The sequence below is a fragment of the Amycolatopsis deserti genome (assembly GCF_014653945.1).
Classification (GTDB): Bacteria; Actinomycetota; Actinomycetes; order Mycobacteriales; family Pseudonocardiaceae; genus Amycolatopsis_E; species Amycolatopsis_E deserti.
The window spans coordinates 1,642,574-1,700,244 of record NZ_BNAU01000001.1; the positions used below are offsets into that span (position 1 = coordinate 1,642,574).

Annotated in this window: 45 protein-coding genes (2 of these 45 running past the window's edge); 23 read left to right on the forward strand and 22 right to left on the reverse strand. The window is 72.9% G+C overall.

The window, feature by feature from the left end:
- Positions 1–803 carry the 3' portion of a PucR family transcriptional regulator gene (locus IE290_RS08020; RefSeq protein ID WP_229874304.1) on the forward strand. The gene continues 457 nt to the left of window position 1, outside the view, so the window shows 803 of its 1,260 coding nt (coding positions 458–1,260); its start codon lies beyond the left edge, outside the window; it ends in the stop codon at positions 801–803.
- On the opposite strand, the gene IE290_RS08025 is transcribed toward IE290_RS08020, so the two are convergent.
- Positions 800–2,299: an AMP-binding protein gene (locus IE290_RS08025; protein ID WP_191243794.1), complete on the reverse strand. Its 1,500-nt coding sequence runs from the start codon at positions 2,297–2,299 to the stop codon at positions 800–802. The two genes, IE290_RS08020 and IE290_RS08025, sit on opposite strands and share 4 nt — an antisense overlap.
- 215 nt (positions 2,300–2,514) lie before the next feature.
- On the opposite strand from IE290_RS08025, the gene IE290_RS08030 reads away from it, so the two are divergent.
- Positions 2,515–2,892 carry a hypothetical protein gene (locus IE290_RS08030; protein ID WP_229874306.1) on the forward strand — a complete coding sequence of 126 codons (378 nt, stop codon included), beginning with the start codon at positions 2,515–2,517 and terminating at the stop codon, positions 2,890–2,892.
- Between the two features lie 276 nt (positions 2,893–3,168).
- On the opposite strand, the gene IE290_RS08035 is transcribed toward IE290_RS08030, so the two are convergent.
- Positions 3,169–4,425 carry an alpha-amylase family protein gene (locus IE290_RS08035; protein WP_191243795.1) on the reverse strand — a complete coding sequence of 419 codons (1,257 nt, stop codon included), beginning with the start codon at positions 4,423–4,425 and terminating at the stop codon, positions 3,169–3,171.
- 58 nt (positions 4,426–4,483) lie between these two features.
- On the opposite strand from IE290_RS08035, the gene malQ reads away from it, so the two are divergent.
- From malQ to glgB, 9 genes are all read left to right on the forward strand, one after another.
- Positions 4,484–6,424 (forward strand): 4-alpha-glucanotransferase, encoded by a 1,941-nt coding sequence (gene malQ, locus IE290_RS08040; RefSeq protein ID WP_191243796.1) that lies wholly within the window; start codon positions 4,484–4,486, stop codon positions 6,422–6,424.
- Between the two features lie 59 nt (positions 6,425–6,483).
- Positions 6,484–8,601, forward strand: a complete 2,118-nt coding sequence (gene glgX / locus IE290_RS08045) for a glycogen debranching protein GlgX (protein WP_191243797.1) — start codon at positions 6,484–6,486, stop codon at positions 8,599–8,601.
- Positions 8,598–10,868 carry a malto-oligosyltrehalose synthase gene (treY, locus tag IE290_RS08050; RefSeq protein ID WP_191243798.1) on the forward strand — a complete coding sequence of 757 codons (2,271 nt, stop codon included), beginning with the start codon at positions 8,598–8,600 and terminating at the stop codon, positions 10,866–10,868. Before glgX (IE290_RS08045) ends, treY begins: the two co-directional genes overlap by 4 nt.
- Positions 10,865–12,574 (forward strand): malto-oligosyltrehalose trehalohydrolase, encoded by a 1,710-nt coding sequence (gene treZ / locus IE290_RS08055; RefSeq protein WP_191243799.1) that lies wholly within the window; start codon positions 10,865–10,867, stop codon positions 12,572–12,574. Before treY ends, treZ begins: the two co-directional genes overlap by 4 nt.
- A gap of 579 nt (positions 12,575–13,153) precedes the next feature.
- Positions 13,154–15,289: a glycogen debranching protein GlgX gene (gene glgX / locus IE290_RS08060; protein WP_191243800.1), complete on the forward strand. Its 2,136-nt coding sequence runs from the start codon at positions 13,154–13,156 to the stop codon at positions 15,287–15,289.
- Between the two features lie 1,504 nt (positions 15,290–16,793).
- The gene (locus IE290_RS08065; protein WP_191243801.1) at positions 16,794–18,779 is read left to right on the forward strand and encodes an alpha-1,4-glucan--maltose-1-phosphate maltosyltransferase; all 1,986 of its coding nucleotides are present in this window, start codon (positions 16,794–16,796) and stop codon (positions 18,777–18,779) included.
- Positions 18,780–18,881: 102 nt separating this feature from the next.
- Complete coding sequence (gene treS, locus IE290_RS08070; RefSeq protein WP_191243802.1) at positions 18,882–20,693, forward strand: maltose alpha-D-glucosyltransferase; 1,812 nt, start codon at positions 18,882–18,884, stop codon at positions 20,691–20,693.
- 1 nt (position 20,694) lies between these two features.
- Positions 20,695–22,086 (forward strand): maltokinase N-terminal cap-like domain-containing protein, encoded by a 1,392-nt coding sequence (locus IE290_RS08075; RefSeq protein WP_191243803.1) that lies wholly within the window; start codon positions 20,695–20,697, stop codon positions 22,084–22,086.
- Positions 22,083–24,269 carry a 1,4-alpha-glucan branching protein GlgB gene (gene glgB / locus IE290_RS08080; protein ID WP_191243804.1) on the forward strand — a complete coding sequence of 729 codons (2,187 nt, stop codon included), beginning with the start codon at positions 22,083–22,085 and terminating at the stop codon, positions 24,267–24,269. Before IE290_RS08075 ends, glgB begins: the two co-directional genes overlap by 4 nt.
- 61 nt (positions 24,270–24,330) lie before the next feature.
- Here the strand turns inward: glgB and IE290_RS08085 are convergent, their stop codons facing one another.
- Positions 24,331–25,071, reverse strand: a complete 741-nt coding sequence (locus IE290_RS08085) for a TetR family transcriptional regulator (RefSeq protein WP_191243805.1) — start codon at positions 25,069–25,071, stop codon at positions 24,331–24,333.
- Between the two features lie 123 nt (positions 25,072–25,194).
- Here IE290_RS08085 and IE290_RS08090 point away from each other — a divergent pair, with 123 nt between their 5' ends.
- Positions 25,195–25,647, forward strand: coding sequence for a hypothetical protein (locus IE290_RS08090; RefSeq protein ID WP_191243806.1), 453 nt, complete (start codon positions 25,195–25,197; stop codon positions 25,645–25,647).
- Between the two features lie 537 nt (positions 25,648–26,184).
- On the opposite strand, the gene IE290_RS08095 is transcribed toward IE290_RS08090, so the two are convergent.
- The 3 genes from IE290_RS08095 to IE290_RS08105 form a co-directional block, all read right to left on the reverse strand.
- Positions 26,185–27,450, reverse strand: a complete 1,266-nt coding sequence (locus tag IE290_RS08095) for an FAD-binding oxidoreductase (RefSeq protein ID WP_191243807.1) — start codon at positions 27,448–27,450, stop codon at positions 26,185–26,187.
- A 94-nt stretch (positions 27,451–27,544) separates the two neighbouring features.
- Positions 27,545–28,507, reverse strand: a complete 963-nt coding sequence (locus tag IE290_RS08100) for an IS481 family transposase (RefSeq protein WP_191243808.1) — start codon at positions 28,505–28,507, stop codon at positions 27,545–27,547.
- 119 nt (positions 28,508–28,626) lie between these two features.
- A complete protein-coding gene (locus IE290_RS08105; RefSeq protein WP_191243809.1) occupies positions 28,627–30,186 on the reverse strand; it encodes a PucR family transcriptional regulator in 1,560 nt (519 codons plus the stop codon).
- A 96-nt stretch (positions 30,187–30,282) separates the two neighbouring features.
- On the opposite strand from IE290_RS08105, the gene pruA reads away from it, so the two are divergent.
- The gene (pruA, locus tag IE290_RS08110) at positions 30,283–31,908 is read left to right on the forward strand and encodes an L-glutamate gamma-semialdehyde dehydrogenase (RefSeq protein WP_191243810.1); all 1,626 of its coding nucleotides are present in this window, start codon (positions 30,283–30,285) and stop codon (positions 31,906–31,908) included.
- Between the two features lie 11 nt (positions 31,909–31,919).
- Positions 31,920–32,828: a proline dehydrogenase family protein gene (locus IE290_RS08115; RefSeq protein WP_191243811.1), complete on the forward strand. Its 909-nt coding sequence runs from the start codon at positions 31,920–31,922 to the stop codon at positions 32,826–32,828.
- Here the strand turns inward: IE290_RS08115 and IE290_RS08120 are convergent.
- From IE290_RS08120 to IE290_RS08140, 5 genes are all read right to left on the reverse strand, one after another.
- Positions 32,818–33,786, reverse strand: a complete 969-nt coding sequence (locus IE290_RS08120; RefSeq protein ID WP_373300407.1) for a serine hydrolase domain-containing protein — start codon at positions 33,784–33,786, stop codon at positions 32,818–32,820. The two genes, IE290_RS08115 and IE290_RS08120, sit on opposite strands and share 11 nt — an antisense overlap.
- A 61-nt stretch (positions 33,787–33,847) precedes the next feature.
- On the reverse strand, positions 33,848–35,005 hold the full coding sequence (locus IE290_RS08125) for an LLM class flavin-dependent oxidoreductase (RefSeq protein WP_191243813.1): 1,158 nt from the start codon (positions 35,003–35,005) through the stop codon (positions 33,848–33,850).
- A 2-nt stretch (positions 35,006–35,007) separates the two neighbouring features.
- Entirely contained in the window at positions 35,008–36,018 is a 1,011-nt protein-coding gene (locus IE290_RS08130) for an ABC transporter substrate-binding protein (RefSeq protein ID WP_191243814.1), read from the reverse strand.
- Positions 36,005–36,715, reverse strand: a complete 711-nt coding sequence (locus tag IE290_RS08135; protein ID WP_191243815.1) for an ABC transporter ATP-binding protein — start codon at positions 36,713–36,715, stop codon at positions 36,005–36,007. The genes IE290_RS08130 and IE290_RS08135 overlap by 14 nt, the downstream gene beginning before the upstream one ends.
- Positions 36,700–37,524 carry an ABC transporter permease gene (locus IE290_RS08140; protein ID WP_191243816.1) on the reverse strand — a complete coding sequence of 275 codons (825 nt, stop codon included), beginning with the start codon at positions 37,522–37,524 and terminating at the stop codon, positions 36,700–36,702. Before IE290_RS08140 ends, IE290_RS08135 begins: the two co-directional genes overlap by 16 nt.
- Before the next feature lie 169 nt (positions 37,525–37,693).
- On the opposite strand from IE290_RS08140, the gene IE290_RS08145 reads away from it, so the two are divergent.
- Positions 37,694–38,032, forward strand: coding sequence for a cupin domain-containing protein (locus IE290_RS08145; protein WP_191243817.1), 339 nt, complete (start codon positions 37,694–37,696; stop codon positions 38,030–38,032).
- Here the strand turns inward: IE290_RS08145 and IE290_RS08150 are convergent.
- Positions 38,025–38,435: a winged helix-turn-helix domain-containing protein gene (locus IE290_RS08150; protein WP_191243818.1), complete on the reverse strand. Its 411-nt coding sequence runs from the start codon at positions 38,433–38,435 to the stop codon at positions 38,025–38,027. The genes IE290_RS08145 and IE290_RS08150 overlap by 8 nt on opposite strands.
- An 81-nt stretch (positions 38,436–38,516) precedes the next feature.
- Between IE290_RS08150 and IE290_RS08155 the strand changes: the two genes are divergently transcribed.
- The 3 genes from IE290_RS08155 (at position 38,517) to IE290_RS08165 (ending at position 41,493) form a co-directional block, all read left to right on the forward strand.
- Entirely contained in the window at positions 38,517–39,278 is a 762-nt protein-coding gene (locus IE290_RS08155; protein WP_191243819.1) for an IclR family transcriptional regulator, read from the forward strand.
- Between the two features lie 83 nt (positions 39,279–39,361).
- A complete protein-coding gene (locus IE290_RS08160; RefSeq protein WP_191244006.1) occupies positions 39,362–40,291 on the forward strand; it encodes a PDR/VanB family oxidoreductase in 930 nt (309 codons plus the stop codon).
- A 14-nt stretch (positions 40,292–40,305) separates the two neighbouring features.
- Positions 40,306–41,493 (forward strand): cytochrome P450, encoded by a 1,188-nt coding sequence (locus tag IE290_RS08165; protein ID WP_191243820.1) that lies wholly within the window; start codon positions 40,306–40,308, stop codon positions 41,491–41,493.
- Here IE290_RS08165 and IE290_RS08170 read toward each other — a convergent pair.
- The 3 genes from IE290_RS08170 to IE290_RS08180 all read right to left on the reverse strand — a co-directional run bounded on the left by IE290_RS08170 (position 41,474) and on the right by IE290_RS08180 (position 45,137).
- Complete coding sequence (locus IE290_RS08170) at positions 41,474–43,318, reverse strand: FtsX-like permease family protein (RefSeq protein ID WP_191243821.1); 1,845 nt, start codon at positions 43,316–43,318, stop codon at positions 41,474–41,476. The genes IE290_RS08165 and IE290_RS08170 overlap by 20 nt on opposite strands.
- Before the next feature lie 2 nt (positions 43,319–43,320).
- Complete coding sequence (locus IE290_RS08175) at positions 43,321–44,091, reverse strand: ABC transporter ATP-binding protein (RefSeq protein ID WP_191243822.1); 771 nt, start codon at positions 44,089–44,091, stop codon at positions 43,321–43,323.
- Positions 44,092–44,288: 197 nt separating this feature from the next.
- Positions 44,289–45,137: a universal stress protein gene (locus tag IE290_RS08180; protein WP_191243823.1), complete on the reverse strand. Its 849-nt coding sequence runs from the start codon at positions 45,135–45,137 to the stop codon at positions 44,289–44,291.
- 57 nt (positions 45,138–45,194) lie between these two features.
- Between IE290_RS08180 and IE290_RS08185 the strand changes: the two genes are divergently transcribed.
- Positions 45,195–46,136: a zinc-binding dehydrogenase gene (locus IE290_RS08185; RefSeq protein ID WP_191243824.1), complete on the forward strand. Its 942-nt coding sequence runs from the start codon at positions 45,195–45,197 to the stop codon at positions 46,134–46,136.
- Here IE290_RS08185 and IE290_RS08190 read toward each other — a convergent pair.
- Entirely contained in the window at positions 46,063–46,965 is a 903-nt protein-coding gene (locus tag IE290_RS08190; protein ID WP_191243825.1) for an EamA family transporter, read from the reverse strand. The two genes, IE290_RS08185 and IE290_RS08190, sit on opposite strands and share 74 nt — an antisense overlap.
- Positions 46,966–47,017: 52 nt before the next feature.
- Between IE290_RS08190 and IE290_RS08195 the strand changes: the two genes are divergently transcribed.
- Positions 47,018–47,545 (forward strand): CGNR zinc finger domain-containing protein, encoded by a 528-nt coding sequence (locus tag IE290_RS08195; protein WP_191243826.1) that lies wholly within the window; start codon positions 47,018–47,020, stop codon positions 47,543–47,545.
- Between the two features lie 7 nt (positions 47,546–47,552).
- Here the strand turns inward: IE290_RS08195 and IE290_RS08200 are convergent, their stop codons facing one another.
- The 4 genes from IE290_RS08200 to IE290_RS08215 are packed head-to-tail and all read right to left on the reverse strand — an operon-like array spanning position 47,553 to position 51,487.
- Positions 47,553–48,587 (reverse strand): DNA polymerase IV, encoded by a 1,035-nt coding sequence (locus IE290_RS08200; RefSeq protein ID WP_191243827.1) that lies wholly within the window; start codon positions 48,585–48,587, stop codon positions 47,553–47,555.
- A gap of 10 nt (positions 48,588–48,597) precedes the next feature.
- On the reverse strand, positions 48,598–48,906 hold the full coding sequence (locus IE290_RS08205; protein WP_229874308.1) for an AtuA-related protein: 309 nt from the start codon (positions 48,904–48,906) through the stop codon (positions 48,598–48,600).
- Positions 48,906–50,198, reverse strand: coding sequence for an acyclic terpene utilization AtuA family protein (locus tag IE290_RS08210; protein ID WP_191243829.1), 1,293 nt, complete (start codon positions 50,196–50,198; stop codon positions 48,906–48,908). The genes IE290_RS08205 and IE290_RS08210 overlap by 1 nt, the downstream gene beginning before the upstream one ends.
- Complete coding sequence (locus IE290_RS08215; RefSeq protein WP_191243830.1) at positions 50,195–51,487, reverse strand: CitMHS family transporter; 1,293 nt, start codon at positions 51,485–51,487, stop codon at positions 50,195–50,197. Before IE290_RS08215 ends, IE290_RS08210 begins: the two co-directional genes overlap by 4 nt.
- Before the next feature lie 98 nt (positions 51,488–51,585).
- Here IE290_RS08215 and IE290_RS08220 point away from each other — a divergent pair, with 98 nt between their 5' ends.
- Positions 51,586–52,596, forward strand: a complete 1,011-nt coding sequence (locus IE290_RS08220; protein WP_191243831.1) for a LysR family transcriptional regulator — start codon at positions 51,586–51,588, stop codon at positions 52,594–52,596.
- Here the strand turns inward: IE290_RS08220 and IE290_RS08225 are convergent.
- Both IE290_RS08225 and IE290_RS08230 read right to left on the reverse strand, forming a co-directional pair.
- A complete protein-coding gene (locus IE290_RS08225) occupies positions 52,511–54,427 on the reverse strand; it encodes a primary-amine oxidase (RefSeq protein WP_191243832.1) in 1,917 nt (638 codons plus the stop codon). The two genes, IE290_RS08220 and IE290_RS08225, sit on opposite strands and share 86 nt — an antisense overlap.
- 11 nt (positions 54,428–54,438) lie before the next feature.
- Positions 54,439–55,839 (reverse strand): APC family permease, encoded by a 1,401-nt coding sequence (locus IE290_RS08230; RefSeq protein ID WP_191243833.1) that lies wholly within the window; start codon positions 55,837–55,839, stop codon positions 54,439–54,441.
- 242 nt (positions 55,840–56,081) lie between these two features.
- On the opposite strand from IE290_RS08230, the gene IE290_RS08235 reads away from it, so the two are divergent.
- Together IE290_RS08235 and IE290_RS08240 are read left to right on the forward strand one after the other, a co-directional pair.
- Positions 56,082–57,521: an APC family permease gene (locus IE290_RS08235; protein WP_191243834.1), complete on the forward strand. Its 1,440-nt coding sequence runs from the start codon at positions 56,082–56,084 to the stop codon at positions 57,519–57,521.
- A protein-coding gene (locus IE290_RS08240) for an IclR family transcriptional regulator (RefSeq protein ID WP_191243835.1) crosses the window boundary here: on the forward strand, positions 57,518–57,671 show its 5' portion. Its footprint extends 593 nt past the window's final position; 154 of the gene's 747 nt are visible here — the first part of the coding sequence; the start codon lies at positions 57,518–57,520; its stop codon lies off the right edge, out of view. The genes IE290_RS08235 and IE290_RS08240 overlap by 4 nt, the downstream gene beginning before the upstream one ends.

Here is a 57,671-nt window from a genome sequence, read left to right on the forward strand (position 1 = left end):
TGCTGTACGTCGGCGCCGAGGCTGTTCTGGCCTATGTGGACGAGATTTCCGCGTTGTCGGTGCAGGGCTACCGCGCCGCGCAGGCCCGCGCGGCCGGCACCCGCGCGCGGCAGCGCAGGCAGCTGCTCGGCCTGGTCCTGTCCGAACCGGCGCCCGCGCCGCAGGCCGTCGAGGGACTGGCCGGTGCGGCGGGGTGGCCGGTGCCGGACAGAGTCGTCGCCATGGCCCTGGAGCCGCGCCGCGACCAGCACCGGCTGCCGACGCCCGCGCTGCCCGCCGAGGTCCTCGCGGACCTGGAGGGCCCGCAGCCGTGCCTGCTCGCGGCCGCGCCGCCCGAGGACCTGCAGGCGGCGCTGCGCGGCTGGCGGGTCGCGGTCGGGCCGCGGGTGCCGCTGGCGGAGGCCGCCGTGTCGCTGCGCTGGGCGCGCCGGGCGATGGAGCTGAGCGTGCGCGAGATCCTCCCGCGCACCCCGGTGCTGCACGCCGACGACCACCTGGCCACGCTGTGGCTGCTGGCCGACGAATTCCTCATCGGACAGTTGCGGGAGAAGTGCCTGGCCCCGCTGGACGGGCTGACCGACAAGCAGCGCACCCGGCTGAGGCAGACGCTGCTGGCGTGGCTGCAGTCCAGCGGGAGCGCGCCGGAGATGGCGGAGCGGCTGGGCGTGCACCCGCAGACCGTGCGCTACCGGATGCGCCGCATCGAGGAGCTGTTCGGGGATCGCCTGAACGACCCGGAGCACCGGCTGCGGCTGGAGATCGCGTTGCGGGCCGCGGAACTGCTGACGCCGGCCGTGAGCTAGGGCACCGCCGGGACGCTCGCCAGGTAGGCGTCCCGGCAGGCGCCGCGGGCGGGCTTGCCCGCCACCGTGCGCGGCAGCGAACCCGGCGGGCCCACGTGCACGTCCCGCACCCGCAGGCCGAAGCCGTCCGCGACGGCCTGCTCGACCGCCGGCGCGCCCGCGAACGGGCCGGCCGATTCGGCGAGCACCACGACCTCCCCCTCGGCGACCGGGAAGACGATCACCGAGCCCGGCAGCAGCTCGGGCACGAGCCGTTCGATGGTCGCCTCCACGGCCTCCGCCTGGATCTCCGCGTCCCCGGCCCGGAACCGGTTCGCCAGGCGCCCGAGGACGGTCAGCTCGCCGCCGGAGAGGAACCCGGCGTCGCCGGTGCGCAGCCACCAGCCCGGCTCGCCCGCCTCGGCGTCGTCGCGCAGCAGGGCGCAGAACGTCTCCGCCGACGCGGCGGGCCGCCGCCAGTACCCGCGCGCGACCGTCGGCCCGGTCACCCAGATCTCCCCCACCACGCCCGCGGGCAGCGAGCGCCGCGTCCGCGGATCGACGATCGCCACCGTGCGGCCGGGCCGCCCGCTGGACAGCGGGCCGTCCCCGACGGACACCAGACCGGTGGCCTCCAGCAGCCCGTACGCGGCGCGGTGCGCGTCCGGGCGCAGGCCGGATCCGGGCAGCACCGCGCCGTAGCGCGCCGGCTCGCCCACGTCGAGCAGCGCGCGGACGCCACTGAGGTCCAGCCCCGCGGGCACCGGGCAGCGGGCGAGGAACGAGTTCGGCGCGGCCGTCACCGCGCCGGGATGGGCCTCGAGCGCGCGCAGCCAGATCTCCGGACGCTCCCGCACCTCGTCGGCCGGCAGGTGCACCACCGGGCACCCGGCGAACACCGGCGCGGCCACCGCGAGCGGCAGTCCCATCTGGCACAACGGCAGCCAGTTGACGACCACGCCGGCGCGGTCGGCGAGCCGGAGCGCCTCGGCGGTGCGCGCGGCGCTGTCGACGAGACCGGCGTGGGTGAGCACCACCCCGACCGAGTCGGAGGTGTAGCACACGCAGGCCTCGTCGGCGGGCTCCGGCTCGGTCAGCTCGAACACATCGCCGGGCACGGAGTCGATCGCGACGATCCGCCACACCTCGACCCCGGCTGAGTCCAGGAGCGCGCGGACGTCGAGCAGTTTCGCGCCGGTGGTGAGCACGATTTCCGGGGCGGCGTCGGTGATCGTCGCGGCGAGCCAGGCGTCGTCACGTCCGGGCGCGAAGGCGGGCACCGCGACCAGGCCGGCGCGCAGGGTGGCGAGGAAGCCCACGACCCAGTCGACGCCCTCGTCGGCCAGGATCGCGGCGCGGACGCCGTCGAAGCTGAAGCGCCGCAGCCACGCGGCCACCGCCGTCACGCGTCGGTCCAGTTCGTCCCAGGTGAGCGAGCGGCCGGCGTCGGACACCGCGACGGCGTCCGGTACCCGGCGCGCCCAGGTCGCCAGAAACCGCGGCAGGGATGGGGTCACGCCGGGACCCTAGTGATCTTGCGAATGGGGTGTCAAAACTTGTCAGCGCGGTGCCAGCGAAACGAATCGATACTTGTCAGCGACGTGAGCACCGGGCGGAAATCCGCAGGTCCACCGCGGATGCCACCTTCCCCGTGGCACCTTGTCCCGCCATTTTCCGAACATCGGATTACTAGTTGGGGATCATTTTCGGCGAATTGTCGATGGAGATTGTCATGGCCGGCCCGGGCGCTCCGGACCGGCGGGGTGTGAAAGCACCGGTGATCGGGTACGCCGCCGGTGTGACACCGCACAACGACGAGCCACTGGACGAGCCTTTGGACCTGGGCGCCACGGAGATGTCGCCCGCCGAGGAGAGCCGTGTCCGCGCCGAGCACGACCTCGACCGGCCGCGGGTGTTCGACGAGCGCAACGCGGTGGACGACCGCGCGGAGACGCGCTCGACGCTGCTGCCCGAGGAGGAGCACGCCGGCAGCGCCGACCCGGAGGCCCAGGCCCGCGAGGTGCTGCGGGACTCCGACCTGCGCACGGAGGTCCCCGAGTCGGCGCCGGACACGATGATCGAGCGTCGCCGGCCGGAGGACACCGCCTGAGCCTGGTTCCACGCCGGCATCGATCTCCGTCTGGACGGCAAGCGGGCCATCGTCACCGGCGCAGCCGGGGGCGTCGGCTTCGCGGTCGCCGAGGCGTTGACCGCGGAAGGCGCCGTCGCGCGGCACATGATCGAGCGGCGCTGGGGGCGGATCGTGAACATATGCTCGAGGGCGTCGCCCAGCGCGCGGGGCTCACCGCGGCCGAGGTCGCCACCTTCCTCGCGTCCCGACGCAGCGCCGCCATCACCGGCGACGCGATCCCCGCCGGCGGCGGCTCTACCGGCCCAGCACCGCCCATCCGTGCGGCGGCACCGTCGGCCACGGGGCCTTCCCGTCCGGCGACGAGGAGTCCAGGACCCGCAATCCATCGATGCCGACCGGGAATCGATACGGGTCGTCGCCCGTGTTGAGCAGCGTCAGGATCTCCTCCTCGCCGTCGCGGGAGCGGAACGCCATCGCCCGGTTCGTCAGGTGCTCGACCTCCGTGCGCGCCCGCACCAGCCACGGGTTCCGCCGCCGCAGGCCGATCAGCCTCTGGTGCAGCCGGTACACCGGCCAGCCGTACGGCGCGAGCTGCCCCGCCCCGGCCGGGAACTCCGGGCGGATCTCGTCGTCGCCGCCCTCCCGCTCCTCCTTGATCCCCCGGAAGGCCTGCTCGTCGCCGTAGTACACGCTCGGCACACCGCCCACCGTGAACAACACGGCCAGCGCGTGCGCCACGTGCCGCTCGTCGGGCAGCTGGCTCGCCAGCCGCGTCACGTCGTGGTTGCCGGCGAAGGTCTGCGGCACGAACGACTCCATCAGCTCGTCGTGCCGTTTGAGCGCCCACGACAGCTCGAAGAAGTTCCCGTCGCGCAACGAGCTCCAGATCGCCTTCCACAACTCGTACTGCGTCACCGAATCCAGGCCGCTGCGCGCGACGTAACCCGCGTAGTCGCCGTGCAGCACCTCGCCCACGAACCACGCGTCCGGGAACCGCCGCCGCACGCCTGGCAGCACCGCGGCCCAGAACTCCGGCCGCACCGCGTACGCCGCGTCCAGCCGCCACCCGGACACGCCGCGGCCGAGCCAGTGGCTCATCACGCGGCCCACGTAGTCCGCGACCGCCGGCCGCGTGTGGTCCAGGGCGACCAGGTGCTGGTGCCCCTCGAACACCGCGTAGCCGGAGCCCTCGCGCCGGAACCACTCCGGATGCCCGAACTCGCGCGAAACGTGGTTGAAGACACCATCCAGCACGATCCGCAGCCCGCGGCCGTGCGCGGCGGCGACGAACCGGTCGAAATCGGCGTCGTCACCCAGCCGCGGATCGATCCGGAGGTGGTCGACCGTGTCGTAGCCGTGGGTCCGCGACGCGAACACCGGACCGAGCAGCAGACCGGAACAGCCCAGCTCGACGGCGTAGTCGAGCCACGCCTCCAGCCGGCCGAGCCGGTGCTCGGGCCCGCTGCCCGCGGGCAGGGCCGACGGTGGGGCGCCGGTGAAGCCGAGCGGGTACACGTGCCACCAGATCGCGTGATCGGCCCAGCGCGCCATGCGTTCTCCTCGTCTCGTTCGTGTGGCGGCACCCGCCCCGGACCGGGATCCTGAACGGGTGGAACCCGACCTGACTGCCCTCGCGCACGCCTACGGAGTGGCCACCCGGTACGAGAACGCCGAGCAACGCGAGGTCGAGGTCGAGCCGGACGTCGTCGTCGCCGTTCTCGCCCAGTTCGGGGTGGACGCGTCCGGGCCGGACGCGATCCGCCGCGAGCTGGCCGCGGTCGGTGAACGCCGGGCGGCCACCGTGCTGCCCCCGACGCTCGTGCTGCGAGAAGGTACCGAACACGACGCGGGCGGGCCCGCTGTCCTGCATTTGGAGGACGGCACCCGCCGGGAGATCGGCCGGATGATCCCCGCCGATCTGCCGCTGGGCTGGCACCGCGTGGAGACCGCGGGGCAGGAGATCACCCTCGCCGTCGTGCCGCACCGCCTGCCCGAGGTGCCCCCGGCCTGGGGCTGGATGCTGCAGCTGTACTCGCTGCGCTCGGACGACTCGTGGGGCGCCGGCGACTTCGGCGACCTGGCCGGTTTCGCCCGCCGCTCGGCCGCCGAGCTGGGCACCGGGGTGCTGCTGGTCAACCCGGTGCAGGCGATCAGCCCGGTCCACCCGGTCGAGCGCTCGCCGTACTCGCCGGCCAGCCGCCGCTACGCCAACCCGCTCTACCTGCGCATCACCGACACGCCCGAGTTCGCCCGCGCCGATGCGGACCTCCGTGCGCGGGTGCTGGCCCTGCGTCCGGACAACGCGGACCTGATCGACTACGACGCCATCTGGAGCGCCAAACTGGCCGCGCTGGAACTGCTGTGGCCGCTGCACGAGCCCGCTCCGCTGGACGAGGCCGTGCGCGACTTCGCGACCTACTGCGCGCTGGCCGAGCGGCACGGCCCGGACTGGCGGGAGTGGCCGGAACCGCTGCGCGATCCGCACGGCGGTGAGGTCGCCGCGGCCCGTACCGAGCTCGCCGACCGGATCGACTTCCACGGCTGGCTGCAGCAGCTGTGCGAGGACCAGCTCGGCCGGGCCCGTGAGGCGGCCGGGGCGATGCCGGTGGGGATCGTGCACGACCTGCCGGTCGGCGTGCACCCCGGCGGCGCGGACACCTGGGCGCTGGGCGACGCCTTCGCGGCGAAGGTGACCGTCGGCGCGCCGCCGGACGCCTTCAGCCAGCAGGGCCAGGACTGGAACCTGCCACCGTTCCGCCCGGACCGGCTCGCCGAGCTGGGTTACGCGCCCTTCCGCGACGTGATCCGCGGTGTCCTGCGGCACGCCGACGGCATCCGGATCGACCACGTCGCCGGGCTGTGGCGGCTGTGGTGGATCCCGCCGGGCGAACCGCCCTCCCGCGGCACCTACGTGCACTACGACGCCGAGGCGATGCTCGGCATCCTCGCGCTCGAGGCGCACCGCGCGGGCGCGGTGGTCGTCGGCGAGGACCTGGGCACGGTCGAGGCCGCGGTCACCAAGACCCTGCACGAGCGCGGGGTGCTCAGCTCCGCGGTGCTGTGGTTCCAGCGGGACTACGACTCCCCCGGCCACCCGTTCGTGCCGCCGGCGGAATGGGACCGCGACGCGATGGCGAGCATCACCACGCACGACCTGCCGACCGTGGCCGGCTGGCTCGCGGGCGAGCACGTGCGCGTGCGGGCCGAGCTGGGACTCCTCGACGGCCCGCCGGAGAAGGAGGCGGCGAGCGCCGCCGCCGAACGGGCCGACCTGCTCGCGTTCATCGCCGAGCAGGGCATCCCGGGCGACGATCCGGTGACCGCGTTGCACGCCCTGCTCGCCTCGGCCGCGTCGCGGCTGCTGCTGACCGCGCCCGCGGACGTGGTCGGCGAGCGGCGCCAGCCCAACCTGCCGGGCACCACCGACGAGTACCCGAACTGGCGGATTCCCTTGCCCGTCACGGTGGATGCGTTTTTCGCGGACGCACGAGTGCGCCATGTCGTGGAGTATTTGCGCGCCGCGCGCCCGTTGGCCGGGCGAAGTGCGTGAAGACCGCTAGATTGGGCACACATCGACCGCACGGAACGCGAACGCAAGAAGGAGAACCTGTGCCGCCCTGGCCCGGAATGCCCTACCCGCTCGGCGCCACCTACGACGGTGTGGGTACCAACTTCGCCCTCTTCTCGGAGGTCGCGGAGTCCGTCGAGCTGTGCCTGATCGACGAGGACGGCACCGAGGAGCGGCACAAGCTCACCGAGGTCGACGGGTTCGTCCACCACGGGTACCTGCTCGGTGTCGGTCCCGGCCAGCGCTACGGCTACCGCGTGCACGGTCCCTACGACCCGTCGCGCGGCCTGCGCTGCAACCCGAACAAACTGCTGATCGACCCCTACGCCAAGGCGATCGCCGGCCACATCGACTGGGACGAGGCGCTGTTCGCCTACCCATTCGGCAAGCCGGACGAGCGCAACGACGCCGACTCGGCGGGGCACGTGCCGCACGCGGTGGTGGTCAACCCGTTCTTCGACTGGGGTGACGACCGGCCGCCGCGCACGCCCTACAACGAGACGGTGATCTACGAGGCGCACGTGCGCGGCCTCACGATGAACCACCCGGAGGTGCCGCCGCGGCTGCGGGGCACCTACGCCGGCCTGGCGCACCCGGCGGTCGTCGAGCACCTGACGAAGCTGGGTGTCACGGCGATCGAGCTGATGCCGGTGCACCAGTTCATCACCGACCACGGCCTGGCCGAGAAGGGCCTGCGCAACTACTGGGGCTACAACACCATCGGGTTCTTCGCGCCGCACGAGGGTTACGCGGCGCTGCCCGAGCAGGCCGGTCAGGTGCAGGAGTTCAAGGGCATGGTCAAGGCCCTGCACCAGGCCGGCATCGAGGTCATCCTCGACGTGGTCTACAACCACACCGCGGAGGGCAACCACCTCGGCCCGACGCTGTCCATGCGCGGCATCGACAACCAGGCCTACTACCGGCTGGTCGAGGACGAACCGCAGTACTACATGGACTACACCGGCACCGGCAACTCGCTGAACGTGCGCAACCCGCACACCCTGCAGCTCATCATGGATTCGCTGCGGTACTGGGTGACCGAGATGCACGTGGACGGGTTCCGGTTCGACCTCGCCGCCACCCTGGCGCGGGAGTTCTACGACGTCGACCGGCTGTCCACGTTCTTCGACCTGGTGCAGCAGGACCCGACGGTGAGCCGGGTCAAGCTGATCGCCGAGCCCTGGGACGTCGGGCCCGGCGGTTACCAGGTCGGCAACTTCCCTCCACTGTGGACGGAGTGGAACGGCCAGTTCCGGGACACCGTCCGCGACTTCTGGCGCGGTGAGCCGGCCACGCTCGGCGAGTTCGCCTCGCGCCTGACCGGATCGTCCGACCTGTACCAGGACGACGGCCGCCGCCCGTACGCCTCGATCAACTTCGTCACCGCGCACGACGGCTTCACGTTGCAGGACCTGGTGTCCTACAACAGCAAGCACAACGAGGCCAACGGCGAGGACGGCCGCGACGGCGCCGACGACAACCGCTCGTGGAACTGCGGCGTCGAGGGCGAGACCGACGACGAGGAGGTGCTCGCGCTGCGGGCCAAGCAGCGCCGCAACATGCTCGCCACCCTGCTGCTGTCGCAGGGCGTGCCGATGCTGCTGCACGGCGACGAGATGGGCCGCACCCAACAGGGCAACAACAACGTCTACTGCCAGGACAACGAGATCTCCTGGATGGACTGGTCACTGGCCAAGGCCAACGCCGGCCAGGTCGAGTTCACCGCCGCGCTGGCCGCGTTCCGCAAGAAGCACCCGGTGTTCCGCCGCCGCCGCTTCTTCGCGGGCAAACCCATCGGCAAGGGCGAGGAGCTGCGTGACATCGCCTGGTTCACCCCGTCCGGCGAGGAGATGAAGGAGCAGAACTGGGACGACGGCTTCGGCAAGGCCATCGTCGCGTTCCTCAACGGCGAGGGCATCAACGACCTCGACCCGCGCGGCATGAAGGTCACCGACGACTCGTTCCTGATGGCGTTCAACGCGCACTACGAGGACATCGAGCTCACGCTGCCGGGCCCCGACTACGGCGCGGGCTGGGCGGTGGTGGTGGACACCGAGGCCGGCACGGTCGCCGAGGAGCCGGGTGAGCCCGTGCCCGCCGGCGGCACGCTGAACCTGCCCGCCCGCTCGCTCGTCGTGCTGCAGCGGGTGGACGCATGAGACCGTCCGCCACCTACCGGGTCCAGCTACGCCCGGAGTTCACCTTCGCCGACGCCGCCGACCGCATCCCCTACCTGCGCGCACTCGGCGTGGGCGCGCTCTACGCCTCGCCGGTGCTGGACGCCACGCCCGGTTCCACCCACGGTTACGACGTGGTCGACCCGACGCGGGCGCGCCCGGAGCTGGGCGGCGAGGACGCGCGGCGGACGCTGGCGAAACGGCTGCGCGAGGCCGGGCTCGGGTTCGTCGTGGACATCGTGCCCAACCACATGGCGGTCGAGGTCGCCAAGGCGAACCCGTGGTGGTGGGACGTGCTGCGGCACGGCCCCGGCTCGGCACACGCCGACTACTTCGACATCGACTGGCGGCGCGGCAAGGTGCTGCTGCCCGTCCTCGGCGACGACGCCGACGTGGCCGAGCTGCGCATCGAGGGCGACGAACTCGCCTACTACGAGCACCGGTTCCCGATCGCACCCGGCACCGGCGAGGGCAGCCCGCGGGAGGTGCACGCGCGGCAGCACTACGAGCTGGTGGGCTGGCGGCGCGGCAACGCGGAGCTGAACTACCGCCGCTTCTTCGACATCACCACGCTCGCCGCGGTGCGGGTCGAGCTGCCCGACGTCTTCCACGCCACGCACGGCGAGGTGCTGCGCTGGGTCGCCGAGGGCGAGGTCACCGGGTTGCGCGTGGACCACCCGGACGGCCTGGCCGATCCCGGCGGCTACATGCGGATGCTGCGCGAGGGCGCGGGCGAGGCATGGCTGGTCGTGGAGAAGATCCTGCACCCGGGCGAGGACCTGCCGCAGAGCTGGCCGGTGGACGGCACCACCGGCTACGACGCGCTGCGGGAGATCACCGGGCTGCTGGTCGACCCCGCCGGTGAGGGGCCGCTGACCGAGCTGGCGCGGCGGCTGGGCCAGCCGGTGGACTACGCCGAGGTCGAGGACCGGGCGCGGCGCCTGGTGACCGACCGGATCCTGGTGGCCGAGGTGCGCCGGATCGCCGCGCTGGTGCGCGGCGTCGAGCCGGAGGCGGCGCAGGGCGCGGTGGCCGAGACGATGATCGCGTTCCCGGTGTACCGGTCCTATCTGCCCGAGGGCGCGGCGCACTGGGCGGCCGCGATCGCCGCCGCCCGCGCCGCGCGCCCCGATCTGGCCGAGGCGATCGACGCGCTGGACTTCCAGGTGCGGGAGGACCCGCGCGGCGAGCTGGCCACCCGCATCCAGCAGACCTCCGGCATGGTGGTCGCCAAGGGCACCGAGGACACCACCTTCTACCGCTACACGCGCTTCGCCGCGCTCAACGAGGTGGGCGGTTCCCCCCACGACTTCGGCTCCTCCGTGGACGCCTTCCACGCGATGGCCGCCGCGCGCGAGGCCGGCTGGCCCGCGGCGATGACGACGCTGACCACGCACGACACCAAGCGGTCCGAGGACGTGCGGGCGCGGCTGGCGGTGCTGTCGGAGGTGCCGGAGGAGTTCGCCGACGCGGTGACCCGGTGGACGCGGCGGCGCGGGATCGACGAGCCGTCGCTGAACCTGCTGGCGTGGCAGACGCTCGTGGGCGCGTGGCCGATCACGGCGGACCGGCTGCGCGATTACCTGGACAAGGCGGCGAAGGAGAGCAAGCTCCGCACCACCTGGACCGACCACGACGAGGAGTTCGAGCGGGCGGTCGCGGCCTGGCCGGACGAGGTCCTCGGCGACGCTGACCTGGCGGCCGAGGTCGAGGCGTTCGTCGAACGGGTGCGCGGGCCGGGGTGGTCGAACTCCCTGGCGCAGAAGCTGATCCAGCTCACCGCGCCCGGCGTGCCGGACGTCTACCAGGGCACCGAGCTGTGGGACTTCTCGCTGGTCGACCCGGACAACCGGCGGCCGGTGGACTACGCGGTGCGCGCCACGATGCTGGAGGAGATCGCGAGCGGGTGGCTGCCGCCGGTCGACTCCTCCGGCGCGGCGAAGCTGCTCGTCGTGCACCGGGCGCTCACGCTGCGGCGGGACCGGCCGGAGCTGTTCACCGGCTACCGCCGCCTGCACGCCGAGGGCCCGGCCGCCGCGCACGCGGTCGCCTTCGAGCGCAGCGGCCTGATCACGGTGGCCACGCGCCTGCCTGTGGGGCTGGCCGAGGGCGGCGGCTGGCGGGACACGGTGCTGCCGTTGCCCGCCGGTGAGTGGACCGACGCGATCACCGGGGCGGTGGTCACCGGTGAGCTGTCCGGGATGCTGGCGCGTTATCCGGTCGCCCTTCTGTTGCGAGGAGAGTCATGACCTTCCGCGTGTGGGCGCCGGCGGCCGATCGGGTCCGCGTGCGCACCGGCGGCGCCGACCACGAAATGACCGCCGGGGGCGGCGGCTGGTGGTTCTCCGACGTGCCCGCGGCGCCCGGCACCGACTACGCGTTCGTGTTGGGGGACGACGAGAAAGCGCTTCCCGATCCGCGTTCGGCGTGGCAGCCCGACGGGGTGCACGGGCCGTCCCGGATCTACGACCACTCCGCGTTCGCCTGGACCGACACCGCGTGGACCGGGCGCGCCCTGCCCGGCGGCGTGATCTACGAGCTGCACATCGGCACGTTCACGCCCGAGGGCACGTTCGACGCGGCGATCGGGCGGCTGGACCACCTGGTCGACCTCGGGGTCACGTTCGTCGAGGTGCTGCCGGTCAACTCGTTCGACGGCACCGACGGCTGGGGGTACGACGGCGTGCTGTGGGGCGCGGCGCACGAGCCCTACGGCGGGCCGGACGGGTTCAAGCGGTTCGTCGACGCCTGCCACGCGCGCGGCCTGGCCGTGGTGCTCGACGTGGTCTACAACCACCTCGGGCCGTCCGGGGCGTACCTGGACCGGTTCGGGCCGTACTTCGCCGGGCGCAACGACTGGGGGCCCGGGCTGAACCTCGACGGCGAAGGCTCGGACGAGGTGCGCCGGTACGTGCTGGACAACGCGCTGGGCTGGCTGCGCGACTTCCACGTCGACGCGCTGCGGCTGGACGCGGTGCACGCGCTGAACGACCGGCGGGCCACGTACCTGCTGGAGGAGCTGGCCGTGGAGGTGGAGGCGCTGTCCGCGGCGGTGCGGCGGCCGCTGACGCTGATCGCCGAGTCGGACCTCAACGACCCGCGGCTGGTCACCGCGCGCGAGGGCGGCGGGTACGGGCTGCACGCCCAGTGGTGCGACGACCTGCACCACGCGCTGCACGTGACGCTGTCCGGGGAGACCAGCGGGTACTACGCCGACTTCGGCGCGCCCGGGGCGCTGGAACGGACACTGCGGCAGGCGTTCTTCCACGCCGGCACGTGGTCGTCGTTCCGGGAGCGGACGCACGGGCGGCCGGTGGACACGCGGACGGTGCCCGGCCACCGGTTCCTGATCTACTTGCAGAACCACGACCAGATCGGCAACCGGGCGACCGGTGACCGGCTGTCCGCGACGGTGTCCCCCGGCCGGCTGGCCTGCGGCGCGGCGATCGTGTTCTGCTCGCCGTACACGCCGATGGTGTTCATGGGCGAGGAGTGGGCGGCGAGCACGCCGTGGCAGTTCTTCGCCTCGTTCCCCGACCCGGAGCTGGCGGAGGCCGTCCGGACGGGCCGCCGGCGCGAGTTCGCGCGCCACGGCTGGGGCGAGGCGGAGGTGCCGGACCCGATGGACCAGGCGACGGTGGATCGGTCGCGGCTGGACTGGTCGGAGCCGGGCAAGGAGGGGCACCGCGAGATGCTCGAGCTGTACCGGTCGCTGATCGCGTTGCGCCGGTCCCGGCCCGAGCTGGCGGACCCGTGGCTGGACCGGTTCGAGGTGCGGGCGGAGGGTGCGTGCCTGGTGCTGGACCGCGGCCCGCTGCGCTTGGTGTGCAACTTCGGCCCCGAGCCCGCCGACCTGGGCGACCCGGGAGGCGAGGTACTGCTGTCCTGGGCCGAGGCGACGACCACCCACCTGCCCCCGGACACGTTCGTGCTGATCGACACGTCCCGGCGGTGACCAATCCTCCCCCTCCACACCGGCCCCCACCGCGCGGCCGCCCATCCCCTCCGCAGGGCCCGCCGACCAGGACACCCGCCCGCTCCGCCGGAACGCCCGCTTGATCAACACCACCCACCGGTAACCCACACGGCCAGCCCCACCACCCGGCCGCCCATCCCTCCGCAAGGGCCGCCGACCGGGACACCCAAGGCCGCCGCCCCCGCCCACTCACCGCCCGCCTGACCCGCACCGCCCACCGGTAACCAAACCCTCACCACCCCACACGACCGACCCCACCACCCGGCCGCCCATCCCTCCGCAGAGGCCGCCCACCGGGACACTCAAGGCCGCCGCCCACGCCCACTCACCGCCCGCCGAAACACCCCGCCTGACCCACACCGCCCACCCGTGACCAAACCCTCACCACCCCACACGACCGACCCCACCACCCCGCCACCCATCCCCTCCGCAGGGCCCACCGACCTGGGCGAACAGGCCCACCGGCCACGCCCGGTCACCGCCGGGCGGAGCATCCCCGCCTGATCAACACCGTTCGGCGGTGACGGAATTGTCGGTGGGTCCTGGGACAATCAGGACATGGCCACCCGACCCGCCGCCGGCAACCTCGTCCTCGCCGGGCGTCCCTTCCCCCTGGGCGCCCACCCCGAGGGCGGGGGCGTCCGGTTCGCCGTCACCTCGACCGTCGCCGACGCCGTGGAGGTGTGCCTGATCAGCGAGGACGGCTCCGAACGCCGCGTCGAGCTGACCGAGCGCACCTTCGGCGTCTGGCACGGCCTGGTGCCCGGCGTGACGTCCGGCCAGAAGTACGGCTACCGGGTCCACGGCCCGTACGACCCGTCGCGCGGCCTGCGCTGCAACCCGGCCAAGATCCTCGTCGACCCCTACGCCACCCGCATCACCGGCGGCCTCACCGACCTGACCGCGGCCCTGGGCTACGCGGGCGACCCGATGCACCACCGGCGATCCAAGATCGACTCGCTGGGCAGCGTGCCGCTGTCGGTGGTCACCTCGCACGGCGGGCCGGACACCGGCGTGAAGCCCGAGGTGCCGTTCGAGGAGTCCGTCATCTACGAGATGCACGTCAAGGGCTTCACGCAACGCAACCCGGAGATCCCGCCGAACCTGCGCGGCACCTACCTGGGCCTGGCCCACCCGGCGGCGATCGAGCACCTGGTGCGGCTCGGGGTCACCGCCGTGGAGCTGCTGCCGGTGCACTGGTTCACCGAGGAGCCCTACCTGGTGCGCACCGGGCGCAAGAACTACTGGGGTTACTCGCCGCTGGGCTACTTCGCGCCGCACGCCGGGTACGCGAGCGAGCCGGGCCGCGAGGTCGCCGAGTTCCGCACCATGGTCGCCGCCCTGCACGCGGCCAACATCGAGGTCATCCTCGACGTGGTCTTCAACCACACCTGCGAGGGCGGGCTGGACGGGCCGACGCTGTCCTTCCGCGGCCTGGACGCCCCCGCCTACTACCTGCACGCCGGCCGCGGCAACGTCATCGACCTGACCGGCTGCGGCAACACGCTCGAGCCGCGCTCGCCGACGGTGATCCGGCTGGTCACCGACTCGCTGCGGTACTGGGCGACCGAGATGGGCGTCGACGGGTTCCGGTTCGACCTCGCCAGCACCCTCGGCCGCCCCGGCGGTGGCGCGTTCGACCGCGACTCGGCGCTGCTGACCGCGATCACCACCGACCCGGTGCTGTCCGGGTGCAAGCTGATCGCCGAGCCGTGGGACGTCACCGGGCACGGCTACCGCGTCGGCGACTTCGGGGCGCAGTGGGCGGAGTGGAACGGCCGCTACCGCGACACGGTGCGCGATTTCTGGCGCGGCGCGGTCGGCGTGGACGACCTGGCGTTCCGCCTGTCCGGGTCGTCGGATCTGTACGACCACAACCTGCGCCGCCCGTGGCAGTCGGTCAACTTCATCACCGCCCACGACGGTTTCACACTGCGCGACCTGGTGTCCTACAACGACAAGCACAACGAGGCCAACGGCGAGGACAACCGCGACGGCACCAACGACAACCGCTCGTGGAACCACGGCGCCGAGGGCGAGACCGACGACCCGGAGATCCGCGCGCTGCGGGCCCGGCAGGCGCGCAACCTGCTCGCCACGCTGCTCCTGTCCACGGGCACGCCGATGCTTGTCGCGGGTGACGAGCTGTGGCGCACCCAGGGCGGCAACAACAACGCCTACTGCCTCGACGACGAGACGTCGTGGCTGGACTGGTCCGGCGACCCCGACGCGACCGCGATGCTAGCCTTCACGCGCCGGCTGGTGCACCTGCGCGCCGCGAGCCCCGCGCTGAGGCAGCCGGAGTTCTTCGAAGGCCGCACCACGCCCACCGGGCGCCCCGACCTGATCTGGTTCCGGCCCGACGGCGAGGAGATGACGGAGGAGGACTGGTTCGACAGCGGCCGCCGCACGCTGATGATGTGGATCGACGGGTCGAACAGCCAGTCCCGCACCCGGGAGGGCGAACTGATCGCCGACCACTCCTGGCTGCTGATCCTCCACGCCGGCGACGAGCCGGTGAAGGTGACGCTGCCGGGCCCGGAATTCGGCGAAACCCTGAAGCCGACGCTGGACACCACCACCCCCGACGGCAGCCCGGCCAACCCGGGGGCGCTGACGCCGGGCAGCAGGCTGACGATGCCCGCACGGGCGCTGCTGCTGCTCCGCGCGCCGAGGGACATCACGCCCCAGTAACCGCGGATGCGGCAGCGCAGGCGGCCCGGCAGCGCAGGCGGCGCGGCAGCGCAGGCGGCGCGGCAGCACAGGCGGCGCGGCAGCACAGGCGGCGCGGCAGCACAGGCGGCGCGGCAGCACAGGCGGCGCGGCAGCGCAGGCGGCGCGGCAGCGCAGGCGGCCCGACAGACAAGGCGGGTGGGCGCGATAGGAGCGGCCCGACAGAGGGAGGCGGCGGGCGCGACACGCAGCGCGCGACGACAGCCAAGCGGGCGAGCGCGACACGCGGCGTGCGACGCAGCCAGCGGGCGCGACAGCGCCAGCAGCACGCCCGGGGCGCGCCAGCGGCGCAGCCGCGCGATACCGCGCGGCGCTACCCGAACCCCACCGAGGCACAGCCGAGGCACAGCCGACGCACAGCGCGCAGCCGTGCCCGGACCCCAGCCAAGGCACAGCCGCGCGATACCGCGCGGCGCTACCCCGACCCCACCGAGGCACAGCCAAGGCACAGCGCGCAGCCATGCCCGGACCCCAACCAAGGCTCAACCGCGCGACAGCGCGCGGCGCTACCCGAACCCCACCGAGGCACAGCCGACGCACAGCGCGCAGCCATGCCCCGACCCCAACCAACGCTCAACCGCGCGACAGCGCGCGACGCTACCCGAACCCCACCGAGGCACAGCCGACGCACAGCGCGCAGCTGCGCCCGGATCCCAACCAAGGCTCAGCCGCGCGATACCGCACGGCGCCACCCGGACCCCACCGAGGCACAGCCGAGGCACAGCGCACAGCCGTGCCCGGACCCCAGCCAAGGCACAGCCCCGCGAGACCACGCGGCGCTACCCGGGCCACGCCCCGCGGCACAGCCGCGCCATAGCGCGTGGCGCTGCGCGTCGCGGCGGCGGTGCAGCAGCGTGGCATTGGCACGCGCCCGCGGGCGCGTGCCGCGGGGCAGCGTCGCCCGGGGGTGCGGGCGCCCAGGCGCGGCGCAGCGGCCCGCCCGAGTGGTCCGGGGCCCGAGCGACAAAGCGCCGAGCACGCCGGCGACCCGGCGCCGCGACCGAGCGGCCGAATCGACGCGGCGCCGCCACCACCCGTGAGCGCGCGAAAAGACCCACCACCCTCCCCGTCGCGGAGCGTGATCGGCGCCGGCGCGCCCCAGCCCTGAGCAACCACCCCGACCACCGGAACAGACCAGCGCCCCGCACGGTTACCGGCGAGTACCACGGGGCACCCCGATCCCAGACGCAGCAAGCCCTTTCGAGCTGACGCCCGTTGGGGTTATCCGACTTGCCTGAACACCGTTGAAGGGTCGACAGTGCGCGAGGAACGCCCCCCGGCGAACCAGGCCGTGACGCCTGGGTTACCAGTCGATGACCACACTGGACACACGTGGCCCGCCGACGGAGAGTGACACCCAAGGCGGTAGTTTGCGCACGTTCGCAGCGGGGTACTTCCTTCCGAAGACCTGTACGTCCCCCCGGACGCTGCACATTCGACAACACTGGTGAGAGGGGCGCTGCCGATGACCGGCCGGCTCGGCATCGACGACGTGACCCCAGCGGTCAGCTGTGGCCACTACCCGGCGAAAGCCGTGGTGGGGGAACACGTTCCGATCTCGGCGACGGTCTGGCGGGAGGGTCATGACGCGGTCGCCGCCACCGTGTCCTGGCGCGGCCCGCACGACCGGATCTCCCGCCGCACCCGGATGACCGAGCAGGGCACTGGTCTGGACCGCTTCGGCGCGGTCATCGTCCCGGACGCCGAGGGCCTGTGGACCTTCCGCGTCGACGCGTGGAGCGACCCCTGGTCCACCTGGAAACACGCCGTCAAGGTCAAGGTGGCCGCCGGCCAGGACGCCACCGAACTGGCCAACGACCTGGAGACCGGCGCCCGCCTGCTGGACCGCGTCTCGCGCCGCCCGGACCGCCGCCGCGAGCGGGCGCTGCTCGCCAGCGCCGCGCACGCCCTGCGCGACTCCGACCGCTACCTCTCCGAACGCGTCGGCCCGGCGCTGTCCGCCGACATCGACCGGGTCATGCACGAGTACCCGGTGCGCGAGCTGGTCACCAAGGGCAAGCCGATGCGCATCTGGGTCGACCGGGAGCGCGCCGCCTTCGGGTCCTGGTACGAGTTCTTCCCCCGCTCCACCGGCGGCTGGGACGCCCAGGGCCGCCCGGTGCACGGCACCTTCGCCACCGCCGCGAAGGCCCTGGACCGCATCGCGCGGATGGGTTTCGACGTCGTCTACCTGCCCCCGATCCACCCGATCGGCCGGGTGAACCGCAAGGGGCGCAACAACACCCTCACCCCGGACGAGACCGACGTCGGCTCGCCGTGGGCCATCGGCTCCGACGAGGGCGGCCACGACGCCGTCCACCCGCAGCTGGGCACCATCGACGACTTCGACGACTTCGTGGCCCGCGCGAACGAGCTGGGCCTCGAGGTGGCCCTGGACCTGGCGCTGCAGGCCGCCCCCGACCACCCGTGGGTGCTGAAGAACCCGGAGTTCTTCACCACCCGCCCGGACGGCACCATCGCCTACGCGGAGAACCCGCCGAAGAAGTACCAGGACATCTACCCGATCAACTTCGACAACGACCCCGAGGGCATCTACGCCGAGGTGCTGCGGGTCGTGCTGCACTGGGTGTCCCACGGCGTCCGCATCTTCCGGGTCGACAACCCGCACACCAAGCCGCCGGACTTCTGGGCCTGGCTGATCAAGACGGTGAAGGACGCGCACCCGGACGTGCTGTTCCTGTCCGAGGCCTTCACGCGCCCGGCCCGGCTGTGGGGGCTGGCCAAGCTCGGCTTCACCCAGTCCTACACCTACTTCACCTGGCGCACGACGAAGGAGGAGCTCACCGAGTTCGGCGTCGACCTGGTCGAGCACTGGGACGTCGGCAGGCCCAACCTGTTCGTCAACACCCCGGACATCCTGCACGAGTCGCTGCAGAAGGGCGGCCCGGGCATGTTCGCGCTGCGGGCCGCGCTCGCCGCGACGATGTCGCCGACCTGGGGCGTCTACTCCGGCTACGAGCTGTACGAGCACGAAGCGGTGCGGGAGGGCAGCGAGGAGTACCTGCACTCGGAGAAGTACGAGCTGCGCCCGCGTGACTTCGACCAGGCACTGGCGGAGGGCCGCTCGCTGGAGCCGTGGCTGACCAAGCTGAACGCGGTGCGCCGCGCCCACCCGGCCCTGCAGCAGATGCGCACCCTTCGGTTCCACCACGTGGACAACCCGGCGCTGATCGCCTATTCCAAGCAGGATCCGGCCACGGGCGACACCGTCGTCGTGGTGGTCACCCTGGACCCGCACGAGGCGCAGGAGGGCACCCTCTGGCTCGACCTGCCCGCGCTCGGGTTCGACTGGCACGAGCGGCTGATCGCGCACGACGAGGTCACCGCCGAGACCTGGGACTGGGGCCAGGCCAACTACGTGCGCCTCGAACCGTGGCGGACGGTCGCGCACATCGTCGGCGTCCAACGCCGCCTGGCCGGCCGGGACTGAGACGCGCCGGCCCGACAACAGAGTTTTCCCGCAGCACCCCGCGCACCGACCGGCGCGGGGGTAGTGGAACGCACCCGGATGAGGTGGGGAGAGGTGGAGTTCATGGACGGAGACGCCCGGCCCGACGCAGCGCTCGGTCTGGAGGGCATCCCGCACACCGGTGAGGCGATGACCCCCGACGGGATGCTCGTCGAGCCGCAGGCCGAAGATTTCAAACACGCGAAACAGGCCCCGGACAACCCGCAGTGGTACAAGGGCGCGGTCTTCTACGAGGTGCTGGTGCGCGCGTTCACCGACTCCAACGGCGACGGCACCGGCGACCTGCGCGGCCTGGCGAGCCGCCTCGACTACATCGAGTGGCTCGGCGTGGACTGCCTCTGGCTGCCGCCCTTCTACGCCTCGCCGCTGCGCGACGGCGGCTACGACATCAGCGACTTCCGCGCCGTGCTGCCGGAGTTCGGCACGGTCGAGGACTTCGTGTACCTCCTGGACGAGGCGCACAAGCGCGGCATCCGCGTGATCACCGACCTCGTCCTCAACCACACCTCGGACTCCCACCCGTGGTTCCAGCAGTCGCGGTCCGACCCCGACGGGCCCTACGGCGACTACTACGTCTGGAGCGACGACGACTCGCGCTACGCCGACGCGCGCATCATCTTCGTCGACACCGAAACCTCGAACTGGACCTACGACCCGGTGCGCGGCCAGTTCTACTGGCACCGCTTCTTCTCCCACCAGCCCGACCTCAACTACGAGAACCCGGACGTGCAGGAGGCCATGCTCGACGTCCTGCGGTTCTGGCTGGACCTGGGCATCGACGGGTTCCGCCTGGACGCGGTCCCCTACCTGTTCGAGCAGGAGGGCACCAACTGCGAGAACCTGCCGCGCACGCACGAGTTCCTCAAGCGCTGCCGCAAGGTCGTCGACGACGAGTACCCGGGCCGGGTCCTGCTGGCCGAGGCCAACCAGTGGCCCTCCGACGTGGTGGAGTACTTCGGCGACCCGGCCACCGGCGGCGACGAGTGCCACATGGCGTTCCACTTCCCGCTGATGCCGCGCATCTTCATGGCCGTGCGCCGGGAGTCCCGCTTCCCGATCTCGGAGATCCTGGCGCAGACGCCGAAGATCCCGGACGGCTGCCAGTGGGGGATCTTCCTGCGCAACCACGACGAGCTGACCCTGGAGATGGTCAGCGACGAAGAACGCGACTACATGTACGCGGAGTACGCCAAGGACCCGCGGATGAAGGCCAACATCGGCATCCGCCGCCGCCTGGCGCCGCTGCTGGAGAACGACCGCAACCAGCTCGAGTTGTTCACGGCTTTGCTCCTTTCGCTGCCCGGGTCACCCGTTCTGTACTACGGTGACGAGATCGGAATGGGCGACAACATCTGGCTGGGTGACCGCGACGCGGTGCGCACACCCATGCAGTGGACGCCCGATCGCAACGCCGGTTTCTCGGGTTGCGACCCGGGCCGGATCTACCTGCCGGTGATCATGGACCCGGTCTACGGGTACCAGGCGATCAACGTCGAGGCCCAGCGGGACAGCGCGTCGTCGCTGCTCAACTGGACGCGGCGGATGATCGAGGTCCGCAAGCAGCACCACGCGTTCGCCGAAGGCGACTTCGTCGAGCTCGGCGGGTCCAACCCGAGCGTGCTGGCCTACAAGCGCACCTGGATCCGGCCGGACGGGCGGCTCGACATCGTCCTGTGTGTGAACAATCTGTCGCGATTCCCGCAGCCGGTCGAGCTGGACCTGTCGGAGCATCACGGCTACACGCCCCTGGAGCTCACCGGCGGTGTTCAATTCCCCGACATCGGGGAACTGCCTTACCTGCTGACGTTGCCGGGGCACGGCTTCTACTGGTTCCAGCTGCTGGACGCGGACGCGAAGGCGAGGCGAGGTGAGTGACTTGACCGATCCCCGTGAGCTGGTCGGCGCGCTGGTGACCGAACTGCCGGAGTGGCTGCCCACGCAGCGGTGGTTCGCCGGGAAGGACCGCCCGATCACCGCGGTGCGCCCGCTGAGCACGACGGTCCTGATGCCGGGCGACCCGCTCCTGCTCCACCTCGTCGTCGAGGTGGAGCAGGACGACCGGCGCGAGCCGTACCAGCTCCTCATCGGGAGCCAGGCCCACCTGCCGGAGTACCTCGGGTCGAGCTGGATCGGCACCGAGAAGGGGCTGCCCTGCTACGAGGCCACCGGCGACGCCGACCTGACGAGCAAGCTGCTCGACCTGGTGGCTGAACAGGCGCGGATCGGCTCGCTGCGGTTCGCACGCGAACCCGGCACGCAGCTGCGCGGCGGCCTGCGGGCCCGGCCGGTGGGCGCGGAGCAGAGCAACACCTCGCTCGTGTTCGGTCACCACTACATCCTCAAGCTGTTCCGCAAGCTCACCCCCGGCGAGAACCCGGACCTGCGGCTGCACCGGGCGCTGCACGGGGTGGGCTGCAAGCACATCGCCGAGCTGCTCGGCTCGATCACCGGCGACCTCGGTGGCGAGCCGGTCACGATCGGCATGCTGCAGAAGTTCGTGCCCGACGCGGTGGACGGCTGGGCCATGGCCACCACCAGCGTCCGCGACCTCATGGCCGATCCCGAGCTGCCCCCCGACGAGGTGGGCGGCGATTTCGCCGCGGAGGCGCAGCGGCTCGGCCAGGCTGTCGCCTCCGTGCACAGCGACCTGCGGCGGGCCCTCGGCGACGAGATCGCCGACGAGGGCGAGTTCGACCGCACGGTCAAGGCGATGCGGGATCGATTGGACACCGTCAGCCGTGCGGTGCCCCAGCTGGCCGAGTACACCCCCGCGCTGCGCGCCGCGTTCGAGAAGGTGCGTGAGGCCCGCGGGCCGGTGTCCATGCAGTTCATCCACGGCGATCTGCACCTGGGACAGGTGCTGCGGACCGTCAGCGGGTGGCTGCTGATCGACTTCGAGGGCGAGCCGGCCGCGCCGGCGGCCGAGCGGGTGGCGCTGCGCTCGCCGTTGCGGGACGTCGCCGGGATGCTGCGCTCGTTCGACTACGCCGCGCACCAGATGCTGATCGGCCACGACGAGGACGATCCGCGGCTCACCGAGCGGGCGCTGGAGTGGGCGCGGCGCAACCGGTCGGCGTTCTGCGACGGCTACGCCAAGGCCGCGCCGGAGTCGGTCGGCGACCCGCGGGCGCACGGCGACCTGCTGCGCGCCTTCGAGCTCGACAAGGCCGTCTACGAGGTGGCCTACGAACACGCCAACCGGCCGGAATGGCTGACCGTGCCGCTGGCATCCATCGCGAGGATCACCGCAGGAGGCGAACAACCGTGAACGCGGTCCCAGCCGAGCTGCCCGAAGCGGCCCCGCCGCCCGGCGACATCGACCGGCTGCTGGCCGGCTCGCACCACGATCCGCACTCGGTCCTCGGTGTGCACACCGCGGGCGAGTCGGTGGTGGTGCGGGCGCTGCGGCCGGGCGCGCGCCGGGTGAGCGTGGTCGCCGCCGACCACAAGTCCGACCTCGAACGCGTGGTGGACGGGTTGTGGGCCGGCACGGTGCCCGAGCACCCCGGCGACTACCGGCTGGAGGTCGACTACGACGGGCACGTGTGCCTGATCGACGACCCGTACCGGTGGCTGCCCACGGTCGGCGAGCTGGACCAGCACCTGATCGGCGAGGGCAGGCACGAACGGCTGTGGGACGTGCTGGGCGCGCACCCGCGCTCCTACGACACACCCGGCGGGGTCGTCACCGGCACGTCGTTCGCGGTGTGGGCGCCCACCGCGCGCGGGGTGCGGGTGATCGGCGACTTCAACGGGTGGGACGGCCGGTCGCACCCGATGCGGTCGCTGGGCTCGTCCGGGGTGTGGGAGCTGTTCATCCCGGGCGTGGAGATCGGGACGCACTACAAGTTCCGCATCCTCGGCGCCGACGGGCAGTGGCACGAGAAGGCCGACCCGATGGCGTTCGCGACCGAGAAGCCGCCCGCGACGGCGTCGGTGGTCACCGCGTCGGCCTACGAGTGGTCCGACGACGAATGGCTGGCCCGGCGCGACGCGACGAACTGGGCCAACGCGCCGATGAGCGTGTACGAGGTGCACCTCGGCTCGTGGCGGCCCGGCCTGGGCTACCGCGAGCTGGCCGAGGAACTGGCCGACTACGTGCAGGACCTGGGGTTCACGCACGTCGAGCTGCTGCCGATCGCCGAGCACCCGTTCGGCGGGTCGTGGGGCTACCAGGTCACCTCCTACTTCGCGCCGACCGCGCGGTTCGGGCACCCGGACGACTTCCGGTTCTTCGTGGACCGGCTGCACCAGCGCGGCATCGGCGTGATCGTGGACTGGGTGCCGGCCCACTTCCCCAAGGACAACTGGGCGCTGGCGCGGTTCGACGGCACCCCGCTGTACGAGCACGCCGACCCGCGCCGCGGCGAGCAGCCGGACTGGGGCACCTACGTGTTCGACTTCGGCCGCAACGAGGTGCGCAACTTCCTCGTCGCCAACGCGCTGTTCTGGCTGGAGGAGTACCACCTGGACGGTCTGCGCGTGGACGCGGTCGCCTCGATGCTGTACCTGGACTACTCGCGGCCGGAGGGCCAGTGGGTGCCCAACCAGTACGGCGGACGGGAGAACCTGGACGCGGTGCGGTTCCTGCAGGAGCTGAACGCGACCGTCTACAAGCGACACCCCGGCGTGGTGATGGTCGCCGAGGAGTCGACGGCGTGGCCGGGCGTCACGCGGCCGACGCACCTGGGCGGGCTCGGGTTCGGGTTCAAGTGGAACATGGGCTGGATGCACGACACGCTGCACTACCTGGCGCACGATCCGGTGCACCGGTCCTACCACCACAACGAGATGACGTTCTCGCTGGTGTACGCGTGGAGCGAGAACTTCGTGCTGCCGCTGTCGCACGACGAGGTCGTGCACGGCAAGGGTTCGCTGTGGGGCCGGATGCCCGGCGACGACTGGAACAAGGCGGCCGGGGTGCGGTCGCTGCTGGCGTTCATGTGGGCGCACCCGGGCAAGCAGCTGCTGTTCATGGGCGGCGAGTTCGGGCAGGAGCAGGAGTGGTCGGAGGAGCGGTCGCTGGACTGGCACCTGCTGGAACAGCCGCTGCACGGCGGGATCCAGAAGCTGATGCGGGACCTGAACTCGGTGTACGCCTCGACGCCGGCGTTGTTCAGCGCGGACACCACACCGGAGGGCTTCGCGTGGATCGACGCCAACGACTCGGCCGGCAACGTGGTGAGCTTCCTGCGCTTCGGTGAGGACGGCTCGCGGCTGGCGTGCGTGGCGAACTTCGCGGGCATGCCGCACCACGACTACCGGGTCGGGCTGCCGGTGGCGGGCCGGTGGCGCGAGGTGGTCAACACCGACGCGGAGGTCTACGGCGGGTCCGGGGTCGGCAACTACGGCGCCGTGGAGGCCGAACTGGAGCCGTGGCACGGACAGCCGGCGTCGGCGGTGCTGCAGCTCCCGCCGAACGGGGTGCTCTGGCTGACACCCGAGGAGTGAGCACGTTCAGGTGGTAATGGCACGGGGTGCCACTCTCGCGGGAGTGGCACCCCGTGCCATCTCAGTCGCCGTGGAGCGCCTGGCTGATCTGGCGGACCACTTCGGACAGCGGAGCCGAGGTCTTGAGGACCGCGATCACCGACTCGTCGTCGCCGGCGTCCGGGCGCGGGGCCGGGGTGTCGGCGAAGGCGTCGATCACCAGGGCGAAGGCCTCCTTGGCGTGGGCGTGGGCGTCCTCGGCCCCGCCGCTGCGCAGCCACCGGCGCAGGACGTGGTTGTGCGCGGCCGCGACCGCCGCCGCGGCGACCGAGCCGCGCAGGTCCCACAGCGGGTCGCCGGCGGCCTGGAACCGCGCGCGCAGGTAGGTCGCGAGCACGCGCTGGTAGCGGTCGACGCTGGCGACCTCCTTGTCCCGCAACGAAGGCACGGTGCGGGTGAGCGCGAACCGCTTGACCGAGACGTCCGGGTCGGCGAGGTAGGAGTCCAGCACCAGCCCGACGCCGGCGCACGCCACCTCGAGGGGGTTCTGCCGGTCGTCCGCGGTGGCGAACAGCTGCTCGATCCGGCCGAGGACCTCCTCGTGGTTCGGGAAGATCGCGTCCTCCTTCGACCGGAAGTACCGGAAGAAGGTGCGCCGCCCCACGCCCGCGGCCGAGGCGATCTCGTCGACCGTGGTGGCGTCGTACCCCTGCTCGGAGAACTTCTCGATCGCCGCCACGGTGAGGGCGTGGCGCAGCCGCCTGCGCCCCGCGGTGGTCCTGCCCACCCGCGGTCGCGGCGCGGACCGGGACTCGTCGGACATGTGGCCGAACCTAACAGGCCGGACTTGCTAAGGGCACGCAGTGCCATTAGCATCACATGTCATCCACCGCCGACTCGGGCACTGCCGCTCTGGTGCCCCGCCTCACCGGGAAGGGGGCTCGTCATGAGCGTCGATCACGACCTGGGCACCAAGCGTCCGGCCAGCACGCCCGTGGACTACCGCCGCACGTTCGGCTGGCCGGTCCACTGGCAGAACGGCAGCCTGAACTTCGTGATCGGGGCCGGTATCGGCGCGGTCGCCGTGCCGCGCGCCCGGGCCGAGCAGGTGCTGGAGAACCTGGCGCGCCAGGGGTGCCGCGGGCCCGCGCTGAGCGTGCCCACCAAGCACGGTTCGGTGGTCATCTTCCTGGTCGAGGCCGACATCCTGGGCAGCGACGCCGAGTTCCTCCCCCGCGACGTACGGGTGCTCACGGCGGGCACGTCGATCCCGATGCCGGGCACCCACGGCCCCGCCGACCTGGCGCGGTGGATCGTGCCGCCGGACCCGCACCAGCGCTGGCTGCCGAGCCTGACGGCCGTGCTGGCGGCGATCCGCTCGGCGGGCCGCTACCGCTGACGACGGCGGTAGCGGGCCGCACTCATCGAGGCGGCCCGCACCGCGCTGGGGCAGCCGACTGTCCGATTCCGGCGGCTACCCCGGGACGCGCCAGGGGCCGCGGCGCGCGGGGCAGACCCTCGCGTCCGCCCCGCTCCGCCCGCACCCCGGGGCAAGGTTCCGGCCACGGCCAGTCCCCGGGACGCAGCGCACCCGCAGCCGCCGTGCCCCAGGGCGGCCTTCCGACGCGGCGGATCCCTGACGCCCCAGTCGAAGCAGCCAGTCCCCTGGACACAGCGCACCCGCAGCGGCTCTTGGCCCACCGACGGCCGGAGAACCCTCACCCCGCCTCGGCAGCCACCCCGCGCCAGGGCGATCTTCCGGCGCGGCGGATCCCTGACGCCCCACTCGAAGTAGCCAGTCCCCGGGACGCAGCGCACCCGCAGCGGCTCTTGGCCCACCGACGGCCGGAGAACCCTCACCCCGCCTCGGCAGCCACCCCGCGCCAGGGCGATCTTCCGGCGCGGCGGATCCCTGACACCCCACTCGAAGCAGCCCTCACCCCACCTCGGCGGCGGTCCGCGCCGGGGTGATGTTCCGGTTGCAGCGGAACACATTGCGCGGGTCGTGGCGGGCCTTGAGGGTAGCCAGGCGCTCGTACAAGTCCGGCTCGTACCCCGCGCGGGTCTGCGCCTCGCCCGCGGTGTCGGCTCCGCCGTACACGAACGCCAGGTTGTGGCCCATCGACCACGGTGCCAACGCCCGCGCCACGCTCGAGTGCACCTCCCGGTCGTCCGGACCCGAGATCACCCGCACCGCGTAGCGCGCCGCCCGGTGGCCGACCATCGCCTGGCCCGGGCGGCTCATCGCGCCACCCAGGTGGCGGATGTCGACCACCGCGCCGAGCCCGGCCACCGCGTCCAGCGCCTCCGGCGTCAGCTCACCCAGCAGGTGGTTCGTCGCCCGGTAGGCGTGCGGCTCGTCCGGATCGCTGTGGATCGACGGCGTCTCCAGGTACGGCATCGTCCGCACCGTGTCGCGAAGCCGCTCCCCCACCGCGCGCAGCGGAGCCACCAGACGCTCGTCGTGCACCAGCGACGCCACCCGCACCGACGCGATCCGCCCGGCGGGCGCCGGCACCAGCGTCACCGACGAGGTCACCTCCTCCGGCAGCGACTCCGTCCACTCGCGCCACGCCTCCAGCACCGGCCCGATCAGCGGTTCGGCGAACACCAGCTGCCCGCCGAACACCGCGGGCACCTCGACCAGATCCACCTCGAGCGCGGTCACCACCCCGAAGTTCCCGCCGCTGCCGAGCACCGCCCCGAACAGCTCGTCATCCGGCGCCAGCGTGCACAGCACCCCGTCCGCGGTGACGATCTCGACGCACCGCACGTGGTCGGAGGCGAACCCGAAGCGCCGCCCCAGCAACCCCACTCCCCCGCCGAGCGTGTACCCGACCACCCCGACCGACGGCGACGAGCCGTTCAGCGGCGCCAGCCCGTGCGCGGCCGCCGCGGCGACGAGCGCACCCGCCCGCACGCCGGCGCCGACCCGGGCGGTCCGGTTCACCGGGTCCACGCGCACGTCCGTCAGGCGCCGCGTGCTGACGAGCACCCCGCCCTCGGCGGGCACCGACAGCCCGTGTCCCGTGGCCTGCACCGCGACCGGCAGGTCCCGTTCGACGGCGTGGACGACGCCGAGCCGGACGTCCTCGGCGTCGCGCGCGGGTACGACCACCGCGGGCCGGTGCCGGTAGGCCGTCTGAAAACCGCGGACCTCGTCCTCGTAACCGTCGTCGTTCCGCGTGAGCATCTCCGTCATGACTCCAGCCTCGGCCCAGAGTCTCCAGAAGTCCAAGAGCTGGTGAGTCTGCCGACCAGAAGCGACAGTTATGGTCGATGTTCGCGGCGTCGCCCTAGATGTGTTGTTCGGTGAGGTTGGTGCTGCGGCTGGCTGGGGTGTTGCCGCCGATGCCGGTGTGGGGTCGGTGGTAGTTGTACCAGTGGAGCCAGTCGGGGAAGGCGGCTTGGCGTTGGGTTTCTGAGGTGTAGGGCTGGTGGTAGGCCCATTCGTCGAGCAGAGTGCGGTGGAAGCGTTCGACCTTTCCGTTCGTTTGGGGCCGCCAGGGGCGGGTGAAGCGGGGTGTGATGTGTAGGTCGGTGCAGGTGGTGTGCCAGGTTGTTTTGCGGTAGGCCCAGGCGTTGTCGGTCAGCACCCGCTCGATGGTGATGCCGTGGCTGGAGAACCAGGCGTGCGCGCGGCGTAGGAAGGCTGCGCAGGTGGCGGCTTTCTCGTCGGGCAGGATTTCGGTGTAGGCCAGGCGGGAGTGATCATCCAGGGCGGTGTGGAGACAGAGGTAGCCGCCGCCGGCGGTGCGGACCTGCTTGGCCCGGCCTTGGGCACGGCCCAGGACCTTGTGCCCACCACCGTCGGGGATGCGGCCGAGTTTCTTGACATCGACGTGGACCAGCTCGCCCGGAGTGGGGCGTTCGTAGCGGCGAATCGGCTCGCCGGTGGCGCGGTCACACGCGGCCAGCACCGGCACCCCGTGGCGGCGCAGGATCGCATGAGCGGCCGAGGGCGCCACCCCAGCCCGCACCGACAGGCGAACCGGGCCGATCTTGTGCTCCTGCCGCAACATCACGACCAGAGCCTCCGCCTCAGGCGACGTGCGGGTCGGGCTGCGATGCGGCCGGCTGGACCGGTCGTTCATCCCCGCCGGGCCGTGCTGGCGATAACGGCCCACCCAGCGCGCCACAGTGGTGTGACTGACCTGGAACCGCTCCGCTGCCCGACGCAGCGACCACCCCTGCTCCACGACACACCGGGCAAGCCGCAGCCGGCCCGTCGGGGTCAACGGAGCGTTACGGTGGACCATCGAGGACCTCCTGGTGTTCGGGTGCAGATGTCGCAATCCACACCGAACCCGGAGGTCCTCACCCATATCAAGATCATCCTCAGCGTGTCAGCCATCACCAACGTCCCCGAACAGCACACCTAGACACCGGGCGGGAGCCGCAACTGCAGCGAAGCGAACAGCCGCACCAGCGGGTCGCCCAGGTCCAGCCCCGCCACCTCCCCCGCCCGCCGCACGCGGTACCGCAGCGTGTTCGGGTGCACGTGCAGCTTCGCGGCCGCCGAGCGGACGTCCCCCAGCGCGTCCAGGTACGCCAGCAGCGATGACGCCAGGTCCGGGTGCCGTGAGCGCAACTCCGTCAGCCGCGGGTCGCGCAGGCGCGGCTGCTCGGCCAGCACCGCGAGCGTCTCGCTGACCAGGACCTGCGACCGGACGTCCGCCAGGGTCGCCACCTCCAGGTCCAGCCCGCGGGCCATCGCGTCCAGCACCCGGTCCGCCTCCTGCCGCGACACCCCCACGTCCTCCACCCCCGGCACCACGCGGCCGATCGCCGCCCGCACCGGCGTGCCCGCCGAGGCCACCATCTCGCGCGTGAGCTCCAGCAACGACACCCCGGCCGGCAGGTCGGGCAGGAACACGTAGGTCCGGTCGCCGAGCTGGGTCACCAGCGCGCTGCGCCGGTAGGCGGCCGCGTGCACCGAGATCACCGCCGCCAGCGCGGACCGCCGCAGCTCCAGCTCCGTGCGGTCCACCGGCTCGGCCCCGCGCGGCGCGAAGGCCACCACGGCGGCCGGTTTCGCCGGATCGGCCCCGATCTGCCGGGCCACCGACACCGGGTCGCTGCGCCCCTCGAGCATCCCGGCCAGCAGGTTCTCCCGGAACCGGGCGCCCGCCGCGCTGCGCCGCCGCACCAAGTGCAGCGCCGCCACCCGCGCCGCGCCGACCAGGGCCTGCTCCGCGCGCGAAGCCAGCGGCGCCGCCCCCTCCTGCACCCAGATCGACCCGAGCGGCCGCCCACCGGCGTGCACCCCGATCGCTAGGCGCGTGCGGATGCCCAGGTCCGGCCGCTCCTCGATGCGCACGACCTCCTCGGTGGCCCGCAACCGCTGGTAGACGCCCCACTCGTGCAGCATCTTCAGGTACGGCGCCGGTCCCTGGCGGCCCAGGATCGACAACCGCCGCAGCTCGTCCACCTCGTCGTCGGACCGCGAGTACGCCAGCACCCGGCTCGCGGTGTCCTCGATGCTCACGATCCCGCCGGTCAGCGCGGCGATCGTCTGGGCCAGCGAGAACAGGTCGCCGAGCGTCTCACCCGCGTCCTCGTCCGCCTCCCCCCGGGCGGTCTCCAGCACCCCGCGCACCAGCGCGGCCAGCTGCTCCCACCGCACGTCGGCGGCGACGGCCAGCAACGCGATCCCCGCGTCGGTCGCCGCGTTCCGCAGCAGCGGCAACGCCGAATCCGACTCCACCTTGACCGCCACCGCGGCCGCGCCCTGCCGCCCGGCGGCGCGGATCAGCGGCACCGCGGCCCGCCCGCGCGCGCCGATCACCAGCGCCAGGTCACCCGGCCGCAGCTCCGGGGTGTCGTCGGGTTCGAGCACCACGACGTCGGAGATCTCGCCCGTTAGCCCGTCCGGGACGACCTCCACCTCGACCAGCGGATCACCGAGCGCGATCAGGACCTGCCGCAGTTGTGCCACACAACAAACAGTAGTCCCAGAATTAGCCGAACCGACAAAAACCAGCGCCCGCGATCTTCCTAGCGTTGAGACATCCGACAACGAGGAGGAGCAGCCGTGGACGCCGTGACCACCGTGCCCACCCCGGCCAACGAGCCGGTCCTGCAGTACGCGCCGGGCAGCCCGGAACGCGCCGAGGTGCAGGCCGCCCTCGCCGAGCTGGCGAAGGAGCCGATCGAGCTGACCGCGACCATCGGCGGCGAGCAGCGGATGGGCGGCGGGCCGCGGATCGACGTCGTCCAGCCGCACAACCACCGCGCCGTGCTGGGCACCCTCGGCTCGGCGACCCAGCAGGACACCCGCGACGCGCTGGCCGCCGCCCGCGAGGCCGCCCCGGCCTGGCGGAAGCTGTCCTTCGACGACCGCGCCGCGATCCTGCTGCGCGCGGCCGACCTGCTCAGCGGCCCGTGGCGGGCCCGGCTCAACGCCGCCACCATGCTCGGCCAGTCCAAGACCGTGTACCAGGCCGAGATCGACTCGGCGTGCGAGCTGGCCGACTTCTGGCGCTTCAACGTCGCCTTCGCCCGCCGCCTGCTGGCCGAGCAGCCGGCCAGCTCGCCGGGCGTGTGGAACCGCACCGACCACCGTCCGCTGGAGGGGTTCGTCTACGCGATCACCCCGTTCAACTTCACCGCGATCGCCGGCAACCTCCCGACCGCGCCCGCGCTGATGGGCAACGTCGTGCTGTGGAAGCCCTCCCCCACGCAGAGCTTCGCCGCGCACCTGACCATGCGGCTGCTGGAGGAGGCCGGGCTGCCGCCGGGCGTGATCAACCTGCTGCCCGGGGACGGCCTGGCGGTCTCCGAGGTCGCCCTGGCCGCCCCGGACCTCGCGGGCATCCACTTCACCGGCTCCACCCGCACGTTCGGCCACCTGTGGTCGCAGGTCGGCGCGAACATCGCGAACTACCGCACCTACCCGCGGATCGTCGGCGAGACCGGCGGCAAGGACTTCGTGCTCGCCCACCCGTCCGCCGACCTCGACGTGCTGCGCACCGCGCTGATCCGGGGCGCGTTCGAGTACCAGGGCCAGAAGTGCTCGGCCGCCTCCCGCGCCTACCTGCCGCGCTCGGTGTGGTCCCGGATGAAGGACGACTTCCTCGCCGAGGTCGAGTCGCTGCCCATGGGCGACGTCACCGACCTGGGCAACTTCCTGGGCGCCGTCATCGACCGCCGCTCGTTCGACCGGCTGTCGGGTGTCCTGGACCGCGCCCGCGCCGACGACCGGCTGGAGATCCTGGCCGGCGGCACCGCCGACGACAGCGAGGGCTTCTTCGTCCGCCCGACCGTGATCGCCTCGGACCACCCGGAGCACGAGGTGTTCACCACCGAGTACTTCGGGCCGGTGCTCGCGGTGCATGTCTACGACGACGCCGACTACGACACCGTGCTGCGCCAGGTGGAAAGCGTCGCGCCGTACGGGCTGACCGGCTCGATCATCGCGACCGACCGGTCTGCCATCGCCCACGCCACCGAGGAACTGCGGTTCGCGGCGGGCAACTTCTACGTCAACGACAAGCCGACCGGTGCGGTCGTCGGGCAGCAGCCCTTCGGCGGCGGCCGGGCGTCGGGCACCAACGACAAGGCCGGGTCGATCCACAACCTGCTCCGCTGGGTCAGCCCGCGCTCGATCAAGGAGACGTTCGTGCCACCCACCACCGTCGGCTACCCGCACCAGGGCTGAGGAGGACCACCGTGCTGCGCACCGCACTGCTCGCCGCGGCCGGGTCTCCGGCCTGCCGGTCGCTCGTCGAACGGTCCCCGCTGACCCGCCCCGTGGTCCGTCGCTTCGTCGCCGGTGCCGGAGTGGGCGACGCGCTGGCCGTGACCGCCGAGCTGATCGGCAGCGGCCGGACCGTCACGCTCGACCACCTGGGCGAGGACACCACCGACGCGGCCATGGCCGCCGCCACGGTGAAGGCCTATGTGGAACTGCTGACGCTGCTGGCCGACTCCGGATTCGCCGCGGGCGCCGAGGTGTCGGTCAAGCTGTCCGCCGTCGGGCAGCGCCTGCCCGACGGCGACCGCGTCGCCTTGGACAACGCCCGCCGCATCTGCGAGGCCGCGGCCGCGGCGGGCACCACGGTCACGCTGGACATGGAGGACCACACCACCACCGACGCCACCCTCGGTGTGCTGCGTGAGCTGCGCGCGGACTTCCCGTGGGTCGGCGCGGTCCTGCAGGCCTACCTCAGGCGCACCGAGCAGGACTGCCGCGACCTCGCCTACGCCGGTTCTCGGGTGCGGCTGTGCAAGGGCGCGTACCGCGAACCCGCCTCGGTGGCGTTCCCGGACAAGTCCGAAGTGGACCGCTCCTACGTGCGCTGCCTGCGGGTGCTCATGGACGGCGAGGGCCATCCGATGGTCGCCACCCACGACCCGCGGATGATCGCGATCGCCGCGGAGCTGGGCCGGGACCGGCCGGACTGGGAGTTCCAGATGCTCTACGGCATCCGGGACGCCGAGCAGCGGAGGCTGGCGCGCGAGCACACCATGCGCGTGTACGTGCCCTACGGCGACGAGTGGTACGGCTACTTCATGCGCCGCCTGGCCGAGCGCCCGGCGAACCTGGCGTTCTTCCTGCGGGCGCTGGTCACGCGGTGAGTTCGGCGATCCGGCGGGCGATCGGCCAGGCTCCCTCGGAGGTGTTGGACAGCACGGTCCACGTCGTCCTGCCACTGTGGACGGTCCGGAACGACACCCCGGCGTCGTAGCCCTCCAGCTGGACCGCGTCCCCGGTGAGCCAGAACCCGAGGCCGTAGCGTAGGTTCTCCTCGGGAACGTCACTGTGGGCCGCGGTCATCTCCCGCACCCGGGGCGGAGGGACGATCCGCCCGGCGAACAACGCGGTCCAGAAGGCGTGGACGTCGGCGGCGGTGGAGTAGATCCCGCCGTCGCCACTGCCGAGCACGGGCAGGTGGAACACGTTGGTCCGCCGCTCGCCGACGTAGCCGAGGGCCACCCCGGCGGCGGGCTCATCGGAGCGGAGGAACGCCGTGTCCGTCATGCCCGCGGGCACGCAGACCAGGTCGTGCACCAGGTCGGCGAACGGGCGGCCCGCGGCCCGTTCGGCGAGCAGGGCGAGCACCACGTAACCGCTGTTGCAGTAGGAGAACCGCTGCCCGGGCGGGAACTTCGACAGGTGGCCGTCCAGCACGCGCAGGTAGTCCTCGGTGGCGGCCAGCTCGTGCACCGGCACGGGCAGGATGTGGTCGGTGACCGGGCGGTCGGCCTCCTCGTCGCAGTAGTCGCCGATGCCGGAGCGGTGCGCGAGGAGGTGTTCGACGGTGACCGCGTCGCCGATCAGCGGCAGGTCGTCGCCGAGCAGGGCGCGGGCGGGCGTGTCCAGCGCGAGCACCCCGCGCTCGGCCAGCGCGGCGATCGTCACCGCGGTGACGCCCTTGGTGCCGCTGGCGAGGGCGAAACGGGTGCCGCCGGTGTTGGGCACCCGCAGCCCGCGGTGGGCGAAACCGTAGGCCCTGGTGAACGTGCGGCCACCGGAGTCCACGCGGACGACGCCGGAGAACCCGGTTTCGGCCGCGAGCGCGTCGATCCCCTCCACCCGGACCATCCTGCCGGGTGGAGGGGATCGGCTCACCTGGTTTTACTGCGCGGCCCTGGTTTTACTGGGCAGCGACGTGTCGCTCCTCGCGCAGGGCGGTGCGCTGGTCGCGGGTGCCGCGCAGCAGGCCGCGGTGCGCCAGTTCGGGCAGCACGCCCTCGGCGAACCAGTACGCCTCCTCCAGGTGCGGGTACCCGGACAGGACGAACTCCTCGATGCCGAGCGAGTGGTACTCCTCGATGAGGTCGGCCACCTCGCCGTGGCTGCCCACCAGCGCCGTCCCGGCGCCGCCGCGGACCAGGCCGATGCCGGCCCACAGGTTCGGGTGGATCTCCAGCCCGCGCACGCCGCGGTCCAGGCCGCCGCCGTGCAGGGCGACCATCCGCCGCTGCCCCTCGGACTCGCTGGCGGCCAGCTGCGCCTGTGCCTTCGCCACCTGCTCCGGGCTCAGCGCGTCGAGAAGCTTCTGCGCCTCCGCCCAGGCCTCGGCGGAGGTGTCCCGGGACAGGGTGTGCAGCCGGATGCCGAACCGGATCCGCCGCCCCTGCGCCTGCGCGAGCTCCCGCACGCGCCGGATCTTGTCCGCGACCTGGGCCGGCGGTTCGCCCCAGGTCAGGTACACGTCGGCGTGCTTGGCGGCGACCGGCAGCGCGGCCGGGGACGAGCCGCCGAAGTACAGCGGCGGCACCGGGTCCGGCGGGGCAAGCACGGTCGCGCCCTCGACCGACAGGTGCTCGCCGGTGAAGTCGAACGGCTCGCCGCTCCACACGCCGCGCGCGATGGTGAGGAACTCGTCGGTGCGGGCGTAACGCTGGTCGTGGTCGTGGAAGTCGCCGAAGCGCTTCTGCTCGACCGAGTCGCCGCCGGTGACGATGTTGAGCAGCAGCCGCCCGCCGGAGATCCGCTGGTAGGTGGCGGCCATCTGGGCGGCCAGGGTCGGCGAGATGACGCCGGGGCGGAACGCGACCAGGTACTTCAGCCGCTTGGTCTCGCGGATCAGCGCGGCGGTGGTCAGCCAGGCGTCCTCGCACCAGGTGCCGGTCGGGGTGAGCACACCCTCGAACCCGAGCTGCTCGGCGGCGCGGGCGATCTGCGCCAGGTAGTCGATGGTGGGTTCACGCTGCGCGACCGGTCCGAGGGACCGGTTGGCGTGGAACCGCTCCACGATCGTGCGGCCGTCGCCGCTCGTGGGCAGGAACCAGTGCGGTGTGATGGTCATGCTCATCCCCTCGCTGCGGCCAGGTCGGCGGCGAACCGGGTATCGGTGAACTCCGCGAAGTCGATCTTGCCGGGCAGGACCTTGTCCGCGGTGAACGCGTCGGCCAGCTGCTGCTCGGAGGCGATCACCTTGTCGTCGAGCGGCACCGGCAGATCGGGTCCGTTCTGCACGGACGCGAGCGTGATCTCCGGCTTCAGCCCGGTCTCCGCGGACCACGCCTGCGCCCACTGCTCGCGGTGCGTGTCGGCCCACTTCTGGGCCTTGGCGATCCGGACCACGTAGTCGCGGATGGCGGCGTTCTTGCCGGCGTCGGCCAGCGCGTCGTGCCCGGCCACCTGGAAGGTGTAGCCGTTGGCGGTGCCGGTGCCGTCGGCCAGCACCCGGGCGTTCGCTTCGAGCCTGGCCTGCGAGGTGTAGGGGTCCCACACCGCCCAGGCGTCGATCTGGTGCTGGGTGAACGCGCCGTAGGCGTCGGCGGGTTGCAGGAAGGACAGCTTGACGTCCTTCGTGGACAGTCCGTTCTTGGCCAGCGTCAGCAGGATCTGGCCGTGCGCCGAGCTGCCCTTGGCCACGCCGATGGTCTTGCCCTTGAGGTCGGCGACCGACCCCAGCGGCGAGTCGGCGGGCACCAGCAGGGCATCGCTGGCAACGTTGCCCTGCGCGGAGCTCACGATCGAGATCTTCGCCTTCGCGGCGGCGGCGAAGATCGGCGGCGTGTTGCCGACTCCGCCGATGTCGATCGCGCCGGCCGAGGCGGCCTCCAGCAGCGGCGGGCCGGAGGTGAAGGTGGACCATTCGATCTTGTACGGCAGATCGTTCAGCAGCCCGGCGGCCTTGAGCAGGGCCTGCGAACCGCCCTTCTGGTCGCCCACCTTCAACGTCACCTTCGCCAGGTCGGCCGCGCTCACCGGCGGCGGCACCGACGGGCTCGACGACGGCTCGCTCCCGCCGCCGCACGCGGTGAGGCTCAGCGCGAGCGCCGTGACGGCGGCGAGGATTCTAGGCAATCGCATGGTCGGTCACTCCCAGATCGGCCAGCACCCTGGCGCGAACGTCGATGTGGTCGGACACGGCGCGCGGCCGTGGGTGGTCCAGAACGTGCTCGGCGATGATCCGCCCCTCCCCCAGCACCAGGACGCGGTCGGCGAGCAGCAGCGCCTCGTCCACGTCGTGGGTCACCAGCAGCACGCCGGGCCGGTGCTCGGTCCACAGGTCCTCGACCAGCCGGTGCATCGCCAGCCGGGTCAGGGCGTCCAGCGCGCCGAACGGCTCGTCGAGCAGCAGCAGGTCGGGTTCCCGCACCAGCGCCCGGGCCAGCGAAACCCGTTGCGCCTCACCGCCGGAGAGGGTGCGCGGCCAGGCGTCGGCGTGGTCGGCCAGCCGCACCTCGGACAGGGCGCGCTCGGCGAGCGCGCGGTCCCGGCCGCGGTCCGGCAGGCCGAGGACGACGTTGCGCCACACCCGCCGCCACGGCAGCAGCCGGGGTTGCTGGAACGCCACGGACACCGCGCCGTCGACCCGGGCCTCGCCCTCGATCGCGGTGTCCAGCCCGGCGAGGATGCGCAGCAGGGTCGACTTGCCCGAGCCGCTGCGGCCGAGCAGGGCGACGAACTCGCCGCGCCCGATCTCGAGGTCCACATCGGACAGCACAGCGCGTTCGCCGAAGCGTTTGGTCAGGCCGTGCACCCGGGCGATCAGTTCCCGCGCCATCGCAGCGCCCTCCGTTCGATCAGGCGGACCAGCGCGTCGGTGACCAGGCCGAGCGCGGCGTAGACGATCAGGCCGACCACGATCACGTCGGTGCGCAGGAACTCACGCGCGTTGTTGATGAGGTAGCCCAGGCCGGCGTCGGCGTTCACGGTCTCGCCGACGATCAGCGCGAGCCACGCGACGCCGAGCGCCTGCCGCAGCCCCACCAGGGTTTGCGGCACGGCGGAGGGCAGCACCACGTGCACCAGCCGTTCCCAGCGGGTGTAGCCGAGCGCCGTGGTGGCCTCGACGAGGTGGTCGTCGACGTTGCGGATCCCGGAGTAGATGTTGAGGTACAGCGGGAACGCCACGCCCAGCGCGACCAGGACGATCTTCGGTTCCTCACCGATGCCGAACCACAGGATGAACAGCGGGATCAGGCCGAGGAACGGCAGGGTGCGCAGCATCTGCACCGGCGGGTCGATGAGCACCCCGCCCCACCGGGACAGGCCCGCGACCACGCCCAGCACCAGCGCGACACCGGCGCCGAACGCGAAGCCCAGCCCGACGCGGACGATCGACACGGCGAACGCCTCGCCCAGCTCGCCGGATCGCGCGGTCTCGATCCCGGCCTGCAGGACCGTCCACGGTGAACTGAGCTGGTCCGGTGAGAGCACACCGGTCGAGGAGGCCACCTGCCACAGGGCGAGCAGCGCGAGCGGACTGATCCAGCGGCGCAGGTCGGGCAGGCGGCGTCTGCGGGCCGGACGCGGCCGCGTCCCGGTTGCCTCCTCCGGGCGCGCGAGAACGTCCGTTGCGGACAGCGACACGGATTTCTCCCAATTTTTTCGGGGGTTTCACCGAAAATGCTTCCTCCCACGATCGGGCGGGTCAACGTCCTCCCGGATCGCGGAACCGCGGCCGCTGAGCAGGCCGGAGTTTCTTTCACCGCTTGGGAAAACGTTGACAGGAAGCGGGATCGGCGGTCAGGCTGCCGAGGTGACCGACTTCCAGCCGCTGACTACCGTCGAAGGCCTCCCGCTGCTCGGCGGCTCCGGCCGTTTCCGCGTCCTGCAGCACAGCGAACGAGGGCTGCTGCTCGAACTGGCCTACCCGGCGGGCGTTGCCTCGCCCGAGCACTTCCACGACCACGACAGCTTCATCTACGTGCTCGAGGGTGAGCTGACGGGCACGGTGGACGGGAAGCCGGCGCGGCTGGGCGCCGGCGACACGCTGGTGCACCCGCGCGGGGTGCGGCACACGGTCAGCGCGGTGACCGACAGCCGGTGGCTGGAGTTCAAGGCGCCGCCGCCGGAGGTGGGGCGCGTGCTCAGATGATGTCGGCGCGTCCGTCGAACCGGTAGCCGACTCCGCGGACCGTCGTGATCGAGAAGCGGTCGATCTTGCTGCGCAGCTTGCGGATGTGCACGTCGATGGTGCGGCCGCGGCTCGGTCCGGGCAGGCGCCACACCTGTTCGGTGAGTGCTTCCCGGTCGAAGACCCGCCCGGGGTGGCTCGCCAGGAACAGCAGCAGCTCGTACTCCAGGCGGGTCAGCTCGACCTCGGCGCCGTGCGCGCGGACCCGGCGCGAGGTCGTGTCGATGCGCAGTGCGGGCGCCGGTTCGAGGGCGTCCAGCGCTTCGCCGATCGCGGCGCCGATGCGGTCCGGATCGCCGTGGACGACGATGTGCAGCTCGACCGCGCCGTCCGGCCGGTCGACCCGGGTGAGGGACTGCGTCATGGTCCCATGCAGCCACGGGGCCGCCGGGGGGTCAATCGCGTCCCGGTGCTTGGGCGCGGGTTGCCGTGGCACACTCGGGCCGTGGCGAGGCAGGCGACCGGTGAGTCCGTTCTCTCCCGCGCCGTGCGGATCTTCGAGGCCTTCACGCCCGACGAACCGGTGCTGCAGGTCTCCGAGATCGCCCGGCGCACGGGTCTGCACCTGGCCACCGCGTCCCGCCTGGTGGCCGAGCTGACCAGCCACGGCCTGCTCGCCCGCGACGACGACCGCCGGGTGCGGATCGGCGTGCGGATGTGGGAGCTGGCCCTGCGCGCCTCGCCCACGGCCACGCTCCGCGACGCCGCCATGCCGTTCATGGAGGACGTGCACGCCGTCGTCGGGCACCACGTGCAGCTCGGTGTCCGCGACGGCGCCGAGGTGATCTTCCTGGAACGCCTCTCCGCCCCGAAAGCGGTGATCAACTACACCCGCGTCGCCGGCCGGCTGCCGCTGCACGCGTCCTCCTCCGGGCTGGTCCTGCTCGCCCACGGGCCCGCCGACCTGCGGGAGCGCGTGCTCGCCGGGCCGCTGCGGGCCTACACGGGGAACACCATCACCACGGCGAGCCGCCTGCGGGCCGCGCTCGCCGACATCCGCAAAGAGGGTTTCGCCTGGTGCCCGGGCCACATCCACGAGGAGGCGCTCGGCGTCGCGGTCCCGGTCAAGGACGCGCGCGGGACGGTGATCGCGGCCCTGTCGGTCATCGTGCCCAACACCGCCGAGAGCAGGGCCGTCACCGGAGTCCTGATGGCCGCCGCCCGCGGCATCACCCGCTCGCTCCCGCCCTCACCTCTCATTCAGTGAGAACCCGGTCGCCGCCCGCGACCGCGGAAACGCATCCTGCGTGCCAGCAACCCAGCGCAAGGAGGCGTCCGGTGAGCCAAGTCGTGACCCTGCAGGTCACCGCACGAGAACAACGCGCCGAGGGGGTGCTGGCGCTGACCCTGTCCCGTCCGGACGGCGGACGGCTGCCGGACTGGACCCCCGGCGCGCACATCGACCTCGTGCTCCCCAACGGGGCGACCCGCCAGTACTCGCTGTGCGGCGACCGGTGGGACGCGCACAGCTACCGCATCGGCGTGCTGCGCGAACCCCAGAGCCGCGGCGGTTCCGCCTACGTGCACGACCACCTGCGCGTCGGCGACCGCGTCGGGGTCGGCGGGCCGCGCAACAACTTCCCGCTCGTCCCGTCGCAGCGGTACCTGTTCGTCGCGGGCGGCATCGGGATCACCCCGCTGCTGCCGATGATCCACCAGGCCGACCTGCTCGGCGCCGGCTGGACCCTGCTCTACGGCGGCCGCCGTAGAGCTTCGATGGCCTTCACCGACGAGCTGGCCGGCTACGGCGACCGCGTCCACCTGGTGCCCGAGGACGAGCACGGCCTGCTCGACCTCGCGTCCTGGCTGGGCACCCCGCGCCCGGGCACCAAGGTCTACTGCTGCGGGCCCGCTCCCCTGCTGGCCGCGGTGGAAACCGCCTGCCGCGACTGGCCGCCGCACTCGCTGCACGTCGAACGCTTCACCGCCCGCGAGCAGGCCCCGGTGCGGGACGAGCCGTTCGAGGTCGAGCTGCGGCGGACCGGCGCGACGGTCACCGTCACCCCCGAGGTGTCGGTGCTGGAGGCGGTGCGCGGCGCGGGCGTGGACGTGCTGTCCTCGTGCCGGCAGGGCACCTGCGGCACCTGCGAAACCGGTGTGCTGGCCGGGATTCCGGACCACCGCGACTCGATCCTCGCCGACCACGAACGCGCCGCGGGCGAGGTCATGTTCGTGTGCGTGTCCCGCTCCCGCACCGACCGCCTGGTCCTCGACCTGTGACCCCGGGGAGTCCCATGATCACCGACGACACCGACCCGTTCGCGCCGGATGTCCTGGCCGAACCCGGACCCCTGCACGCCCGGCTGCGCGACGCCGGCCCGGTCGTGTACCTGAACCGCTACGACGTCTACGCCCTCGCCCGCTACCAGCACGTGCACGCCGCGCTGGTGAACTGGCAGGACTTCTCTTCGGCCGCGGGTGTGGGACTGGCCAACTTCCGCGTGGAGAAGCCGTGGCGCCCGCCGAGCCTGCTGCTCGAGGCCGATCCGCCGCACCACGACGCCCCGCGCCGCGTGCTGTCCGGCATCCTCGGCCCGCGCGCGCTGCGGAAGCTGCGGGAGGACTGGTTCGCCGCCGCCGAGGACCTGGTCGAGCGGGTGCTGGACACCGAACTCGACGTCGTCCCCGCGCTCGCCGAGGCGTTCCCGCTGCGCGTCTTCCCGGACGCGGTCGGCATCGGCCGCGAGGGGCGCGAGAACCTGTTGCCCTACGGCAACTTCGCTTTCAACGCGTTCGGCCCGCGCAACGAGCTGGTCACCGAGCTGGTGCCGGACATGCCGCGGTGGTCGGGGTGGGTGACCGAGCAGTGCGCCCGCGACCGGCTCACCGGTGACGGCTTCGGCGCGGCGATCTGGGCGGCCGCCGACCGCGGGGAGATCACGCACGAGCAGGCGCCGCTGGTGGTCCGGTCGCTGCTCACGGCCGGCGTGGACACCACCGTGCACGGGCTGGCCGCCGGGCTGCACGCCTTCGCCACCCACCCGGACCAGTGGGACCGGCTGCGCGAGCAGCCCCAGCTGGCCCGGGTCGCCTTCGACGAGGCGGTGCGCTGGCAGTCGCCGGTGCAGACGTTCTTCCGCACCGCCACCCGCGACACCCGCGTCGCGGACGTGACCATCCCGGCCGGGCACAAGATCCTGATGTTCCTCGGCGCGGCCAACCGGGACCCGCGCCGCTGGGCCGACCCGGACGCCTTCGACCTGAGCCGCGACCCGTCCGGTCACGTCGGGTTCGGGATGGGCCTGCACCAGTGCGTCGGCCAGCACGTGGCCCGGCTGGAGGCCGAGGCGCTGCTGACCGCGCTGGCGAAGCGGGTGCGCCGGTTCGAACCGCTCGGCGGCGGCACCCGCCACCTGAACAACACGCTGCGCGCGTGGCGGTCGCTGCCGATGCGGCTGCACCTCAGTCGGCCGCGCCGGTGAGCGACACCGGGCTGGGCCGGGTCGCGGACAGCGCCGTCCACGCGCTGGTCACCCCGACCACCGCGAACGCGCCCAGCACCAGGACGCCGACCAGCGTCCACGGCACCACCACGACGGTCTGCCCGGTGATGCGGCCGGCCGCCGAGGAGATGCCGATCAGCGTCGCCGACGCGGCCAGACCACCCAGCACCAGGCCGATCCCGGTCACCGCGCCGGACTCCAGCACCGCGGTCCGCACCACCTGAGCGCGGGTCAGGCCGGTCACCCGGGCCACGGCGAACTCGCGGCGGCGGTCGGCCGCGGCGATCACCACGGCGTTGATCACCGCGATCAGCGCGTACAGCCCGGCCAGGCCCATGATCACGGTCATGATGCCGGTGCTGACGTCCTGCTGCTCCGAACTGCCGGCGGCGATCCAGCTGTCCACTGTGGTCACTTCGCCGCGAGTGGCGAGGGCGGCCGGGTCGGCGCCGGGTTCGAGCCGCACGATCGACTCGGTGGGCGCGGCGGCCATCAGCGCGGCGGGCACGATCTCGCGCGGCAGCAGGAAATCCGCGCCGCCGCCGAGGCTTTCCGGCAGCACGGCCACGACCCGCAGGTCCAGTTCCTGGTCGCCGATCCGGGCGGTGACGGTGCTGCCGACCGGGGCGAAGCCGTCGGCGACGGCGATGGCGGGCCCGGTCAGATCGGCGAGCGATCCGCTCGCCGGGCCGCGGGTGTGGGTCGCGGCGTAGGCGGCGGGGTCGACCACCGTCGCGACCTCCTGTTCGACCTCGGTTTCGTCGTCGTCGCGGGTCACGACCGAGATGGGCACCCGGGTCTGCGGGGACACCACGGCCACGCCGGGAACGTCCAGATCGGACGGTCCGGTGGTGGTGACGACGAGGTCGCCGCGGAGGTCGGCGCGCTGCTCGATCTCGGTGCCCCTGCCGATGGTGGCGAGCGTGCCGGCCTGGGCGACCAGCAGCGCGACCAGCACGATCAGCGGGGCGGCGGTGGAGGCGCTGCGGCGGACGCCGTCGCGCAGGTTCGCCTCGGCGAGCCGTCCCAGGGGGCCGCGCAGGACCAGCCCGGCCACGCGCCCGGCGAGGGGCACGACCAGCGGGCTGAACGCGGTCAGCGCGACCGCGGCGGCGATGGCGGTGTTGATCGCGAGCGCGATGGCGCCCTCGGGCGGGGCGAAGGCGGACACGATGGACATGGCGACCGCCCCGGCCAGGAACAGCAGCCCGAAGAACCAGCGGGCGCCGGTCATCACACGGGTCGCGGCGCCGGTTTCGCGCAGGGCTTCCAGCGGCCGGACCTTCGCCGCGCGCCGGGACGCGGCGAGCACCCCGGCGACCGAGACGCCGAGCCCGATGCCCGCCGAGACGCCGAGGATCCAGTCCTGCCAGCGCGGGGTGAACGCGGGCGGGACGAACCCGAGGTCGCGCAGCAGCCAGGTCTGGAACCGCATCACCAGCAGGCCGAGCGGAACACCGAAGGCGGTGCCGAGCACCCCCAGCAGCAGGGCTTCGGACAGCAGCAGGCGGCGGACCTGGCCGCGACCGCCGCCGACGAGCCGCAGCAGCGCCAGGTCGCGGCGGCGCTGGGCGACGGTGAAGGCGAAGGTCGAGCTGACGATGAACACCGCGAGGAACGCCGAGATGCCCAGGGTCAGGCCGAGCAGGGTGACCGCCTCGGAGACCTCGCCGCCCGCGGTCGCCGCCGAGACCAGGATCAGCAGGGACGACTGGACGAGCGCGACCCCGAGGCACACGGTGAGGATCGCGCCGAGGAACAGCGGCCAGCGGTCGGTGAAGGTGTTCCAGGACAGGCGCAGCATGCTCAGGCCTCCAAGCGGGCGAGGCGGTCGGCGACCTCGCGGGCGGTCGGGGCGGCGGCGTGGTCGACGATGCGGCCGTCGCGCAGGAACACCACGGAGTCGGCGGCGGCCGCGGCGGCCGGGTCGTGGGTGACCATGACGATGCTCTGGCCGGTGGTGACGAGTTCGCGCAGCAGGCCGAGGACCTTGCGGGCCGCGGCCGAGTCGAGGGCGCCGGTGGGTTCGTCGGCGAAGAGGACGCGTGGCCGGGTGACCATGGCACGGGCGATCGCGACGCGCTGCTGCTGGCCGCCGGAGAGCTCACGCGGCCGGTGCCGGCGGCGGTCGTCGAGCCCGACGGCGGCCAGCACCGCGCGGACGTCCTTCGTGCGCGGCCGCGCCCCGGCGAGTTTGAGCGGCAGCGCGACGTTCTGCTCGGCGGTGAGGGAGCCGATGAGGTTGAAGCTCTGGAAGACGAAGCCGATCTCGCGGCGGCGCAGCGCGGTGAGGTCGGCGTCCCCGGCGGTGGTGATGTCCTGGCCGCCGAGCAGGACCTGCCCGCTGGTGACGCGTTCCAGGCCGGCGGCGCAGTGCAGCAGGGTGGACTTGCCGGAGCCGGAGGGCCCCATGACGGCGGTCCAGGACCCGGCCGGGAAGGCGACGCGGACGCCGTCGAGCGCGCGGACCTGCTGCGGGCCGGCGGAGTAGGTGCGGGTGACGTCCCGAAGCTCGACGGCGGGCTCGGAGAGCGGCCGGTGCGCGGCGGCGACCGCGGTTTCCAGAGGCGTTGTCATGGGTTAGATCCCATCGTGGATCACGGGCGGAGACAGCGGTGCCGACCACCGGATCCACGGTGGGGCTGGCCCTACCCCGGGGATCTCGCGACGCGCGGGAACGTGCCGGGACGCCACCGGCGCCACCAGCCGCGCCCGGCCGCGACTCACCTCGAGGCTCGGGCCGGTCGCCCCACGCGCCACCAGCCGCCTCGGGATCAGTGTGGGCGTACCACCAGCACCGGGCAGTCGGCGTGGTGGATCAGCGCCTGGCTCGTCGACCCGAGCACCAGTCCGCGGAACCCGCCCCGGCCGCGGCTGCCCACCACCACCAGCTGCGCCGTCCGGCTGCGCGCCAGCAGCTCGTCCCGCGGCCGGTCCCGCACCACGACCCGCTCCACCCGCACGTCCGGGTACCGCTCGCGCCAGCCGGCCAGCCGCTCGGCCAGCAGGCGCTGCTGTTCGCGCTCGACCTCGGCCCAGTCGAGGTCCGGCGCGGGCAGCGGCACCCCGTAGTCGGCGTCGCTCCAGGCGTGGACCGCCACCAGCGGCACCCCGCGCCACGCGGCCTCGTCGAAGGCCACCGCCAGCGCCTCCTCGCTGGTCGGGCTGCCGTCGATGCCCGCGACCACAGGGCCGGTGGCGTCCGGCCGCCCCCGCACCACCGCGACCGGGCAGGACGCGTGCGCGCTCACCGACACGGCCGTCGACCCGGCGAGCATCCCGGTGAACCCGCCCCGCCCGGACGAGCCGAGCACGACCATCCGCGCCGTGCGCGAGCACTCCAGCAGCAGCGACACCGCCGGTTCCAGCGGCATCTCGGTGGACACCGGCACCTCGCCCGCCACGGCCGCCGCCTCGGCCAGCAGCTGCTGCCCGGCCCGCTGCAGCTCGTCGAAGAAGCTCTGCGGTACCGGCAGCCCGCCGTCGAACCGGCCGCCGGTCACGTCGGCCGCGTAGACCAGCCGCAGCGGCAGCTTCCGCAGCGCCGCCTCGCCCGCCGCCCAGCGGACGGCGTCCAGCGCCGCCGGCGAACCGTCCACCCCGACCACGATCTCCTCCGCCATACCGCCCACGCTACTCACGCTTGACCTCCAGCGCGGTGGAGGTTGCAGCCTGGGGACATGCGAGTGATCGAGGCGGAGCGGTTCGGCGGCCCCGAGGTCCTGCGGGTGAAGACGGTGCCCGACCCGCACCCGGGACCCGGGCAGGTCGTCGTCGAGGTGAAGGTGGCGGGTGTGCTGTCGATCGACACGGCGATCCGCCGCGGCGAGGCCGGGCACCTGTTCCCGGTGACGCCGCCGTACGTGCCCGGCGCGGGCGCGGCCGGGCAGGTCACCGAGCTCGGCGAGGGGGTCGACCCGTCCTGGTGCGGGCAGTGGGTGCTGGCCGACGTCGACGGCGGGTACGCCGAACAGGTGGTCGCGACGCCCGCCCAGCTGATGCGCATCCCCGCGGGGGTGGGGTTGCGCGAGGCGATGGCGCTGCTGCACGACGGGGCCACGGCGCTGGCGGTGTTCGAGCGGGTGGGCGTCGGCCGCGGCGAGCGCGTGCTGGTGCAGCCGGCCGGGGGTGGCCTCGGCAGCCTGCTGGTGCAGCTCGCGCACGCGGCGGGCGCGCGGGTGATCGGCGCGGCGCGGGGCGCGGAGAAGCTCGAGACGGTGCGGGCGCTGGGCGCGGACGCGGTGGTGGACTACAGCGAGCCGGGGTGGACCGACCGGGTGGGGCCGGTGGACGTGGCGTTCGACGGCGTGGGCGGCGACCTGGGCCGCGCGGCCGCCGAGCTGGTCGTGCCCAGCGGCCGGTACTCCAACTACGGGTGGGCCGGCGGCGCCACCGTGCCCGCAGCGGAGGTGGCCCAGCGCGGCGTGACCGCCTACGGGTTGGAGCAGCTGCACGACTACGCCCCGGGCCGCCGCGCCCGCGCCGAACGGATGCTGCGCCTGGCCGCCCGGGGCGCCGTACGCACCGTGATCGGGCAGACCTTCCCGCTCAGCCGCGCCGCCGACGCGCACCGAGCGCTGGAAAACCGCGCCGCGAAGGGGAAGACGCTGCTGGTGGTCTAGCGCCGGCGGCGACCAGCGCCCCGCCCAGGACCAGTCCGCAGCCGAGCAGCTGCGGCAGCGACAGCCGTTCCCCCAGCACCAGTGCGCCCAGCACGACCGCGCCCACCGGGGTGAGCAGGAGCAGCACCGCCCCGGCCGCGCTGGACATCCGGGGCGTGTTCGCCGCCACCAGGAGCCACCCGACGACCTGCCCGCACACCGCGACGGCCACCAGCCAGCCGATTGCGGCCCACCCCGGCGTCAGGTCCAGCCCGTACCCGAGGGCCCCGGCGGCCAGCGACACGACCGCCGCGGACGCGGTGACCACCAGGTACGGCCGCCGCGTCCGCCCGTCCCGCCCGCCGCGGCGCAACAGGTGCAGAAAGCCTGCGTAGCACAGCGCGGCCAGTGACGCGTGGATCGTGCCGGCCACCGACGCCGGCTCGCCGGTCACGCCCGCGGCGAGCACCACGCCGGGCAGCACCAGCGCGACCGCCGCGAAGTAGCGGCGGGACACCGGTTCCCGGTCGGCCACCCACGCGATCACCGGTACCAGCACCACCTGCAGGTTGACCAGAACCGTGGACAGACCGGCCCCGATCTCGCCGATCGCCTGTGTCCACAGCAGACCGTCGCCGGCGAACAACGCGCCGGCCAGGACGGCCCGGAGGCGTTCGGCGCGGTCGAGCGCGCCGCCCGGTTCGGCGCGGGCGAGCAGTGCCAGCGGGCCCAGCGCGAACAGGCACCGGAAGAACGACGCGGTGCCCGGCGCGGTCCCGGACAGCTCGATCAGCACGGCCGAGGCGGAGACGCTCAGCGCCCCCGTCGCGACACCCCAGGCAGGTCGCATACCCGTTCGGCTACCCGTGGACCTAACAGGCAAACGCCGATATGCTCGTTAGATGTTCGTCGGCGGGCATGTGGCGCTCGACCTGGTCAACACGGTCGCGTGGCGCCTGGATCCGGCGCGGCGCGAGGAGCGGCTGCCGGACGACGAGGCGCTGCGGTGGTGGGCCGAGGCGGCCGGATTTCCGGTGGTGGCGAACGGTGGCGTGGCCGAGGTCCGTGCGCTGCGGGAGACGGCGCACCGGGTACTGGAGCCGCTGGCGACCGGCGCGGAAGCCGCGGACGCCGAACCGCTGCGCCGGCTGATCGTGGACGCGCTCGCGCGGGCGGAGGTGGCGTCGGTGGTGCCGCTGGAATGGCGGATCCCAGTGCACGGCACCCGGGACCTGCCGGCCGCGCTCGCACTGGAGACGTGGCGGCTGCTGCAGTTCGAAGACCTCACGCGGTTGCGCCAATGCGCGGACGGGGGCTGCGGATGGCTCTTCCTGGACCGCAGCCGCAACGGTTCCCGCCGCTGGTGCAGCTCGGCCGATTGCGGCAACCGGGAACGGGCGCGCCGCCACTACCACCGCACCCGGCGCTGAGCAGGCGTCACTCGTCGCGGTGGAATTCCGCTCGTACGCCCAGCAACCGCACCGGGCGGGTCCACTCGAAACGGTCCAGCAAGGACAGTGCGGCGCGCTCGATCTCGCCCCGGTCGCTCGTCGGCGCGGGCAGCGTCACGCTGCGGGTGTAGGTGAGGAACGGCTTGAACCGCACTTTGACCCCGATCCGCACCGCCGGCCGGGCCTCGGCCAGGACGTCCTCGGCCACCCGCGCCGCGAGCACCGACACCTGCGCCTCCACCGACGCGCGGTCGGTCAGATCCGCCTGGAACGTCGTCTCCCGGCTCCTCGACCGCGCCAGGTACGGCGTCGCCGTCACCTCGGTGTCGCCGGCGCCCTGGGCGAGCAGCCGGTACCACGGCCCCATCGTCGGACCGAAGCGCGCCGCCAGCTCGTCCGGGTCGGCCGTGCCCAGGTGCCGCACGGTGGTCAGCCCGGCCTCCGCGAGCTTCTTCGCCGTCTTGCGCCCGATCCCCCACAGCGCGTCGGTCGGCCGGTCGGCCATCACCTCGACCCAGTTCGCCCGCGTCAGCCGGTAGATCCCGCCCGGCTTGGCGAACCCGGTCGCGATCTTGGCGCGCACCTTGTTGTCGCCGATCCCGACCGCGCAGGACATCCCGGTCCGCTCGGCGACCCGCTGCTTGACCTCCGCCGCCAGCGCCTCCGGGTCCGCCACCCGGGCGCCGAGGAACGCCTCGTCCCACCCGAGAACCTCGACGACCACCGGGAAGGTCCGCAGCGTGGCCATCACCCGTTCCGAGACCTCCTCGTAGGCCTCCTTGTCGACCGGCAGGAACACCGCGTCCGGGCAGCGCTTGGCCGCCAGCCGCAGCGGCATGCCCGACTGGATGCCGAACTCGCGGGCCTCGTACGACGCGGTCGCCACCACGGCCCGCTCGGCCGGGTTGCCGGACCCGCCGACCACCACCGGCTTGCCGCGCAGCTCGGGATGCCGGGCGACCTCGACCGCCGCGATGAACTGGTCGAGGTCCACGTGCAGCACCCAGTCGTCCGCGGACACGCGGTCCAGGCTAGCCGGACAGCTCGATCTCCAGCGACAGCAACCGCGAGCTCAGCCCCTTGCCGTGGGTGTCCAGCGCGAGCGATGTGGTGACCCCGCCGTCGAGCGCCTGCCGGCACCGGAACTGCAGCGCGCACAGCTTCGGCAGCACGTACCGGACGACCTCGCCGCGCACCTGGCCGGCCAGGTGCTCCCGCACCCGCTCCGCAGTCACCTCGCGCTCCAGGTCCGCGAACTGCCGGTCGTCGTAGGGGAACAGCGACAGGATCGACGTGTCACCCTTGTCGCCGGCCCGGCAGTGCGCGATCTCGTGCAACATCACCCGCACGACCGACCCCCGAACACGGTCACCGCGGGCTCCACGCGGTCCCGGTCGATCAACGTGGACACGATCCCGATCACCTCCGTCACCGCCGTCCGGACGCCCCCGCCGCCGGCCGGCCCGTTCGTGTACAGCGCCTCCACCTCGTGGCAGACGACCTCGGCCCCGGCCCGGTCCGCGGCGGACGCGGCGACCCGCAGCCGGCACTCCGGCGACCCCTCCGCCCCCAGCACATCCGCTCGCACCCGCATGCCCGCGAGCCGCCGCACGACCACGTCGGCGGCCATTTCGGCGCGTGCCCGGGCGCCCGGGCCCTGGTAGGAGATCCCGGCTTCGGCCCGCCACCCGGCGCGGTAGCCGACGCTGACCTTCAACCGCTCCGGACGCGCCCGGCCGACCGCGCCGCGCACCGCCACCCGGTCGGGCCCGGTCTCGGTGACCGTCACCTCGCGCAGGTCGAGCGTGACGTCCGGGGTCAGGTAGGCGGTGGGGTCGGTGACCTCGTAGAGCAGCTGTTCCCGCACCGTCGCCCGCGACACCAGGCCGCCGGTTCCGGGCAGCTTGGACACCTCGACACCCCCGTCGGCGCGCACGTCGGCGAACGGGAACCCGAGCTCGGCCAGGCCGGGCACGTCCTTGCGGCCGGGGTCGGCGAAGTACCCGCCGGTGAGCTGGCCGGCGCACTCCAGCAGGTGCCCGGCCACGGTCCCGGCGGCCATCGGCGCCGGATCACGAAGGTCCCAGCCGAGCCGCTGGGCCAGGGGCGCGGTGAACAGCGACGGATCGGCGACGCGTCCGGTGAGCACCACCTGGGCGCCGGTCTCCAGCGCGGGCAGGATCTGCTCCGCGCCGAGGTAGGCGTTGGCGGACACCAGCTCGCCGTGCTCGGCCAGCGGGCGGCCGGTCTCCAAGGCCGGGGCGGCCGGGTCGATCCGGTCGAGCACGTCGTCGCCGGTCAGCACCGCGACGGTCAGCCCGAGCCCGAGACGGGCGGCGAGGTCCGCCGTCACCCGGCCGGCGGCCAGCGGGTTCGCCGCGCCCATGTTGGTGATCACCCGCACGCCCCGCGCCGCGGTGATCGGCAGCAGCCGCTCGAACCGGGCGACCAGCCGCGGATCGTAGCCCGCGTCCGGATCGGCGAGCCGGCGCTGCTGGCCGAGCGCGATCGTCCGCTCCGCCAGGCACTCCAGCACGAGATCGGCCAAGTCCCCGTCGCGGGCGAGCGCTTCCGCGGGTTCGAACCGGTCCCCGGCGAACCCCGCTCCCCCACCGATGCGTACGCAGTTCATGCACTCCCCTGGATCGCGCCCGTGACGAGGGCGACGGCGGTCATCACCACGGTCGTCCCGAAGGCCCACTTGAAGACGAACCGCTGGTGCTCGCCCAGGTCCACACCCGCCATCCCGACGAGGATGAACGTGGACGCGGTCAGCGGGCTGAGCGGGAACCCGGTGGTCATCTGCCCGAGCAACGCGGCACGGGCGACCTCCGCCGGATCACCGCCGAGCGCCGCGCTCGTCTCGGCGAGCACCGGCATCACCCCGAAGTAGTAGGCGTCCGGGGTGAACACCAGGCTCAGCGGCATCCCGGTCAGCGCGGTCAGCACCGGCAGTGCGCCTCCGGCCCAGTCCGGCACGACGCTCACCAGCGCCCGCGCCATCGCCTCGATCATCCCGGTGCCGGACAGGATCCCGGTGAACACCCCGGCGGCGAAGATCATCGTGGTCACCAGCACCACGTTGTGGCCGTGCCGCTCGAACAGCTCCTGCTGCTGACTCCACTTCGGACGGTTGACCAGCAGGGCGAGCACGAACGCGCCGACGAACAGCACCTCGAGCTTCGCCACCTGGGCCAGCAGCGCGGCCACCAGGGCGAGGGTGAGCACGACGTTGGCCCAGGACCGCACGCGATCGGCGCGGGTGCGTTCCACGATCGCCGCCGGAATCTCGCCCTCCAGGTCGAGCACCCCGATCCGCTTGCGTTCCGCCCGTCCGATCAGCCACGCGGCGAGGAGCACCCACGCGATCCCGGCCAGCATCGCGGGCAGCAGCGGCAGGAAGATCCGCCCGCTGTCGGCGTTCAGCGCCGCCATCGCCCGTGCGGTCGGACCACCCCACGGGACCAGGTTCATCACGCCCGCACCGAGAGCGACGACCCCGGCGAGCACCAGCCGCCGCATCCCGAGCCGCTGGTACAGCGGGAGCAGCGCGGACACCGTGATCAGGAACGTCGAGGCGCCGTCGCCGTCGAGGGCGACCAGCACGGTGAGCGCGGCGGTCCCGACGGTGATCTTCAGCGGATCGCCCTTCGCCCACCGCAGGATCCGCCGCACGGCCGGGTCGAACAGGCCGGCGTCGATCATCAGGCAGAAGTACAGGACCGCGAAGGTGATCATGATCGCGACCGGGGCGACCGTGGTGAGCCCCTTGCCGATCAGCTCGCCCAGGCGCGGGGCCGCCCCCACGGCGAGCGCGGCCAGCACCGGCACGACGGTCAGCGCGAGCAGGACCGAGACGCGGCGCGAGAGCACCCCGGCGAGGAACACGCCGATCGTCAGAAAGCCCGCCAGGGCAAGCATCTCGGGGACCTCCAGTGGCTGTCGACGGTGACGTCTGCCGACTCTGCGGCATCACAGCTATCGAGGTCAAACAAGAGTTACGCATAGACTCATGCGTCATGCGCATGGATCTGACGGTGCAGCAGCTCCGGGCCGTGGTCGAAGTGGCCGACGCCGGCGGGTTCACCACGGCCGCCCAGCGGCTGCACCTGGCCCAGTCGTCACTGAGCCGCACCGTCGCCGAGGTCGAGCGCAAGGTGGGCGTGCCGCTGTTCGAGCGCACCACCCGCCGGCTGGTGCCCACCGCGGCGGGCGTGGAGTTCACCCGGATCGCGCGGGAGGTCCTGGCCTCCTTCGATGCCGGGCTGCGGCACTTCACCGGATTCCTCGCCGGGACCCGCGGGCACGTCCGGGTGGCGACCCTGCCGTCGCTGGCCGCGATCCTGCTGCCGCCGGTGATCGCCCGCTACCGGCGGGAACTGCCGGACGTCGAACTGTCCATCGAGGACTGCCTGTCCGACGAGGTGCTCACCCGCGTGCGCTCCGGCGCGGTGGACCTCGCGGTCACGGTCGTCGGCGAGCCGCCCGGCGATCTGGAGGTGCAGCCGCTGGCCGCCGACGAGTGCTGCTGCGTCTTCCCGCCCGGCCACCGCTTCGCGGACGCGGAAACGCTGTCCTGGCAGCAGATCTCCGGCGAGCCGTTCATCGCGTTCTCCCCCGGCAGCAGCATCCGGCCGCTGGTCGACCACGCGCTCGCCGAAGCCGGGGTGGTGCCCGGCCGCACGATCGAGGCACGCAACATCGCCGCGGTGGCCGGGCTCGCCGCCGCCGGGCTGGGCGTGTCCGCGATCCCCGGGCTGGTGCTGCCGCTGGTCGCCTTCGCCGGGCTGCGCCACCGGCCCCTGGACGGGCCGCGCGCCGAGCGCACGATCGCCCTGGTGCGCGACCCGTCCCGGCCGCGGCCGCCGGCCGTCGCCGCGTTCACCGAAGCCCTGTTGCGGGCCCGGGACCGCGGCGACGGCCTGCCGGATCACGCGCGCTGGCTCACCCGCCGTGGCAGTGGCCCTGCGCCGAGGGCGGCACGTCCAGCGTCGGGTTCCGGTCGAAGAAACCGACCGGCTTCAACTTGAACCCGGTGTAGTCCACGGGCATCACCGGCCAGTCCTCCGGGCGCGGGAAGTGCGTCAGCCCGAAGGTGTGCCACAGCACGATGTCCTCGCCGTCGATGTCCCGGTCCGCCGCGGTCCACGCGGGCAGCCCGGCGCCGCCGGGGTTCTGGTTCACCAGGTCGCCGGCCGGGTAGCGCTCGGCGTCGGAGTAGCGGGTCACCCACAGGTGCTTCGTCGCGAACGTCGCCCGCGCGTGCACCGACGACGACTCGTCCGCCAGCAGCGTCGGCTGCCCCTCCGGGTAGAGCACGTACGCCGGGTTGCGGCCGAAGCGGTTCTGCCGGTCCGGGTTGACGATGTGCCACACGCGCCCCCGGGTGTTGTCGGCCGCGCGCGCCGCCTCCGACTCCCGGGTCAGCCGGGTGCGGGCCTCGCGGAAGGCGTTGCCGTACGGGTTGGCCTCGCTCACCGGCACGCGCACCGCGTCGACCTCGTCCACGGCGTTGCGGTCGCCGTCGACGCTGACGTCCAGCCGCGCGCAGAACAGGTGCTGGTGGTAGGGCGCACCCAGGCCGGGCGCCATCTCGGTGGCGTAGGAGTGGCCCTCGGCCGGGTACGCCGAGGTGAACGTGATGCCGGTGGCCTTGGCCTCCAGCTCGATCGTGCCGTCGAGGTAGAAGTACCAGTAGAAGCCGTAGTCGTAGTTGCCGATCGTGGTGAAGAACGACACCACAAGCCGCCGCTGCCGCCGCGTCTCGTGCGAGCCGGCGAACATGTCGCTGTGCTTCCACAGCACGCCGAAGTCCTCTTCGTGCATGCAGATCGCGTTGCGGATGGTGCGCGCCTGGCCGAGGTCGTCGGCCACCACCGCGTCGAAGTAGCGGATCTCGCCCAGGCAGTCGCAGCCCAGCTCGAGCGAATTGGTGTAGCGGGCGAACATGTACTCGCCGCAGTCGAAGTAGTTCTGCCAGAACCGCACCGGCGACGGGTCGGCGTAGGGCACCACCATCTCGGCCACCGACGCCCGGTACAGCACCGGCCGCTCGTGGAACGAGATCTCGTGCAGGGTCAGGCCTTCCCGCTCGTTGAAGCCCAGCCGCAGGTCCCAGTTCTGCCACCGCACCCGGCTGCCCTCGACCGTGAAGCTCGGGCCCTCGGGCTGGGTGATCCGGATCGGCTTGAGGCTCGTGCGGTGCGGCCCGGTCTGCGCCGGGTCGTCGAAGTTGCCCGGCTCCTGCGGCACCGGCAGGTCCCGGTGGTCGATCACCTTCGTCACCGCGCGAGCGGTCAGGTCGACGTAGGCGACCAGCCCGTCCACCGGGTGCGCCCACGGGTGGTCTTTCTCGTGGAACTGCTGGAAGCCCAGCGCCCGCACCACGCGGCGGCCGGTCTCCTCCGGGTGGTCGTAGGAGCCCGCGGACAGCGGCACCGCTCGCACCGTGGCCGGGTCGAGGCCGCGCCTGCGCAGCGCGTCGGTCCACCGCGGCTCGGCGCCCAGGATGTCCTCGATCAGCTCGAACTCGGTGTCGATGATCGGCGGCTGACCGTCGGTGACCGGGTCGATCTCCCGTAGCTCGTCCACTGTGGACCGGGTGGCGGAGACGACCACGTCCTTGGACGAGCCGTCCGCCAGGTCGAGCAGGATCGCGCGGAACCGGCGGTCCACCTCGTCGCCCGGCTGATGGGCGCGCACCGCGGCCTTGGCCGGCTCCTCCAGCGCCAGGAAGGCGAACCGGACCGATTCGCCCAGCAGGCCGGCGGCGGCGAGGATCTCGCGGACCGCGCGGACCTCGTCGGCGGTCATCGGGTCCAGCGGGTGCGTGGTGGTGGTGCGTTCTTCGGCGAGTGTCATCGACGATCCTTTCAGGCGAGGGCGGGTTCGGTGGCGGGCGAGCGCAGGACGGCCGAGAGCACGGCCCCGATGGCGAACGCGAGGACGAGCACGGCGGCGATGACGGCGGCCAGGCCGAACGAGCCGCCGATGAGCGTCGGGAAGTTGAGCACGGTCAGCACCAGGCACGTGCCCAGTCCGGCCAGGCCGAGCACCGGCGCGGCGAACGTGTGCCAGGCGCGCCGGTCCACCCGCGTGCGGCGGAAGAACACCACCACGGCCAGGCAGGTCAGCGTCATCAGCACGAGCACACCGAGGGTCGCGGTGCCGGCCATCCACGAGAACACCTGGGTCACCGGGTCCATCCCGGCCAGGGCGAACACCGCGATCAGCACGACCGCGCTCGCCGACTGCGCCAGCGACGCGACGTGCGGCGAACCGTGCCGGGTGTGGCTGCGTCCGCACACGGCGGGCAGCGCGCCGGAGTTGCCGAGCGAGAACGCGTACCGGGCGATGACGTTGTGGAACGACAGCAGCGCGGCGAACAGGCTGGTGACCAGCAGGACCTGGACGACGTCGGCGCCCGCGGTGCCCAGGTAGCGGCCCACCGTGGTGATGAGCATGTTCCCCGGGTCGGCGCCGGCCTGCTCGACCGCGCCCGCATCACCCCACGCCGAGACGACCGCCCAGCTGGACAGCGTGTAGAACCCGGCGATGAGCAGCAGCGACAGGTAGGTGGCGCGCGGGATCGTGCGGGCCGGGTCGCGGGCCTCGTCGCGGAACACCGCGGTGGCTTCGAACCCGATGAAGCTCGCGATCGCGAACATGATCGCGATGCCCACCGAGCCGGAGCCGATCTGAGCCGGCTGCAGGAACGCCGTGGACAGTCCGGCCTCGCCGCCACGCACGGTCACGACCGCGTCGAAGACCAGCACGATCCCGGCCTCGCACAGCAGCAGCACGCCGAGGACCTTGCTGCTCAGGTCGATGTGCCGGTAGCCGAGCACGCCGACCACGGCGAGCGCGGCCAGCGACCACACCCACCACGGCAGCGCGGGACCGCCGTAGTGCTGGACCAGGCCGTCCAGGGCGGCGCCGAGGTAGCCGTAGACGGCCAGCTGCACCGCGGTGTAGGTGACCAGGGCGAGGAACGCCGCGCCGAGGCCTGGCGCGCGGCCCAGCCCCTCGCGGATGTAGGCGTAGAACGCCCCGGCGTTGGGGACGTGACGGCTCATCGCGCAGAACCCGACCGCGAACAGCAGCAGGACCACGCAGCACAGCACGAAGGTGGCGGGGAATGCGGCGCCGTTGCCGAGCGCGACGCCCAGCGGCACGCTGCCGGCGACGACGGTGAGCGGCGCGGCGGCCGCGACGACCATGAAGACGATGGAGCCGGCGCCCAGCGAACCGGTCAGCGACCGTGGCGTATCCATGAGACCTCCGGGGACTCAGCGGGGATTTCCGGTGACGGCTGCACAGCGTTGAGCAGCAACGTTGCGCCGCCGTCAGTCCCGGGTCAAACCCCGGTCTCCGGCACCGGGAACTCCCGCGGCGGCGTTCTCCCAACGCGGGAACGGGCCGGGGAAAATTCTCATTTGACGTCACGAGGCATGTGCCGCGGCGTGACCCCGGAGTTACAGTCCCAGGTTACCGTCCACAGAGGAGGAAGAGCTGGATGTCCCTGCCACCCCGGGTGCTGCCGCCGCTGCGGCGCGAGTCCCCGATGTCCGGGCTCGACCGCCGCAACCTCGGCCCGCTCCAGGTGTTCGCGCAGTCGATCTCGGCGGCGGCGCCGTCGGCGGCGATGGCGGCCGCGCCCGCGGTCGCCGCGGCCGGAGCCGGCACCGGGGTGCTGTGGTCGTTCGTCGTCGCGACGGTGCTCGCGCTGCTCATCGGCCTGGGCATCGCCCAGTTCACGCGCCGCATGGCCGCCGCCGGGTCGCTGTACAGCCTGACCGCGAAGGGGCTCGGCCCGGTCACGGCCTTCGCGTGCGGCGGCGCGCTGCTGGTCGGCTACGGCCTGCTGACCATGGCCGCGCTCACCGGATCCGGCGTCTACCTGCAAGACGTGCTGCGGCGGGTCGGGGTGGACCTGGGCTGGGGGCTGGTGGCGGCGCTGGTGCTGGTGCTGGGCGCGCTGGCCACGGCGTGCGTGCTGCGGGGCGTGCGGTTGTCGGCCACGGTCGTGCTGGTCACCGAGGCGGTGTCGATCTCGTTGATGCTGGTGGTGTTCGGGTTGCTGCTGGCGCGCGTCGGACCGGAGCTGGCGCCGGCCACGCCGGACCGCGGGGTCGGCGGGATCGCCGCCGGGGTGCTGCCCGCGCTGGGCGCGTTCATCGGGTTCGAGGCGGCCGCGTCGTTCGGGGTCGAGGCGCGGCGGCCGTTCCGCACGGTGCCGCGCGCGGTGCAGGGCACGGCCGCGTTGTGCGGGGTGCTGTACCTGGTGGCGGCGTACACGCAGGTCATCGGGCTGGGCGCGCTGCCGGGCGGGCTGGCCGGGCAGGCCGAGCCGGTGAGCACGCTGGCCGCGCTGCAGCAGCTGCCGTGGCTGTCCTACCTGCTCGACCTGGGCATCGCGGCGTCGTTCCTGGCGTGCACGCTGGCGACCGGCAGCGCGCTGGTGCGGGTGCTGTTGTCGATGGGCCGCGAAGGTGTGGCGCCCGCGGCGCTGGGCCGGACGCACCCGCGGTACCGGACGCCGCACGTCGCGATCCTCGCGGTGCTGCCGCCGGTCGCGGTGGTGCCGGTGGTGCTGATGGCGGCCGGGATGAGCACCACGTCGGTGTTCGTCACGCTGCTCAACGTCGCGGTGTTCGGGTACCTGGTGGCGTACCTGCTGGTGTGTGTGGCGGCGCCGGTGTTCCTGTACCGGATCGGCGAGCTGACCCGCGGGGTGCTGGTGGTCAGCGCGATCACCGCGCCAGCGCTGCTGGCGGCGCTGGTGGTGTTCACCGCCGACAACCTGGGCGGGCCGTATCCGGCGGTGTTCGGGCTGTTCGCGCTCGGCGGTCTGGCGTGGTTCGCGTGGCTGCGCCGGCGGCGGCCGCGGCAGCTGGCGCGGATCGGGATCTACGACGAGACGTCCGAGGCCGATCTGCTGGGCGGCGAGCGGTGAGCCCCGAGACGCCGCTGTCGGGCCGCCAGCCGAAGGCGGTGCGCAGCGCGCTGGCCGTGCTGGAGGAGGTCGTGGCGGCCGGGCCGGGCGTGACGGCGAAGGAGATTTCGGCGGCGCTGAAACTGCCCCCGGCGACGACCTACCGGCTGC

Bases quoted from the DNA above. Each gene is read 5' to 3' on its own strand.
- IE290_RS08030 (WP_229874306.1), top strand. From the start codon at position 2,515: ATGGCCGGCCCGGGCGCTCCGGACCGGCGGGGTGTGAAAGCACCGGTG.
- IE290_RS08035 (WP_191243795.1), bottom strand. From the start codon at position 4,425: ATGGCGCGCTGGGCCGATCACGCGATCTGGTGGCACGTGTACCCGCTC.
- treY (WP_191243798.1), top strand. From the start codon at position 8,598: ATGAGACCGTCCGCCACCTACCGGGTCCAGCTACGCCCGGAGTTCACC.
- treZ (WP_191243799.1), top strand. From the start codon at position 10,865: ATGACCTTCCGCGTGTGGGCGCCGGCGGCCGATCGGGTCCGCGTGCGC.
- glgX (WP_191243800.1), top strand. From the start codon at position 13,154: ATGGCCACCCGACCCGCCGCCGGCAACCTCGTCCTCGCCGGGCGTCCC.
- IE290_RS08065 (WP_191243801.1), top strand. From the start codon at position 16,794: ATGACCGGCCGGCTCGGCATCGACGACGTGACCCCAGCGGTCAGCTGT.
- treS (WP_191243802.1), top strand. From the start codon at position 18,882: ATGGACGGAGACGCCCGGCCCGACGCAGCGCTCGGTCTGGAGGGCATC.
- IE290_RS08085 (WP_191243805.1), bottom strand. From the start codon at position 25,071: ATGTCCGACGAGTCCCGGTCCGCGCCGCGACCGCGGGTGGGCAGGACC.
- IE290_RS08090 (WP_191243806.1), top strand. From the start codon at position 25,195: ATGAGCGTCGATCACGACCTGGGCACCAAGCGTCCGGCCAGCACGCCC.
- IE290_RS08095 (WP_191243807.1), bottom strand. From the start codon at position 27,450: ATGACGGAGATGCTCACGCGGAACGACGACGGTTACGAGGACGAGGTC.
- IE290_RS08100 (WP_191243808.1), bottom strand. From the start codon at position 28,507: ATGGTCCACCGTAACGCTCCGTTGACCCCGACGGGCCGGCTGCGGCTT.
- IE290_RS08125 (WP_191243813.1), bottom strand. From the start codon at position 35,005: ATGACCATCACACCGCACTGGTTCCTGCCCACGAGCGGCGACGGCCGC.
- IE290_RS08130 (WP_191243814.1), bottom strand. From the start codon at position 36,018: ATGCGATTGCCTAGAATCCTCGCCGCCGTCACGGCGCTCGCGCTGAGC.
- IE290_RS08135 (WP_191243815.1), bottom strand. From the start codon at position 36,715: ATGGCGCGGGAACTGATCGCCCGGGTGCACGGCCTGACCAAACGCTTC.
- IE290_RS08150 (WP_191243818.1), bottom strand. From the start codon at position 38,435: ATGACGCAGTCCCTCACCCGGGTCGACCGGCCGGACGGCGCGGTCGAG.
- IE290_RS08165 (WP_191243820.1), top strand. From the start codon at position 40,306: ATGATCACCGACGACACCGACCCGTTCGCGCCGGATGTCCTGGCCGAA.
- IE290_RS08170 (WP_191243821.1), bottom strand. From the start codon at position 43,318: ATGCTGCGCCTGTCCTGGAACACCTTCACCGACCGCTGGCCGCTGTTC.
- IE290_RS08175 (WP_191243822.1), bottom strand. From the start codon at position 44,091: ATGACAACGCCTCTGGAAACCGCGGTCGCCGCCGCGCACCGGCCGCTC.
- IE290_RS08180 (WP_191243823.1), bottom strand. From the start codon at position 45,137: ATGGCGGAGGAGATCGTGGTCGGGGTGGACGGTTCGCCGGCGGCGCTG.
- IE290_RS08185 (WP_191243824.1), top strand. From the start codon at position 45,195: ATGCGAGTGATCGAGGCGGAGCGGTTCGGCGGCCCCGAGGTCCTGCGG.
- IE290_RS08190 (WP_191243825.1), bottom strand. From the start codon at position 46,965: ATGCGACCTGCCTGGGGTGTCGCGACGGGGGCGCTGAGCGTCTCCGCC.
- IE290_RS08195 (WP_191243826.1), top strand. From the start codon at position 47,018: ATGTTCGTCGGCGGGCATGTGGCGCTCGACCTGGTCAACACGGTCGCG.
- IE290_RS08205 (WP_229874308.1), bottom strand. From the start codon at position 48,906: ATGTTGCACGAGATCGCGCACTGCCGGGCCGGCGACAAGGGTGACACG.
- IE290_RS08210 (WP_191243829.1), bottom strand. From the start codon at position 50,198: ATGAACTGCGTACGCATCGGTGGGGGAGCGGGGTTCGCCGGGGACCGG.
- IE290_RS08215 (WP_191243830.1), bottom strand. From the start codon at position 51,487: ATGCTTGCCCTGGCGGGCTTTCTGACGATCGGCGTGTTCCTCGCCGGG.
- IE290_RS08220 (WP_191243831.1), top strand. From the start codon at position 51,586: ATGCGCATGGATCTGACGGTGCAGCAGCTCCGGGCCGTGGTCGAAGTG.
- IE290_RS08225 (WP_191243832.1), bottom strand. From the start codon at position 54,427: ATGACACTCGCCGAAGAACGCACCACCACCACGCACCCGCTGGACCCG.
- IE290_RS08230 (WP_191243833.1), bottom strand. From the start codon at position 55,839: ATGGATACGCCACGGTCGCTGACCGGTTCGCTGGGCGCCGGCTCCATC.
- IE290_RS08235 (WP_191243834.1), top strand. From the start codon at position 56,082: ATGTCCCTGCCACCCCGGGTGCTGCCGCCGCTGCGGCGCGAGTCCCCG.